The organism is Micromonospora chokoriensis (assembly GCF_900091505.1).
Classification (GTDB): Bacteria; Actinomycetota; Actinomycetes; order Mycobacteriales; family Micromonosporaceae; genus Micromonospora; species Micromonospora chokoriensis.
Window position 1 is genome coordinate 5,226,640 of the sequence record NZ_LT607409.1, and the last position, 57,671, is coordinate 5,284,310.

51 protein-coding genes (2 of these 51 only partly in view) are annotated in these 57,671 nt (G+C 70.7%); 19 read left to right on the top strand and 32 right to left on the bottom strand.

All coding sequences use genetic code 11. The features are described 5' to 3' along the window. Together GA0070612_RS24280 and GA0070612_RS24285 are read right to left on the bottom strand one after the other, a co-directional pair. Positions 1–230, bottom strand: the 5' portion of a protein-coding gene (locus tag GA0070612_RS24280; protein ID WP_088990017.1) for a ThuA domain-containing protein. The gene continues 3,709 nt to the left of window position 1, outside the view; only the first 230 of its 3,939 coding nucleotides appear in the window; its start codon is at positions 228–230; its stop codon lies off the left edge, out of view. Between the two features lie 23 nt (positions 231–253). Beyond that, the gene (locus tag GA0070612_RS24285) at positions 254–1,258 is read right to left on the bottom strand and encodes a multicopper oxidase domain-containing protein (protein ID WP_088990018.1); all 1,005 of its coding nucleotides are present in this window, start codon (positions 1,256–1,258) and stop codon (positions 254–256) included. Between the two features lie 353 nt (positions 1,259–1,611). Here GA0070612_RS24285 and GA0070612_RS24290 point away from each other — a divergent pair, with 353 nt between their 5' ends. Then, positions 1,612–1,770: a GNAT family N-acetyltransferase gene (locus tag GA0070612_RS24290; RefSeq protein ID WP_088990019.1), complete on the top strand. Its 159-nt coding sequence runs from the start codon at positions 1,612–1,614 to the stop codon at positions 1,768–1,770. A 120-nt stretch (positions 1,771–1,890) separates the two neighbouring features. On the opposite strand, the gene GA0070612_RS24295 is transcribed toward GA0070612_RS24290, so the two are convergent. The 4 genes from GA0070612_RS24295 to GA0070612_RS24310 all read right to left on the bottom strand — a co-directional run bounded on the left by GA0070612_RS24295 (position 1,891) and on the right by GA0070612_RS24310 (position 5,207). Further along, positions 1,891–2,658 (bottom strand): amino acid ABC transporter ATP-binding protein, encoded by a 768-nt coding sequence (locus GA0070612_RS24295; protein ID WP_088990020.1) that lies wholly within the window; start codon positions 2,656–2,658, stop codon positions 1,891–1,893. 4 nt (positions 2,659–2,662) lie between these two features. After that, a complete protein-coding gene (locus GA0070612_RS24300; protein WP_088990021.1) occupies positions 2,663–3,457 on the bottom strand; it encodes an amino acid ABC transporter permease in 795 nt (264 codons plus the stop codon). 76 nt (positions 3,458–3,533) lie between these two features. Beyond that, on the bottom strand, positions 3,534–4,352 hold the full coding sequence (locus GA0070612_RS24305) for a basic amino acid ABC transporter substrate-binding protein (RefSeq protein ID WP_088990022.1): 819 nt from the start codon (positions 4,350–4,352) through the stop codon (positions 3,534–3,536). A gap of 177 nt (positions 4,353–4,529) precedes the next feature. After that, positions 4,530–5,207: a hypothetical protein gene (locus GA0070612_RS24310; protein WP_088990023.1), complete on the bottom strand. Its 678-nt coding sequence runs from the start codon at positions 5,205–5,207 to the stop codon at positions 4,530–4,532. A 211-nt stretch (positions 5,208–5,418) separates the two neighbouring features. Between GA0070612_RS24310 and GA0070612_RS24315 the strand changes: the two genes are divergently transcribed. The 4 genes from GA0070612_RS24315 to GA0070612_RS24330 are packed head-to-tail and all read left to right on the top strand — an operon-like array spanning position 5,419 to position 8,589. Further along, on the top strand, positions 5,419–6,159 hold the full coding sequence (locus GA0070612_RS24315) for a SipW-dependent-type signal peptide-containing protein (RefSeq protein WP_088990024.1): 741 nt from the start codon (positions 5,419–5,421) through the stop codon (positions 6,157–6,159). 9 nt (positions 6,160–6,168) lie between these two features. Then, positions 6,169–6,801, top strand: a complete 633-nt coding sequence (locus GA0070612_RS32165; RefSeq protein ID WP_197699232.1) for a SipW-dependent-type signal peptide-containing protein — start codon at positions 6,169–6,171, stop codon at positions 6,799–6,801. 10 nt (positions 6,802–6,811) lie between these two features. Continuing rightward, on the top strand, positions 6,812–8,104 hold the full coding sequence (locus GA0070612_RS24325) for a signal peptidase I (RefSeq protein WP_088990025.1): 1,293 nt from the start codon (positions 6,812–6,814) through the stop codon (positions 8,102–8,104). Further along, positions 8,101–8,589, top strand: a complete 489-nt coding sequence (locus GA0070612_RS24330) for a hypothetical protein (protein ID WP_088990026.1) — start codon at positions 8,101–8,103, stop codon at positions 8,587–8,589. The genes GA0070612_RS24325 and GA0070612_RS24330 overlap by 4 nt, the downstream gene beginning before the upstream one ends. A 3-nt stretch (positions 8,590–8,592) precedes the next feature. Here GA0070612_RS24330 and GA0070612_RS24335 read toward each other — a convergent pair whose 3' ends face one another. Genes GA0070612_RS24335 through GA0070612_RS24345 form a run of 3 tightly spaced genes read right to left on the bottom strand, consistent with a single transcriptional unit; the run spans position 8,593 to position 11,804 of the window. Next, the gene (locus tag GA0070612_RS24335) at positions 8,593–9,504 is read right to left on the bottom strand and encodes a sulfotransferase family protein (protein ID WP_088990027.1); all 912 of its coding nucleotides are present in this window, start codon (positions 9,502–9,504) and stop codon (positions 8,593–8,595) included. Positions 9,505–9,507: 3 nt separating this feature from the next. Continuing rightward, positions 9,508–10,524 carry a sulfotransferase gene (locus GA0070612_RS24340; RefSeq protein WP_088990028.1) on the bottom strand — a complete coding sequence of 339 codons (1,017 nt, stop codon included), beginning with the start codon at positions 10,522–10,524 and terminating at the stop codon, positions 9,508–9,510. Beyond that, positions 10,521–11,804 carry a glycosyltransferase gene (locus GA0070612_RS24345; RefSeq protein WP_088990029.1) on the bottom strand — a complete coding sequence of 428 codons (1,284 nt, stop codon included), beginning with the start codon at positions 11,802–11,804 and terminating at the stop codon, positions 10,521–10,523. The genes GA0070612_RS24340 and GA0070612_RS24345 overlap by 4 nt, the downstream gene beginning before the upstream one ends. Before the next feature lie 259 nt (positions 11,805–12,063). On the opposite strand from GA0070612_RS24345, the gene GA0070612_RS24350 reads away from it, so the two are divergent. The 3 genes from GA0070612_RS24350 to GA0070612_RS24360 are packed head-to-tail and all read left to right on the top strand — an operon-like array spanning position 12,064 to position 15,273. Next, on the top strand, positions 12,064–13,026 hold the full coding sequence (locus tag GA0070612_RS24350) for a sulfotransferase family protein (protein WP_088990030.1): 963 nt from the start codon (positions 12,064–12,066) through the stop codon (positions 13,024–13,026). Next, on the top strand, positions 13,019–13,798 hold the full coding sequence (locus GA0070612_RS24355) for a sulfotransferase family protein (protein WP_088990031.1): 780 nt from the start codon (positions 13,019–13,021) through the stop codon (positions 13,796–13,798). Before GA0070612_RS24350 ends, GA0070612_RS24355 begins: the two co-directional genes overlap by 8 nt. Continuing rightward, positions 13,795–15,273: a hypothetical protein gene (locus GA0070612_RS24360; RefSeq protein ID WP_088990032.1), complete on the top strand. Its 1,479-nt coding sequence runs from the start codon at positions 13,795–13,797 to the stop codon at positions 15,271–15,273. Before GA0070612_RS24355 ends, GA0070612_RS24360 begins: the two co-directional genes overlap by 4 nt. Positions 15,274–15,349: 76 nt before the next feature. Here GA0070612_RS24360 and GA0070612_RS24365 read toward each other — a convergent pair whose 3' ends face one another. From GA0070612_RS24365 to GA0070612_RS24395, 7 genes are all read right to left on the bottom strand, one after another. Continuing rightward, positions 15,350–16,201 (bottom strand): sulfotransferase family protein, encoded by an 852-nt coding sequence (locus GA0070612_RS24365; RefSeq protein ID WP_157742584.1) that lies wholly within the window; start codon positions 16,199–16,201, stop codon positions 15,350–15,352. After that, entirely contained in the window at positions 16,198–17,769 is a 1,572-nt protein-coding gene (locus tag GA0070612_RS24370; protein WP_088990034.1) for a flippase, read from the bottom strand. Before GA0070612_RS24370 ends, GA0070612_RS24365 begins: the two co-directional genes overlap by 4 nt. Positions 17,770–17,791: 22 nt before the next feature. Beyond that, positions 17,792–18,826: a Wzz/FepE/Etk N-terminal domain-containing protein gene (locus tag GA0070612_RS24375; protein ID WP_157742585.1), complete on the bottom strand. Its 1,035-nt coding sequence runs from the start codon at positions 18,824–18,826 to the stop codon at positions 17,792–17,794. A gap of 24 nt (positions 18,827–18,850) precedes the next feature. Then, positions 18,851–20,275, bottom strand: a complete 1,425-nt coding sequence (locus GA0070612_RS24380; RefSeq protein ID WP_157742586.1) for an O-antigen ligase family protein — start codon at positions 20,273–20,275, stop codon at positions 18,851–18,853. A gap of 242 nt (positions 20,276–20,517) precedes the next feature. Next, the gene (locus GA0070612_RS24385; RefSeq protein ID WP_088990037.1) at positions 20,518–21,813 is read right to left on the bottom strand and encodes a glycosyltransferase family 4 protein; all 1,296 of its coding nucleotides are present in this window, start codon (positions 21,811–21,813) and stop codon (positions 20,518–20,520) included. 205 nt (positions 21,814–22,018) lie between these two features. After that, a complete protein-coding gene (gene katG, locus GA0070612_RS24390; protein WP_088990038.1) occupies positions 22,019–24,295 on the bottom strand; it encodes a catalase/peroxidase HPI in 2,277 nt (758 codons plus the stop codon). Further along, positions 24,292–24,747, bottom strand: coding sequence for a Fur family transcriptional regulator (locus tag GA0070612_RS24395; protein ID WP_269458271.1), 456 nt, complete (start codon positions 24,745–24,747; stop codon positions 24,292–24,294). The genes katG and GA0070612_RS24395 overlap by 4 nt, the downstream gene beginning before the upstream one ends. A gap of 198 nt (positions 24,748–24,945) precedes the next feature. On the opposite strand from GA0070612_RS24395, the gene GA0070612_RS24400 reads away from it, so the two are divergent. From GA0070612_RS24400 to GA0070612_RS24410, 3 genes are all read left to right on the top strand, one after another. Further along, a complete protein-coding gene (locus GA0070612_RS24400; RefSeq protein ID WP_088990039.1) occupies positions 24,946–25,353 on the top strand; it encodes a YciI family protein in 408 nt (135 codons plus the stop codon). Further along, positions 25,350–26,495, top strand: coding sequence for an RNA polymerase sigma factor (locus tag GA0070612_RS24405; protein ID WP_088990040.1), 1,146 nt, complete (start codon positions 25,350–25,352; stop codon positions 26,493–26,495). The genes GA0070612_RS24400 and GA0070612_RS24405 overlap by 4 nt, the downstream gene beginning before the upstream one ends. A 435-nt stretch (positions 26,496–26,930) precedes the next feature. Next, positions 26,931–27,959 (top strand): glycoside hydrolase family 11 protein, encoded by a 1,029-nt coding sequence (locus GA0070612_RS24410; protein ID WP_088990041.1) that lies wholly within the window; start codon positions 26,931–26,933, stop codon positions 27,957–27,959. Positions 27,960–28,214: 255 nt separating this feature from the next. Here the strand turns inward: GA0070612_RS24410 and GA0070612_RS24415 are convergent, their stop codons facing one another. Continuing rightward, entirely contained in the window at positions 28,215–29,654 is a 1,440-nt protein-coding gene (locus GA0070612_RS24415; RefSeq protein WP_088990042.1) for a serine/threonine-protein kinase, read from the bottom strand. Positions 29,655–29,746: 92 nt separating this feature from the next. After that, entirely contained in the window at positions 29,747–30,727 is a 981-nt protein-coding gene (locus GA0070612_RS24420) for an NAD(P)-dependent alcohol dehydrogenase (protein WP_088990043.1), read from the bottom strand. Positions 30,728–30,843: 116 nt separating this feature from the next. On the opposite strand from GA0070612_RS24420, the gene GA0070612_RS24425 reads away from it, so the two are divergent. Continuing rightward, positions 30,844–31,560 (top strand): TetR/AcrR family transcriptional regulator, encoded by a 717-nt coding sequence (locus tag GA0070612_RS24425; protein ID WP_088990044.1) that lies wholly within the window; start codon positions 30,844–30,846, stop codon positions 31,558–31,560. Positions 31,561–31,647: 87 nt separating this feature from the next. On the opposite strand, the gene GA0070612_RS24430 is transcribed toward GA0070612_RS24425, so the two are convergent. From GA0070612_RS24430 to GA0070612_RS24455, 6 genes are all read right to left on the bottom strand, one after another. Next, positions 31,648–32,541 carry an SGNH/GDSL hydrolase family protein gene (locus tag GA0070612_RS24430; protein ID WP_088990045.1) on the bottom strand — a complete coding sequence of 298 codons (894 nt, stop codon included), beginning with the start codon at positions 32,539–32,541 and terminating at the stop codon, positions 31,648–31,650. A gap of 127 nt (positions 32,542–32,668) precedes the next feature. Beyond that, positions 32,669–33,343: a DUF6891 domain-containing protein gene (locus GA0070612_RS24435; RefSeq protein ID WP_088990046.1), complete on the bottom strand. Its 675-nt coding sequence runs from the start codon at positions 33,341–33,343 to the stop codon at positions 32,669–32,671. Positions 33,344–33,398: 55 nt separating this feature from the next. Further along, entirely contained in the window at positions 33,399–34,013 is a 615-nt protein-coding gene (locus GA0070612_RS24440; RefSeq protein WP_088990047.1) for a dihydrofolate reductase family protein, read from the bottom strand. A 106-nt stretch (positions 34,014–34,119) separates the two neighbouring features. Beyond that, positions 34,120–34,602, bottom strand: coding sequence for a GNAT family N-acetyltransferase (locus GA0070612_RS24445; RefSeq protein ID WP_157742587.1), 483 nt, complete (start codon positions 34,600–34,602; stop codon positions 34,120–34,122). Positions 34,603–34,853: 251 nt separating this feature from the next. Continuing rightward, positions 34,854–36,254: a non-reducing end alpha-L-arabinofuranosidase family hydrolase gene (locus GA0070612_RS24450; protein ID WP_088990049.1), complete on the bottom strand. Its 1,401-nt coding sequence runs from the start codon at positions 36,252–36,254 to the stop codon at positions 34,854–34,856. Between the two features lie 162 nt (positions 36,255–36,416). Next, positions 36,417–36,869 (bottom strand): OsmC family protein, encoded by a 453-nt coding sequence (locus GA0070612_RS24455; RefSeq protein ID WP_088990050.1) that lies wholly within the window; start codon positions 36,867–36,869, stop codon positions 36,417–36,419. Positions 36,870–37,028: 159 nt separating this feature from the next. Here GA0070612_RS24455 and GA0070612_RS24460 point away from each other — a divergent pair, with 159 nt between their 5' ends. After that, positions 37,029–37,742 (top strand): hypothetical protein, encoded by a 714-nt coding sequence (locus GA0070612_RS24460; protein ID WP_088990051.1) that lies wholly within the window; start codon positions 37,029–37,031, stop codon positions 37,740–37,742. A 9-nt stretch (positions 37,743–37,751) separates the two neighbouring features. Here the strand turns inward: GA0070612_RS24460 and GA0070612_RS24465 are convergent, their stop codons facing one another. Beyond that, positions 37,752–38,519: a class I SAM-dependent methyltransferase gene (locus GA0070612_RS24465; protein WP_088990052.1), complete on the bottom strand. Its 768-nt coding sequence runs from the start codon at positions 38,517–38,519 to the stop codon at positions 37,752–37,754. 140 nt (positions 38,520–38,659) lie between these two features. Here GA0070612_RS24465 and GA0070612_RS24470 point away from each other — a divergent pair, with 140 nt between their 5' ends. Beyond that, positions 38,660–40,240 (top strand): FGGY family carbohydrate kinase, encoded by a 1,581-nt coding sequence (locus GA0070612_RS24470; protein WP_088990053.1) that lies wholly within the window; start codon positions 38,660–38,662, stop codon positions 40,238–40,240. A gap of 12 nt (positions 40,241–40,252) precedes the next feature. Here GA0070612_RS24470 and GA0070612_RS24475 read toward each other — a convergent pair whose 3' ends face one another. The 4 genes from GA0070612_RS24475 to GA0070612_RS24490 are packed head-to-tail and all read right to left on the bottom strand — an operon-like array spanning position 40,253 to position 44,362. Beyond that, on the bottom strand, positions 40,253–41,137 hold the full coding sequence (locus tag GA0070612_RS24475; protein WP_088990054.1) for an ABC transporter permease: 885 nt from the start codon (positions 41,135–41,137) through the stop codon (positions 40,253–40,255). Continuing rightward, the gene (locus GA0070612_RS24480) at positions 41,137–42,036 is read right to left on the bottom strand and encodes an ABC transporter permease (RefSeq protein WP_088990055.1); all 900 of its coding nucleotides are present in this window, start codon (positions 42,034–42,036) and stop codon (positions 41,137–41,139) included. Before GA0070612_RS24480 ends, GA0070612_RS24475 begins: the two co-directional genes overlap by 1 nt. Next, the gene (locus tag GA0070612_RS24485) at positions 42,033–43,145 is read right to left on the bottom strand and encodes an ABC transporter ATP-binding protein (protein WP_088990056.1); all 1,113 of its coding nucleotides are present in this window, start codon (positions 43,143–43,145) and stop codon (positions 42,033–42,035) included. Before GA0070612_RS24485 ends, GA0070612_RS24480 begins: the two co-directional genes overlap by 4 nt. Further along, the gene (locus GA0070612_RS24490; protein WP_088990057.1) at positions 43,142–44,362 is read right to left on the bottom strand and encodes an extracellular solute-binding protein; all 1,221 of its coding nucleotides are present in this window, start codon (positions 44,360–44,362) and stop codon (positions 43,142–43,144) included. Before GA0070612_RS24490 ends, GA0070612_RS24485 begins: the two co-directional genes overlap by 4 nt. Positions 44,363–44,614: 252 nt before the next feature. Between GA0070612_RS24490 and GA0070612_RS24495 the strand changes: the two genes are divergently transcribed. Then, positions 44,615–45,691: a LacI family DNA-binding transcriptional regulator gene (locus GA0070612_RS24495; RefSeq protein WP_088990058.1), complete on the top strand. Its 1,077-nt coding sequence runs from the start codon at positions 44,615–44,617 to the stop codon at positions 45,689–45,691. A 58-nt stretch (positions 45,692–45,749) separates the two neighbouring features. Next, a complete protein-coding gene (locus GA0070612_RS24500; protein ID WP_088990059.1) occupies positions 45,750–46,355 on the top strand; it encodes a hypothetical protein in 606 nt (201 codons plus the stop codon). A gap of 146 nt (positions 46,356–46,501) precedes the next feature. Here GA0070612_RS24500 and GA0070612_RS24505 read toward each other — a convergent pair whose 3' ends face one another. Beyond that, positions 46,502–47,857, bottom strand: a complete 1,356-nt coding sequence (locus GA0070612_RS24505; protein ID WP_088990060.1) for an FAD-binding oxidoreductase — start codon at positions 47,855–47,857, stop codon at positions 46,502–46,504. 47 nt (positions 47,858–47,904) lie between these two features. Between GA0070612_RS24505 and pdxR the strand changes: the two genes are divergently transcribed. Further along, positions 47,905–49,329, top strand: coding sequence for a MocR-like pyridoxine biosynthesis transcription factor PdxR (pdxR, locus tag GA0070612_RS24510; protein ID WP_088990061.1), 1,425 nt, complete (start codon positions 47,905–47,907; stop codon positions 49,327–49,329). A gap of 93 nt (positions 49,330–49,422) precedes the next feature. Here pdxR and GA0070612_RS24515 read toward each other — a convergent pair whose 3' ends face one another. Beyond that, positions 49,423–50,040: a GNAT family N-acetyltransferase gene (locus GA0070612_RS24515; protein ID WP_088990062.1), complete on the bottom strand. Its 618-nt coding sequence runs from the start codon at positions 50,038–50,040 to the stop codon at positions 49,423–49,425. A 243-nt stretch (positions 50,041–50,283) separates the two neighbouring features. Here GA0070612_RS24515 and GA0070612_RS24520 point away from each other — a divergent pair, with 243 nt between their 5' ends. Further along, positions 50,284–53,742, top strand: coding sequence for an alpha-glucuronidase family glycosyl hydrolase (locus GA0070612_RS24520; protein ID WP_088991734.1), 3,459 nt, complete (start codon positions 50,284–50,286; stop codon positions 53,740–53,742). A 230-nt stretch (positions 53,743–53,972) separates the two neighbouring features. Here the strand turns inward: GA0070612_RS24520 and GA0070612_RS24525 are convergent, their stop codons facing one another. Beyond that, complete coding sequence (locus GA0070612_RS24525) at positions 53,973–56,969, bottom strand: glycoside hydrolase family 95 protein (protein ID WP_088990063.1); 2,997 nt, start codon at positions 56,967–56,969, stop codon at positions 53,973–53,975. Positions 56,970–57,400: 431 nt separating this feature from the next. Here GA0070612_RS24525 and GA0070612_RS24530 point away from each other — a divergent pair, with 431 nt between their 5' ends. Beyond that, on the top strand, positions 57,401–57,671 hold the 5' portion of the coding sequence (locus GA0070612_RS24530; RefSeq protein WP_088990064.1) for a hypothetical protein. 185 nt of this gene lie beyond the right edge of the window; the window shows 271 of its 456 coding nt (coding positions 1–271); it begins with the start codon at positions 57,401–57,403; its stop codon lies beyond the right edge, outside the window.

Sequence of the window (57,671 nt, forward strand, 5' to 3'; positions counted from 1 at the left end):
ACATCGATGTCATTGCCGGCACCAAGCTGTTTGATGGTGTCCACCGCGCGAGAAACCGGGTCCTGTTGTTCGGCCACCGGGCCGTGGAACACGAGGATCGCCGTCCTCTGTGGTTGCGCCGCCTGCGGGGCGGCAGCAGTTCGTGGTGCGGCAGCGGCCGCCGTCGTCGCCGGGATCAGCGTCGCGAGGGCCGCTACCGCGGCGAGGGTTCGTCGTAGGTTTCTGGTCATGCCCGTCCCCACTCTCGGTTCGGTCAGCTTCCGTGCGTGTGGGTGTGGCCCTGGAACCGGTGGATCGCCTCCTCGGCGCCCGGTGGCATGCTGCCGTCGGCGTTGCGTACCAGGAAGATCCCGGCCATGCCGCCGTCGGAGTGCGTCTGCACGTGGCAGTGGTACATCCACGCCCCTGGTCCGACGCCCTCCCCGGCCAGCACCTGGAAACCGAACGAGCTGCCCGGGTTGAGGTCCTTGTTGTCGACGACCAGGCTGGGGTCGCTCGGCCCCTCCAGCATTCCGGTGCGGTTGTCGGCCCAGCGGTGGGCGTGCAGGTGGAAGGTGTGGAACAGGTTGCCGTGCCCGATGGCGATCCACTCGACGCGCTCGCCCAGGTTCGCCTCGAACATCGGCGTCGCCGGGGCCATCTTGTTGTTGATCATCATGTCGTGGAACACGGCCGTGAACTGCTTCGACGGCAGGATGTCCCCGCGCCGCCGGACGATCAGCGCTCCGTACAGGCCCTTGGCGACACCGCCGGTGCCGTGGTCGGTGCCCATCGCGTGGTCGTGGTAGTGCCAGTAACCGGCGCTGCCCGGCATGTACCGCCGGCCGGCGGCGGCCACCATCTCGTGGGAGCGCCAGACGTACGTCCGCGTCTCGCCGGGGTTGTTGAACGAGGCGTTGAACGGGCTGCCGTCGGAGTCGGTGCTGTAGTCCACCCCGTGCGGGTGGATGGACAACCGCTGGGTGGTGGTGTTGACCAGGGTGATCTCCAGGGTGTCACCCTCGTACATCTCCAGGATGGGCCCGGGGACGGTGGCCTGGCCGGGTGCCAGGCCGTAGCCGAACAGGTTGCCCGGCAACTGCTCGGCGTAGAGGGTGATCTTCTTGGTGACGCCCGCGGCGGCCCGCGCGGGGCTGCCTCCGAGCGCGGCGCCGATCGTGGGGGCGGACGCACCCAACGCTCCGGCGGCGAGCGCTCCGCCGGCGATCAGCGATCTGCGGGAGAGGTGGCGGCGGGGGCCACCAGCGTGATCGTCCATGGATCTCCGTTCCCGACCGGACGAAGACGCGACGAGGGCAGGGTGCATCGACCCGAGCACGGGGGCGGTAGCACGACTGAGGGTGAGGCTCGTCGCGAACTTTGCTCGGAAGGCTCAGAACTTTCGGTGGATGACAGCAATCTATGTAATCCATTGACGAAAGTACAGATCTGATTGCAGAAAGATTACCTTGACATCACGACGGCTGTCGATTGACATGAAGCTGACCACAAGCCGGCCGGTCTGCGAGGCGAGGTGTTGCTGCGCCCTGATCCACCGGAGCATCAGATTCTGCGTCCGGAGCCGTCGGCGCAGGTGCACACGGTGGTGCTGCCGTCCGCCCGAGGGCTCGGGTGGGGTCCATCTTGGTGCGCGCCGCCGAACAGTGGGCAACGGCTCGGGGGATCCGGCACCTGTCGGCCGGCGTCCACCACCGCAACGTCGAGGCGATGCGCTTCTACGCCCGGCACGGCTACGGCGACGCCGGCGTCTCACTCGGCAAGAGCGTGTGAGGCCCTTCACGGCAGAGTCGCGGGCGCAGCGAAGGCTGCCTGCCGTGACCGCTCCGATGGCGGTGACCGACGGTCACCTCCGTCCGTCGGCTGCGCCGACCGCCCGAGCCGGGTGGGAAGCTACTCGGTGACGTGGGTCGGGTCGAGGACCCGGGACAGGAACGCGCGGGTCCGCTCGTGCTTCGGCGCGCCGAGCACCTCCTGCGGCGGCCCCTGCTCGACCACCACCCCACCGTCCATGAAGACGACCCGGTCGGCGACGTCGCGGGCGAAGGCCATCTCGTGCGTCACCACCATCATCGTCATGCCGTCCTCGGCCAGCTTGCGCATGACGGTGAGCACGTCCCCGACCAGCTCCGGGTCGAGCGCGGAGGTCGGCTCGTCGAAGAGCATCAGCTTCGGCTCCATCGACAACGACCGGGCGATCGCCGCCCGCTGCTGCTGCCCGCCGGAGAGCTGCGCCGGGAACGCGTCGGCCTTGTCGGTCAGCCCGACGCGCTCCAGGTTGAGCCGAGCGATCCGCTCGGCCTCGGCACGGCCACGCCGCAGCACCCGGCGCTGGGCGATGGTGAGGTTGTTCAGCACGGTCAGGTGCGGGAACAGGTTGAACGACTGGAAGACCATGCCGATGCTGCGGCGGGCCGCGTCGATCTCGACGTCCGGGTCGGTCATCTCGACCCCGTTCACCCAGATCCGCCCGGCGGTCGGCTCCTCCAACAGGTCGACGCAGCGCAGCAGCGTCGACTTGCCGGACCCGGACGGGCCGATGACGCAGACCACCTCACCCTGGCCGACCTCGAAGTCGATGCCCTTGAGCACCTCGAGCGGACCGAAGGACTTGTGCAGGTCGCGGATCTCGACGGCGGGGCGGGGCGAGGTCGTCGTCATGGGGTCACCGGGCCTTGGCGTAGCGGAGTTCGAGGCGACGTACCACCTGGGACAGGGGCAGGGTGATGATCAGGTAGGCGAGGCCGGCCACCAGCAGCGGGGTGGCGTTCACCCGGTCGTTCAGCATGTCCCGACCGAACTTGGTGATCTCGATGGTCTGCGCCGTCACGCCCAGCACGTAGGCCAGCGACGAGTCCTTGGTGAGCAGGATGAGTTCGTTGGTCAGCGGCGGGATGACGATCCGGAACGCCTGCGGAACGACGATCGTGCGCATCGCGGTGAAGTGCGACATGCCGAGGGTGCGCGCCGCCTCCATCTGGCCCTTGGGGACGGCCTGGATGCCGGCGCGGATGGTCTCGGCCATGTAGGCCGCCGCGGTCAACCCGAGGCCGATCGCGATGGACCCGAACACGCCACCGGGGATCTCCCGCTCCGGGAAGGCGATCGGGATGCCGTAGCCGACGAGGAAGAGCACCAGCAGCGCGGGCAGGCCCCGGAACAACTCGATGTACGCCGTCGCCACCCAGCGGTACGGCGCCACCCGGGACAGCCGCATCAGCGCGAGGACGGTGCCGAACACGAGGCCGAAGGCGAACGCGCCGAGCGTGTAGAGGACGGTGTTGCGCAGCGCAACCGTGATGATCGTCGGGAACATCGACGTGATGATGTCGACCCGGAAGAACGCGTCGGCCAACCGGCCCCAGTCCGCGGCGAAGGCCACCGCGGCGATGACGGCGATGAAGACCAGGTACTGGATCCCGAGGGACAGCCGCTCCCGCTGGCGGCGTCGCAGCTTCACGTCGGATCGTTGCCTTCCCGGAGTTGCCGACCCGGAGGACGCGCGGGACGCGCACCCTCCGGCACTACACGTGTGATCAGGCGCTCGGCCGCTTACCGATCCACTTCTCGTAGATCGTGTCGTACGTGCCGTCCTGCTTGGCCTTGGCCAGCACCTCGTTGATCTTCTTGAGCAACTCCGGGTTGGCGGCCTTCTTCACGGGGAAGCCGTACTGCTCGCCGGTGTTGAACTCGGCGGTCACCTCGAACCCGCCCGGGTTCTTCTTCAGGTACTCGGTCCAGACCGGCAGGTCGTTGACGGCGGCCTCGACCTGGCCGTTGGAGAGAGCCTGCTGAAGGGCGGCGAGGTCCTCGAACTCGACGAGCTGCAGGCCCTTCTCCGCCTCGAACTTCTTGGCGTAGTCACGACCCGTGGTGGCCGCCTGGACGCCCAACTTCTTGCCCCTGAGGTCGTCGAGGGACTTGTACGCCTTGCCGGTCTTCACCAGCAGCGCCTGGGTGGCGTCGAAGTACGGGTCGGAGAAGTCCAGGACCTTCTTCCGCTCGTCGGTGATCGTCATGCCGGCGGCGGCCGCGTCGCACTTGCCGGTGTTGAGGTCCTGACCGGACTTGATCCCCTCGAACGGGGTGTCGACGATCGTCTGCTCGACGCCCAGCTCCTTGGCCACCAGGTCCATGATCTCGACGTCGAAGCCGGTCACCGTGCCGCTGGCGTCCTTCGACTGGAACGGCGGGTACGGCAGGTGGGTGCAGACGGTCAGCTTGCCCGCCGTGACCAGCTTGACCCCGCTCGCCTGGACCTCGCTGTCGTCCTTCTTGGCGCACCCCGCGGTCACCGCGAGGGCGGCGATCGCCACGACGAGACCGGCCTGACGCACGGCGCTGGGAAACCTCACGGCTGTGTCCCTCCGGTTCGGCTTCCATCGCAGAGAAAGCCAATCTGGTTCATAGACTTTGCGAGTAGCGACCGTACCCGATCCGGCGAGCCGACCCCAAGATCACGCGGGGGCCGCCGTGCCGACGCGGCACGACGGCCCCTGTCGGCAAACCCGACAGACATGCCGCAACGGGCCTCAGCCGCCGGTCCCCTCGGCCGCGCCGTCCGGGGTGAGGGCCCCTTCATGAGGGTCTGTGTCCAGGAACACGTGCTGGTGGCCGTGGCCGGCGTCGATGCTGATCTGGTCGAGCTGGGTCGCCGCGACCGACCAGACCGTGGCCGCCTCGGCCGCCTGCCGCGTGCTGATGTCCAGCAGGGCCGCCTGGTGGGCGACGGGGACCCCGGCCGCCAGGGCGTAGGTGTCGACGGCGAGCGATGCCTGCTGCACGGCTCCGCGCAGACCTCCCCGGGCCACGTTCGTGGCGGTCGTCCCCGAGGGCGGGTCGGCGAACGGCTCGGCGGCCTTGCGCATGGTCTCCTGCCAGGTACGCGCCCGACCCGCATCCGGCGCCCGTCCGGCGGACTTCTCCTCCTTGACGGCGGCCAGGACGGGGGCGATCTGGTCGCGGACACTGCGGGCCGTCTCGATCAGCTCCACGATCTGCTGGGCGTCCCGCTTCGCGTCGGCTTCCTGGATGCTCGCGATCGTCGCCGCGGTGGCGTCCGGACGACCGACCTGGTAGCCGATGAGCCCGCCGAGCAGCGCGGTCACCAGTGCGATCGCCCCCGCCGCCACTGTGATGCGCACTGTGCGACGACGACGATCATCGGGCTTCTCGGACAGGTAGGAAGGCCGGCCGGTGCGACGCGCCATCGCATCTCCTCACATCGATGGTCTGGGGGCCACAGGGTAGCGGTCCTCCGGGACGCCGGTCGATAGCCGGCAACGGATCGGCACGACTATCCGGCGCACCTGCGGGCCGCAGCCCGCCCGGTTGCCGCAGCCACCACAGCCGAAGGGGTTTCACTTCGAATCTTTGTCCCTTTTGCCGTCTTTAGTGGTCATTGTCGGTTTATCGTGTCCCATGCGTGCCAGCCCCGCCACCTCGCCTCTGTTCGACCGGCGGCTGCACAACGGCGACGGCCGGTCAGATCACCGCCGCGCCACCGTCACGACCCAGGACAGCCACAAGCGTCGCACCGAGGAGGACACGTTGAGAGAATCGAGCAGCCGAGGAACCCGTCGCAAGCTCAAGGCAGTTCTGGCGGGAGGGATCGCCCTCGGCCTCGGAGCGACGATCACCCTCGCCGCCTGGAACGACTCGGAGTACGCGACAGGCACGTTCACCGCAGGCACCTTCAGCATGGAGGGCAGCACGAACGGCACCACCTACGCGGAGCACCCCACGGCCGGCACGGCGGCAGCACTGGTCTTCAGCACCGGCTTCGACGACATCAGCCCCGGTGACGTGGTCGCGGCACCGTTCGCCGTCCGCCTGACCGCGGCGACGACGTACGACGCGACAGTCACCGTGTCGTCGGCCACCCCCGCTCCCGCCGGCTTCGCCGGCCTCACCTACGGGATCGCGACCGTCCCCGCCTTCGCCGACTGCAGCGCGACGCCCACGACACCGACCTGGATCGTGGCACAGGGCACCGCGCTCGACTCGGTCGCCGGTGCGACGCCGTTCAACCTGACGCAGGGCACCCCTCCCACGACTCCGGGCGCGGCGGTGAACCTCTGCTTCGTCGTCACCGCCGGACCCACGCTGGTGCAGGGCACATCGGTCACGGAAACCTGGCAACTCCTGGCCGAATCCGTATAGGTGGCGGCCGTGGTCAACCGTCGGACACCGGCCGGGACACCACGGCTGCGCCGGACCCGTGCCGTACTCGCCGGCGCGCTCGTTCTCGGTCTGGGAACGACGTCCACGCTCGCCGCGTGGACCGACAGCGAGTACGGCACCGGGTCGTTCGGCGCCAGCGTCTTCGGCACCGAATCGCAGACCGCGTCCAGCACCTGGGCGAGCCACACTCCGGTGTCCAACGCCGCGACGTTGGCGTTCAACGCGACGGCGATGTCCCCCACGGTCTCCTTCTACGCCTTCCTCGACATCCGCACGACCGCGACCACGAACGTCGGCGGCACGGTGGCGCTCACCGGGTCGTCGAACAACTCGGGCGCTCTCCTGCCCGCCCTCGAGTACCGCGCGGTGCGGACCGCCACCACCAGCACGACCTGCGCTGCCGCCGCCTTCACCGGCACGCCCACGTGGATCGTCGGGCCCAGCTACTCGGCGATCACCTCGGTGCCCGGTTCGCCGGTCTCGTCCGCCATCACCGTGCCGAGCGGCGCCACACCACAGCTGCGGTTCTGCTTCGAGGTGCGGATCCAGTCCGGTGCCAGTAACGCGTACCAGGGCACGACCGGCACCGTCACCTGGGAATTCACTGCCACGTCTACGTAAGGATCTTCAGATGGTGGGACGCGCGCGTCGACGGCAGAGCCACCTCGGCCGGGTCGGCGACCTGGTGCTGACCGTGCTCGCCGTCGGCGGGACGGTGTGCGTCGTCCTCGTCCCGCTGGCGTTCTTCTTCGACATCACGCTCATCCTGTTCAAGACCGGGTCGATGAGCCCGACCATCCCGGCCGGATCACTGGCCGTGGTCCGGCAGATTCCCGCGTCCGAGGTGAGCGTGGGCGACGTCGTCACCGTCGATCGCACGCCGCTGCCGCCGATCACCCACCGCGTCGTCGAGGTCGCCAACGGCGGCGGGACCTCCCGCCTGCTCACCCTGCGCGGGGACGCGAACGAGGCCAACGACGCCGCCCCCTACGCGGTGGACACCGTACGGCTCGTCGAGTGGTCGGTGCCCAGGCTCGGCTACGCGGTGCGCACCGTGTCCAACGTGTACGCGATGAGCGCCATCACGATCGGGACCGCCGGGATCGTCACCTGGGCGTTCTGGCCACGCGGCGCGGAGCCGCAGACCCGGGGTCGCGGAGCGTCGCGGCGCAGGGGGTCGGGCCCGTCAGGGCCGGACCACGCGGGCGCAGGTTCCGGGGTCGACACCCCGCCGAGCCGCACGGCGGCGCCGGACGACTCGATCCTGCGGCGCATGTTCATCCTGGTGGCTGTGCTGCCGGGCGTCACCGCGGCCGTCCTGGCGACGCCCGGTCAGGCCCGAGCGGACACGACCGAAGACGTCATTCGGAGCCAGTACCTCACCCTGATCTCGATCGGCGACCGGGATCGGATGACGAACCTCGCGCCGGACGAGCCGGTGCCGTGGCAGGTGGGCGTCTCGGCACACACGCGGCAGCCCGGCACGGTGAGCATCGCCCTGTCGGCGCTGGGCCCACTCGCCGTCGATCCGGACGGACTCCAGCTCACGGTCGCCGTCTGCGCCATGCGGTGGGTGCAGGGTGCCTGCCCGAGCGGCCAGGCGGAGCAGGTCCTCGCCTACGGCCCCGCCGCGAGGGTGGTCGCGCACCCGATCACCATCAGCGCGATGCGCGCCAACCAGCAACGGTGGGTGCTCGTGACCGCCAGCCTGCTCGCCAGATCCGCCGTCTCGGGGTCGGCGGATCTGGTCCTCACCGCGACCGGATTCGGCGACCGGGCATCGGCAGGCGGCACTGTCGGCCCGCTTCCCCGCACCGGCACCAACCTGTGGACACCGGTGCTCGCCGGCGCCGGGGTGCTCCTCGCCGGGGTGCTGCTCATCCTCGCCACCCGCAGACACCGGGCCAGAGTCGGGCAACCGTGACGCGCGCCCGCACCTCGGCGGCGTCCGCCACGGAGAAGTCCCGCCGTGTCCGGCGGCGCCGGCTCGCGGGTGCTGTCGCCCTGCTGCTCGCCGGCCCGGTGGTCGTGCTCCCACCAGCAGAGTCGACGATGGCGGCGTGGACCGACACCGAGTACGGGACGGGTTCCCTCCAGGCCGGCACCGTCAGCCCACCGACCAATCTTCAGTGCACAGCAGGCCTCGCCACCCCGCCGACCTTCACCTGGACCCTGCCCGTCGGCGGGCTCACCCGCAGCGGCTTCACCTGGTCGCTGTCCGGCGGCTTCTCCGGCGGCGGCACTCTCGCCCCCACGGCCACCTCGGTCACCGTCCCCGGCGCGTTGCTCAGCATCGGTAGCGGCACCTTCCGGCTGGTAGCGAACGGCCCCGGCGGGTGGACGTCGACACCGGTCACCGGCACGCTCAGCATGCTGACCGGGCTGCTCTACTCGTGCAGCGTGCCGTAGGGCCTAGACCGGGTAGCCCCACTCGGCGAGTGGCTTCTCCAGCGAGCGTTCGATCGCGGAGAGCTGCGCCGGGCTGAGTTCGTCGCGGTACGCCGCCGCCCGGCCCGCCGGGAAGTCGTACCGGGAGAAGCCCTTCTCGAACGCGGGCGACCACGGCAGTCCCAGGAAGTCGAGCATCCGGCCGACCTGTTCCCGGGGCTGCTCCACCAGGTCCTCGTAGCGCACGTCGAGCCACTGCTCGGCGGGGTGACGCAGGCGGGCCTGCGCGAACGCCTCCATCAGCATCTTCCAGCCCAACGCGGCGAGCACCGGGAAGGACCGGCCCGACTCGAACCACTCCTCCCGCAGGTCCGACGGGAGCGGGCCGTAGATCCAGTTGTCCGGCCCCCGCCACCCGTCCCACCAGCCCATCTGGAGCCAGGAGTTGGCCACCGCCCGGCCGTCACGCACCACGTTGACCACCCGCAGGTCCGGGTACGCGGCGTGCAGCAGACCGGTGCGCGGCCAACCGGTGACGTGCTGCACCAGTTGCTGGCAGCCCTGGCGGGCGATCCGCTCGTCGAAGAAGGTCCGCAGCCGGCGGGCCACGAACGGGGTCAGGTCCTCGGCCACCAGGTCCCGGCACGGGCGGGAGAAGCCGCCGAGCACCTGCCTGTCGAGCAGGTGGTACGCCTCCGACGGCGCCACCCGCAGCCGCCCCCGCTCCAGCAACCGTCGGCTGTGTCGCAGCGAGGTCATGCCCGCCGGGCGTGGCGCCGAACGCCGGTAGAGCGTCCCGTTGAACCGGCCCTTGAGGTTGAGCCGGGCGAGCTTGTCGTCCAGACCGGAGACGAAACCGACAGCGGGATGCCGGGAGAGCAGCTCCTGCACCAGGGTCGAGCCGCAGCGACCGGTGCCCACCACCAGTGAGAGCATCGTTCAGCCTTCCTGCCGGGAAGCGGGTGACGAGGGGACGACCGGCTCCGGACGGGACGTGGCGGCGGGAGACGTGGCCGTCCGCCGGCGCAACGGGTAGCCGAACCGGGACAGGGCCGGCCCGGTCAGCCCGGTGACCACCGCGTACGCGCGGGGGGAGAGCCCGGTGAGCCACTCGGTGTCGGCGACCACGGGGACCAGGCCGGTGCGGTGCCGCGAGGGGTTGCCGGCCACCGAGTGGGTGGGTGCCAGTCGCACCGTGTCCGGGGTCGGGAAGGGCAGGTCGTCGGCTGCCGCGCCGACGAACCGGACGATTCGTGCGGTGACACCGGCCGGGTCGGCGACGAAGTCCTCGTACCGCACCCGCAGGTAGCGGTCGTCCACGGGCCGGCGGCCCCACAGTCGGACGGTGGCGGTGTTCCACACCAGCCAGAGCACCGCGGCCTTCCAGACCGGTGGCCGGCTCATCAGCCGGTCGTCCGCGCGCCCGTCCAGGGGGCGTCGCCGACGCCAGGAGTACGCGGTCGCCCGCGGGTCGCGGACCACGTGCAGGACGTACAGGTCGATGCCGGGCAGGGAGCCCAGCAGAGCGCCGTACGGGGGCAGCTTGGAGGAGTCGACGATGACCCCGCCGGGCCGGTCGGCGAGGGCGTGTTCGGCGATCGAGGCGTACAGCCGGGCCAGGTGGGTGTCGTCGCTGTGACCGTCGACCGGCCGTCGACCGCGACGCTGTCGACGCAGCAGTGCGGGCAGCCCGCGCAGGCGCAGCCGCTCGGCCAGCCGGCCGGCGATCCCGGCCGGGTCGGCGCCGGCCAGGTCGGCGCGTACCCGCGTCCAGAGCGGGCAGTCGGCCAGCGGCACCCCGCAGCCGCACTGCCGGTTCTCCACGATGCCGCGCCGCCAGAGGTAGCGCAGCTCACCCGCGGCGAAGAAGCCCGGGACCTGCCCCAGGACGGTGGTGATCAGCGTGCTGCCGCTGCGACCGCTGCCGGCGAGGTAGAGCACTCGGACCGCGCTCACCGGGCCGCTCCCCCACCGGTCGTCGCGCGGCCTGCGCGCCGCCGGTTCGGCAGCGCCCCGGCGGCCTCCGCGTAGAGCGCGCGGATGCGGGCCAGGTGCAGGTCGGGGGCGAACTGCCGGGCGATTTTCGCCCGACCGGCCTGCCCCATCCGGTACGCCCGTTCGGGGTCGTCAAGCAGCGCGGTCAGCGCGTCGGCGAGGTCCGTGGGCCGGTCCGCCCCGACGACGCTGCCGTCCACTGTGGGCTGGACCAGCTCGGGAAGCCCACCGAGGTCTGTGGCGACCACCGGGACACCGCAGGCGAACGCCTCCAGCACCGCCATCGGCTGGTTCTCGTGCCACCGTGAGGGAACGGCGACCACCGCTGCCGACCGGATCAGCTCGTGCAGGCGCGGCTTGTCCAGGCGGCCGTGGAACCGGATCCGGCCGGGCGCGCGGCGCGCGGCGAGCGCCTCCAGGTCGAGCCGGGCCGGGCCGTCGCCGGCGACGTCGACGGTGACCCCGTCCGGCAGCGCGGCCACCGCCTCGACCAGCACGTCGACGCCCTTCTCCGCCGCCAGCCGACCGGCGAAGACGACACCGCCGCCGGGGGTCTGCTTGGTGGCGATGCCGCCCAGGTCGACGAAGTGGTTCACCACGCGCAGCCGGTCCGGGTACACGCCGGCGCGACGCATCACGTCGGCCAGGAACTCGCTCGGGCTGACGAAGACCTGCACCGGGTCGTACGCGTCGAACCGCCGGTGCAACCACGACTCGACAGCGAGCAGGCCACTGCGCGACAGCGATCCGTCCTTGCAGCGGCGGCGGGCCGCCTGGAGGGGGCCTCCGGTGACGCAGGCCTGGCAGGGACGGCCCCGGTCCAGCAGTTGGTAGCTCGGGCAGGCGAGCTTGTAGTCGTGCAGGGTCAACACGCACGGCACGCCGGCCGACCGTGCCGCGGCGAGCACCGACGGCGAGAGCTGGTGGTAGATGTTGTGCAGGTGCAGCACGTCCGGGCGGAAGTCGTCGATCACCTGGGCCAGGCCCCGGCGGCTCGCCGGTGACCACAGCATCCGACCGACCGCCGTCGCGCGTGGTCGTAGCCCGCTCGGCGCCGGCTCCAGCTCCACTTCGGTGGGAAACCGCTGCGCGTACGGCAGCGGCGACTCGTTCTCCCGGTGGCTCATGCCGAAGTAGGCGACCGTGTCCCCCGCCGCCCGCTGCAGGTCCGCGAGGTCGAGCAGGTAGCCCTCGGCGCCGCCTCGGCGGTAGAGGAACTTGTTCACATGCAGCACGCGCATCGAGTCGGCCTGCTCACGTCGATCGGGCGAACCGGGCCCGGGGTGGCGACCGGGGTCTGCCCGCCCCGGCCAGGGCCCACCGTATGCAGGGCAGGTCTGCGAGTCCAGTTCACCTATGGCATGTGCCTAAACGGTTGATCTTCGTATGCCCGTGCGGTTCGCGGCCTGGCTTCCCGCCATGATCTCCCGATAGCCTGGCTGCGCCGCCGGTCGTCCCCGTCTCCCAGTGCGCCGGACCGGCGCCCGACCGAGGAGGACCGTGGCAGCCGACGACGAGGTCTCCACAGTCGCGTACACCGCGCGCCGGATCCGGCGGCACCTGCGCTGGGCGCGCACCGAGGGGATCGGGCGGCTGATCGAGGAGGACCGCCTCGACCCCGTCGAGCGGGTCCGCACCGCACTGGCGAAACGACGCTGGCGGCGGCGGGCCGGCCGGACGCCCGGCTCGGCGATGCCGGTCTACCTGGTCGGTCTGCAACGGTCCGGCACGAACATGCTGGTCCGTGGCCTGGACGCGGCCCCCGAGGTCGAGGTCCGCAACGAGAACGACAGCACCCTCTTCCACCGCTTCCAGCTCCGCCCGGACGCGGTGCTGACCGCCGTGATCCAGCGCAGCCGACACGCGTACGTCCTGGTCAAGCCCCTCTGCGAGAGCCACCGCGTGGACGAGTTGCTGGCCCTGCCGGGGTCGACGCCCGGCCGCGCGCTCTGGGTCTACCGCGACGTCGACGACCGGGCCCGCTCCGAGGTCGCCAAGTTCGGTGAGGCCAACCTGCGGGCGTTGCGCGCCATCGCCGACGGCAGCATCGGTCGACGGTGGCAGGGGCAGCGCCTCGACGCCGACGCCGTCGAGCTGATCCGGGCGCACGACCCGCAGAGGTTGGACCCGCACAGCGGCGCGGCCCTCTTCTGGTACGTCCGCAACTCGCTCGTCTTCCACCTCGGCCTGGACCAGCGCGCCGACGTGCTGCTCTGCCGCTACGACACGGTCGTCGCGGAGCCGGAGGCGCAACTGCGACGGCTGTGCGCGTTCCTCGACTTCCCCTACCGGCCGGGGCTGCACGCGCACATCGCCCCACGCCGGTTCCACGACGCCGCAGCGGGCCACCAGCCGTTACCGATCGACCGGCGCGTGCGGGCGCTCTGCGACGAGCTGACCGACCGGCTCGACAGGTGCGCGGCCGACGCCCGTTCCGAGACGAAGGCGGCCGACCGTGGCTGAACCACCGACCCGTACCGCACCGATCTTCCTGGTCGGATGTCAGCGCTCCGGCACGACGATGGTGCGCCTCGTCCTGGACTCCCACTCGCGCATCAGCTGCGGCCCGGAGACCCGGTTCCTGCCCGACCTGCGACGGATCGTCGGGCGGGACTGGGAACGCCTCGCCCGCTTCGGCTTCCCCCGCGAGGACTGGCTACGACGGATCCGGGACTTCTTCGGCGGCGTCCACGCCGACTACGCCGCCGCCCGGGGCAAGACCCGGTGGGCCGACAAGACCCCGCTGTACGCGATGTCACTCGACTTCGTCACCGAGGTCTTCCCGGACGCCCAGATCGTGCACCTGATCCGGGACGGCCGCGACGTGGTGGTCTCGCACCGCAAACGGTTCGGCTACTGGTCCGCCGTCAAGTGCGTGGTGAAGTGGCCGCGCTACATCCGCGCCGCGCGGGCCGTCGGGGCCACCCTGCCCCCGGACCGCTACTACGAGCTGCGGTACGAGCAGGCGGTGACCGAGCCGGAGAAGACGATGCGGGGTCTCTTCGAGTTCCTCGGCGAACCGTGGGAGGACGGCATCCTCGACTACGACAGCAAGCAGCACGACGTGGCGCAGAAGTACACCACCGAGGCGGCGAAACGGCGGGCCGCCGCGAGCCTGACCGAACCGATCTACGGCTCCCGGGTCGGCACCCATCGCCGCGAGCTCGACCCGTTCCTCCGCCTGCTGGTCTGGGTGTTCTCCGGGCCGACCCTGCGCGCCCTCGGCTACCGGTGAACCGGTCCCGCCGGCTGGGCGTGCTCGCCGCCGCCCTCGCCACCACGCTCCTGGTCACCGCCGCCTGCACCGCCCGCGACGACGACCCACCGGCGCCCCCGACGGGTGCCGCCACCCCGTCGGCCACAGCCGCGCCGGGACGTGCCGTCACCGGGGTGAGCAACCCGTTCGGGGCGCACTGGGACTGGTCGCGTTACCAGCAGTTCGCGCCGTACCTGCGGCGGATCGCCGGCTCGGCGACCTACGAGGAGATCTCCTGGTGCGAGATCGAACACACCTCGGGGCAGCCGGACTGGGCCGGGTTGGACGAGATCGCCTCCCGCAGCCGGGAGCTGGGCATCACGCTGCACCTGAAGATCCGTACCGGGGTGTGCTGGGCGACCGGCGGCACCGCGCGCTACACCCGGGGGGCGGCGAACAAGACCGAGTCGGCGATGCCCACCGATCTCGCCGCGTACCAGCGGTTCGTCCGCTCGGTGGTGCAGCGCTACGGCCCGTACGGGGTGCGCGAGTACGCCATCGAGAACGAGGTCAACGCACCGAGTTACTGGGCCGGCAGCCCCGAGGACTACGTACGGCTCGTCAAGGCCGCCGCCGAGACGATCCGCGCGACCGACCCGCAGGCGCTGGTGGTCGACTCGGGCATCAGCAGCGTCGCGTACGGCATGGGTGTCGCCGACCGGCTGGTGCGCGCCGGTCGGGTGTCCGAGGCCGTCGCCGCCTACCAGGCGTACTTCCAGCGCCGGGTCGGCACCAGGGGCCAGCAGATTCCGGCGGTCACCGGGGCGGAGCAACTCCGCAAGGCGCTCGGCACCGACACCAACAGCCGTAGCCTGCGGTTCCTGGCCGCCACCGAGTCGCTGCTGGCCGACCGCACCGTCGACGTCCGGCAGGTGCACTTCTACGAGCACTTCAGCGGGGTCGCGCCACTGCTGGACCACCTGCGTGCGACGACACCGGCCGGCATGCCGATCCAGGCGTGGGAGGTCGGTCAGTTCTGGCGTGACGGCGACGGTGACCCGGCCAGCCGGGCCGCCAAGATGGTCAAGACGGTCACCCTGCTGGCCGCCGGTGGGATCGGCGAGATCAGCTGGTTGCCGTTGGCGTACAACCCGAACAACGCCGCCGGCAGTGAGGTCCGCTACGGCCTGCTCGACCCGGACGGCACCGAACGCGAAGCCGGCCGGATGTTGGCGAGCCTGGCCGACGCGGCCCGGGACGCCACTGTCGCCCCGCTGCCGGCCTCGGTGGCCGACAAGCTCCATGGGGTCGCCTTCGTGCGCGGCGGGTCGAGCACGCTGGTGCTGTGGTCGGCGTCGACCACTCCGGTGACGGTGCCGGCGGCACGGGGTGGGCAGACCGGTGCGGTGGGTGCCCCGCTGCGCGCGGCCGGGGGTGGCACCACGGTGACCGACGTCCCCGTGCTGCTGCGCGCCGACCAGCCGGTCGAGCGGATCCTCGCCGACCTGCGCTAGCCGACTGGTTCCTCGACCTACCTCCGGCGGGCGCTCGCTGACCCATGCCGACCTGCCGCCTGGCCGGTGCCGCGCGCTAGCCGGGCCAGGGGTCGGGCCAGTCGAGCAGGGCGGCCAGGCGGGCGTTGTGCGGCGCGAAGTACGCGGCCAGCCGGTCCCGCAGCTGCGGGGTCAGCTGCGAGGCGCCCTCGTCGACGCGGCGGGTGTGCCGGGTGAACGCCTCGGGTGTGAAGGCCGGCAGGTCGAGGAAGGCCAGGATCGCGCGGTACGTGCCCGTCGGGTCGGCGTGCAGGTCCTCGGTCCGGGCGACGTGGATCCGTTCCCGGGGGACGTGCGCGAACCACCGCTCGACCTGCTCGGCGTAGCGGCCCCGGGCGGCGTACGAGTGGTTGCGTAACGCCCGGTGCGCGGCACGGGTGTCCGGGCCGCCACGCGTCGCCCGGGCCAGCCGCTCCTCCTCGGCGTCGAGCGCGTCGGTGAAGGTCAGCGGCTCCAGCCCGTACGAGCGGGTGTGCAGGTAGTGCGAGTAGGCCCGCTGCACCGGGTCCCGCAGCAGGGCGACGAAGCGGGCCTGCGGCAGGGCCGCCGCGACCCGGGACGGCACCCCCGGATGGAACAGGTAGTAGGGGCTCGCCTCGAACGTGCGCTCGTCCGGGGCGAGGCGCGGGAAGTGCCCCCGGTACCAGCGCGTGCCTCGCCCATGGTGGACGCTGAAGTACTGCAACTCCTTGCCGGTGGCCACCCGTACCCGGGGATGCGCGGCGAGGTGGTGGTACAGCGAGGTGGTGCCGCAGCGTTGACCGCCGATCACCAGGAAGTCGGGCAGTGGGCCGGGCTCGCCCGGCCGCGCGGCGCGTCCCCACGCCCGGGTCGCGCGCACACCTCGACGCAGGTGGTCGGTGACCTGACGTCGACCGGGCGTGCTCACGAACCGACCTTCGCGGCGGGGCTGCCGGCCGGGGCGGCGCGTCGGCCGCCCCGACGGGTCACCGAACGCAGCACCATGACGTCCTCCCGACTGAGCCCGAGGGCGAGCACACCGGCGCAGTACGCCCCCACGATCGCGGTCAGGCCGACGGTGAGCTGCGCGACCCAGCCCTCGACCAGCCACCGCACACCGAACCCGACGACCACCGCGAACACCGCGGCGGCCAGCCCCTTGAGCATGCCGGTCGTCAGCGGCACCGTGTGCACCTGCGCGCGCACCTGCCACACCCGGGCGACGTTCACCGCGGCCAGCGAGACCGCCCAGGCCACCGCCGCGCCGAGGATGCCGTACGCCGGGATGAGCCACAGGTTGAGCAGGATGTTGAGCACCAGGGCGGCGAGGTTGTCGACCATGTTGACCGCGACCCGGCCCGACATGTTCAGCAGCGTCCCGCACGGCCCGGTGGCGGCGTTGACGAGTTGGCCGAGCGCCAGCACGACCGTGACCGCCGCGCCGCCGACCAGACCGGGCCCACCGACGAGGCGCAGCAACTGCTCCGGGAAGACCAGCAACGCCACGAACGCCGGCAGCGACAGTCGCAGCACCCAGCCGGTGGCGACCCGGTAGATCCGGCGGACCTCGTCCAGCCGACCCTGGTGGTAGAGGTGCGCCAGGTGCGGGCCGAACGAGGCGTTGACCGGTGCGAGCACGAACACCGCGATCGTCACCAGCCGGGTCGCCACGTGGTAGACGCCGATCGCGTCGGGCCCGTAGTCGAAGAACCCGAGCAGCAACGCGTCCACCCAGATCAGCCCGGTCGAGGAGAGCGAGGAGACCCAGCTGACCGTGGAGAAGCGGAACAGCTCTCCCGGCCGGTACGCGGGCCGGGCGGCCGGCACCCGGCGCACCATCCGGGTGAGCGCCACCAGAGCGAACCCGGCGGCGCTCCAGCTGGCCACCACGAGGGCCCAGAACGCGCCGGTCAGGCCCGCCCCCACGGCGAGCGCCACCGCGGTGAGGACCAGCCGGGCCGCCGGTTCGTAGACCTGGCCGATGAGCGCGTAGGCCCGTTGGGTACGCCAACCCCGGGTGGCCGCGAGGGCGGCCTCGCAGACGGTCGAGGCGGGCAGGCACAGCGCGACCAACCGCAGACCGGTGCTGAGCTGCGGGTCGTGCAGTGCCCCGGCGAGCCACGGCGCGCCGACCGTCAGACCGACGGCGATGACTGTGGACGCCACGACCGAGATGCCGATCCCGAGGCGGATCGCGCCCCGCAGCGCCGCCGGGTCGTCGTCGGCGAGGTGCACCGCCACGAACCGGGTCAGCCCGGCGCGGAAACCGGACAGCGAGAGCAGCCCGAGCAACGACAGCACGGCGTAGACCTGGGCGTACCGGCCCAGCTCGCGTACGCCCAGCACGCGGGCCAGCAACAGCATGACCAGGAAGAGCGCCACCTGGCTGAGCACCGCGCTCGCCAGGTTCAGCATGCCGCCGCGCGCCATGCCGCGTACCTGCTGATCGCCGGCCTCCGGCGGGGCCGGTGGCCGCCCGGTCAGCTCGCCGCGCACCTGGCGGCCCGTTCCCGGGCGGTCACGGCCGTGCCGCGGGCACGGTCCGCGCCGACACCGGCGGCTCGGCCGGCGTCTGCGCCGGCGGGTCGCTCGGGGTCGGCGCGGTGGTCGGGCGACCGGTCAGGCGTGCCCGCGAGAGCAGTTCGAGGACACCGACCAGCAGCACGCCGAGCAGCAGGCCGGCACCGCCCACCGGCACTGCGGTACGCACCAGCTCGGCCATCCGGCTCACGTCGTGCGTCTCGCCGATGCTGGTCACCTGCTTCGGATCGGCGGCCTGGGCCTGGGCCCGGGCCGCCTGCAACCCCTCCCGGGCCTGCGACAGCGCGCCGGTCGCCGCGTCCCGCTGGGCGAGCAGCGCCTGGTAGTCGGGGAGTTTCGGCCCCAGCTCGTCGAGCTTCTTCTGGGCTGCGGTGATCGCGGCGGCCGCCGCGCCCGCGCCCCGGCTGTTGCCGACCGCCTGCATGGAGAGTTGCTGCTGCCGCAGACTGGTCAGCTCACCCAGCGTCGCCTGGTAGATCCGGTCCGGCTGGGAGACCTTGTTGGCCTTCTCCCACTCACCGATCGCCGTGGTGGCGGCGGTGACGTCGGCATTGGCCGCCTCGACCTCGCTGGTGGCGATGCCGACCTGGGAGGAGAACAGGAAGGCGAGCGCGCGGGTGGTGGTCGCGCCCAGCACCGGCGCGACGGTCGCCCGGTCGCCGGCGGTGTACGTCACCTCCAGTTGGCTGCTCGCGCCGACCTGGGTGACGGCGAGGCCGTCGCGCAGCCGCTCCGGCGTCACCCCGGTGTCACCGGCCACGTCGGCGAGGACCCGGGGTGAGGTGACCGCCGCGCCGAAGGCCGCCACGAACTGGTTCGCCGCCTGCGTGCCGGTGTACTGCGTACCGGCCGCCCCGCCCACCAGCGCCGGCGCCGCCACGTAGGCGGTGCCGCTGTACTGCTGTGGCGCGAGCAGGACGATGCCGGCCGCCGCGCCGGTGGCGACCAGCGGCACCCCCACGAGTACCCAGAGGCGCCGTCGGGCGACCCGCAGGTAGTCGACGATCTCCACTTTTTCCCCAATGCTGTCGTTCACTCAGACCGGGACGGACGTGCTTCGCGGCTGCTCGCCGGCCACCTGCGGAACCGGGTGGCGGGCGATCGCACTGGCCGCCGCGGCGAACGCGACGAAATACCAGAGCGTAACCACATTGGAAATGACGTTGGACGCCGCGCTGACCGCCACGAACGCGACGGCGCAACCGGTGAAACCGACAGCGACGCCCCGCTCGAAGCTGCCCGGCGGCGCCCGCCGCAGCGCCCGGCGCGCGGTGTGCAGAAAGGCGACAAGCATCATCAGGTACGCCCCGAGACCGAGCAACCCGGTCTCGACGTACGCCCGGAGGAAGTCGTTGTGCGGCTTCTTCGCCTCGTCGGTCTCACGCTGGGTCATGTTCGGCCCGATGCCGGTGACCGGATTACGGTCGGCCAGCGTGACGATCTCGGTCCAGTAGCCGATCCGCCACGCCAGGGTGTTCCCGGTCGGATCCCCGCCGACGGCGCGTGAGCTGCCGAGTTGGGCGAACCGCTCACCGACGGCGGGCACCAGGGCCACCCCGGCGACCGCCACCACGCAGAGGGTGACCAGCATCCGCTTGCTGCGGTGCAGCACGGCGACCACGACCAGACCGATCGCCGCGCCGAGCAGGGCGCTGCGGGTGTTGCTCAGCAACAGGAACAGCAACGAGAGCCCGAGCAGCACGCCGAGGATCACCCGCAGGCGGCGACCCAGGAAGCGGTACACCGCGAACCCGAAGATCACCATGAACATCAGGTAGCGACCGAACGTGGTCGACTGGCTGAACGTGCCGCTGATCCGGGTGAAGTCGCCCTTCATCTCGGCCGGCGGGTTGCCGAGCAGCGACAGGACGACCGTGTAGCCGAGCGACAGCACCAGCGAGACGTAGCAGGCGAGCAGAATCCGACGGATCGCCGCGGTGTTCGGCATCAGTTGTTCCAGCACCACGAACATCACCACCACGGTGAGGATCCGCAGCGCCTCCAGCAGGCTGTTCGCCGGCCGGGTCGCGCCCAACGCGCTCACCACGCTGCTGGCCCCGACGAGCAGCATGGCCCACCCCAGGGGCGAGCCGCGCAACCGCCCGTGCCGGCTGAGCTGCGCGGCCAACCACAGCCCGGCGGCGAGGAGGAACAGCACCGCGAGCAGCGTGGACGGGTCCATCACCCGGGCGGCGCCGGCGGAGTCGGGCCGGCCGGCACTCGGTCCGGTGAGCTTGAACAGGTCGACGCAGGAGCGGACCGCGAGCATCAGCAACACGTACCCGGAGAACCGGGTCAGCGCGAGGACTGCCACCGCGACGCCCGCGACCACCGCGAGTGGCAGCACCATGCCGCGACGGTCACCGGCCGCCATCGAGACGCCGGCGACCACCGCCACGGCGGCGGCGGCCAGCGCCGCCGCGCCGGTGAGCAGACGGGTCGTGTCCACCCTGGTGCTCATCGGTGGAGTCCCGCCGCCCGGCGGATGACCGGGTCGTTGCGCATCGACCACCTGCTGCGTGTGTTGTCCCACTGATCCCACTGAACCGACGTCGACGCTGCCGGGCATGGTGAACCGATCCTCCCGGCACAAGATCGGTTCAATCTAGCCCGGTCACCGCCTCGGAAGAAGGGGCCGTTGCACCGATCGGCTGATCCCCCGCAGGGCTGACCCGCCGCCGTACCGGGGAACGGGCCGAACGGTCAGTCGGCGGCGGTCGGCAGTCGTGCCCTGACGCGACGGCCCCTGGCCGGGACCAGGCTGAGGTAGAGGCGCTCCAACTCGTGGGCGGCGGTGTCCCAGCTGTACGTCTCGGTGACCCGGTCACCCAGCGCCGTCGCGCCGGCCCGCTCCCCCGCCAGGTCCCCGAGCAGCGCCGTCAGCACCCGGACCAGGTCGTCCTCGTCGCCGTCGCGGAACAACCGGCCGCCGGCGGCGTCGGACTCCAGCACCTCCAGGTGCGGCGCGATGTCGCTGGCGACCACGGGAAGCCCGTACGCGGCAGCCTCCAGCAGGGTCAACGGCAGCCCTTCGAGGCGGGACGGCTGGACGAAGCCGGCGGCGTTGGCGTACAGCTCGGCGAGGAGGTCTCCGTAGGCGAACCCGGTGAAGACGATCCGGTCGTCCCCTTCGGCGGCACGGTGCAGCTGGTCCACGTAGTCGTCGGTGAACGACGACCCGCCGACGATCGCCAGCCGCACTCCGGTGTCGAGCCGCCGGAAGGCCCGGATCAGCAGGTCGGCGGCCTTCTCCGGGACCAGCCGGCCGACCAGCAGCAGATAACCGCCGGGGGCCAGCCCGAAGCGGGCCTCGATCTGTCGGCTCGACGCCCGCCGGGCCGGGTTGACGCCGTTCGGGATGTAGGTCGTGGGCCGGCCGAACCGGGTCTCGTAGTGGGTGGCGAGCCCTCGGGAGACGGCGACCCGCTGGTGCGGGACGTAACCGCTGAGCCAGTGGGCGCTGCCCAGCACCGTACGCGCGGCGAGGCCCCACTTGGCCCGCTGGTTGTCCAACCCGTGCACCGTCAACACCACGCCCGCGCGGGAGAACATCCGGGGCACCGGTGCGACCAGGGCCGGCCCGAGCCCGTGGTAGTGCACGATGTCCGGTCGTCCGGTCATCGCCGCCACGGTCGAGGTGGCCGCGTGCACGATGGCGTCGAGGTGCTTGCTCGCGATGGTGTGCACCTCGCGCAGGCGTACGCCCCGGTAGTCGTCGGCCGGCATCCTGCCGTAGCTCCGGCGACAGTAGACGGTGACCTCGTGCCCGAAGCCGGCCAGCCGGCTGGCCATCTCCTCGACGTGCCGCTCGATGCCGCCGTAGGTCGCCGGCATCCCCTTCTGCCCGATCATCGCGATCCGCAGTGGACGCCACCCGGCACCGGCGTCCTCCGGACCGGTCGACGGGGCGACACGGGCCGACTGAGCCCGTTGCCGGGGGATCGCGGGACCACCCGCGTGTCGATCCGCTTCCTCGGCCTGCAGGTCGGGATGGGCCACGATGACTCCCTGCGTGACTAGGTCCGCGCCCGTCACCCGGGCAGGTGAACACCTTGTCACGTCATGGGCCGTACGCCAGCCGATCAGTCGTACAAAAAAATCATCAGTGGGATTCGCGCCCTATGGGATGTCATCGACATGACGCCGACATGGACGAGCCCCGACCGATCGCTGACGGATCGGCCGGGGCTCGTCGTGGTCACCGTCAGGCGATGTCGAACCGGTCGAGCTCCATGACCTTCGTCCAGGCCGCCACGAAGTCGGCCACGAACTTGCCGCGGGCGTCCTCGCTGGCGTAGACCTCGGCGAGGGCTCGCAGCTGCGAGTTGGAACCGAAGATGAGATCGACCGCCGTGGCGGTCCACTTCACCTCGTCGGTGGCCAGATCGCGGATCTCGTACACGTGCTCCTCGGACTTCGACGCGCTCCACCGGGTGCCCGGGGACAGCAGGTTCGCGAAGAAGTCGTTGGTGAGCACACCCGGCCGGTCGGTGAGCACACCGTGCGGAGCGCCACCGGTGTTGGCACCGAGGGAACGCAGGCCGCCGACGAGGACGGTCATCTCCGGCGCGCTCAGGTTGAGCATGTACGCGCGGTCGATCAGCAGCACCTCCGGCTGGGTCTTCTCACCCTGACGCAGGTAGTTGCGGAAGCCGTCGGCACGCGGCTCCAGGACCCGGAACGACTCGGTGTCGGTCTGCTCCTGGGTCGCGTCCGTACGACCCGCGCGGAACGGCACGGTCACGTCGACGCCGGCGTCCCGCGCCGCCTTCTCGACGGCTGCCGAACCGGCCAGCACGATGAGGTCGGCGAGCGAGATCTTCGCGCCACCGGCCTCGTTGAACTCCCGCTGGATGCCCTCCAGGACACCCAGCACGGTCGCCAGCTGCTCGGGCTGGTTGACCTCCCAGTTGCGCTGCGGCTCCAAGCGGATCCGGGCACCGTTCGCACCACCGCGCTTGTCGGTGTGCCGGTAGCTCGCCGCCGACGCCCAGGCGGTGGAGACCAACTGGGCGGTGCTCAGGCCGGACTCCAGGACCTTCGCCTTGAGCGCGGCGACATCGGCGTCACCGACCAGCTCGTGGTCGACGGCCGGCACCGGGTCCTGCCACAGCTGCGGCTCGGCCACCCACGGGCCGAGGAAGCGCTCGATCGGGCCCATGTCGCGGTGCAACAGCTTGTACCACGCCTTGGCGAACGCCAGCGCGAACTCGTCCGGGTTCTCCAGGAAGCGGCGCGAGATCTTCTCGTACGCCGGGTCGACGCGCAGCGACAGGTCCGTCGTGAGCATCGTCGGCTTGTACTTCTTCGCCGGGTCGAACGGGTCCGGGATGATCGCCTCGGCGTCCTTGGCGACCCACTGCTTGGCGCCGCCGGGGCTCGTGGTGAGCTCCCACTCGTAGCCGAACAGGATCTCGAAGAAGCGGTTGCTCCACTGCGTCGGCACGTCGGTCCAGGTCACCTCGAGACCACTGGTGATCGTGTCACCGCCCTTGCCGCTGCCGTGGGTGCTCAGCCAGCCCAGGCCCTGCGCCTCCAGCGGGGCGCCCTCGGGCTCGGGGCCCACGTGGTTGTCGGCGACGCCGGCGCCGTGGGTCTTGCCGAAGGTGTGGCCACCGGCGATGAGGGCGACGGTCTCCTCGTCGTTCATCGCCATCCGGCCGAAGGTCTCGCGGATGAAGTGCGCCGCGGCGGCCGGGTCCGCGTTACCGCGGGGGCCCTCCGGGTTGACGTAGATCAGACCCATCTCGGTCGCGCCGACGCCGGGCGTCATCTCCTTCTCGGAGGCGTACCGCTCGTCGCCGAGCCAGGTGTCCTCCGGACCCCAGAAGATCTCCTCGGGCTCCCAGACGTCCTCACGGCCGAAGCCGAAGCCGAAGGTCTTGAAGCCCATCGACTCCAGGGCCACGTTGCCGGCCAGCACGAGCAGGTCGGCCCAGGAGATCTTCTGGCCGTACTTCTGCTTGACCGGCCAGAGCAGCCGACGCGCCTTGTCCAGGTTGGCGTTGTCCGGCCAGCTGTTGAGCGGGGCGAACCGCTGGCCACCGTCGCCGGCGCCACCGCGACCGTCCTCGATACGGTACGTGCCGGCGGCGTGCCAGCTCATCCGGATCATCAGGCCGCCGTAGTGGCCGAAGTCGGCCGGCCACCAGTCCTGCGAGGTGGTGAGCACCTCGACGATGTCCCGCTTGAGGGCCTCGACGTCGAGCTTGGCGAACTCCTTGGCGTAGCTGAAGTCCGCCCCCAGCGGGTTGCCCTTCGGCGAGTGGGCGTGCAACACCGAGAGGTCGAGCTGGTTGGGCCACCAGTCCCGGTTGGTGCGCGGACGGCCGCCGGTCTTCGGAGTCGGCGAGTCGATCGCCGGGTTCTCGCTCTCGCTGCCGTGCGCGGTCACCGAGTCGTGCGCCACCGGGCAGCCGGCCGCTGCCTTCTGGTCCACACCCTGTGCACTGGTGGGGCGGTTGTCCTGGGTGTCGCTCATGAACTTCCTTCCGAGCTTGCGGATCTCTGGGGCGTACGGGCGGTCGCGCAGTCGGGGCAGATGCCCCAGTAGACGACCTCCGCCTCGTCGACCACGAAACCGTGGTCGACCGGGGCGGTGAGACAGGGGGCGTGACCGACGGCGCAGTCGACGTCGGCGATCACGCCGCAGGTGCGGCAGACGACATGGTGGTGGTTGTCCGCGACCCGGGACTCGTAGCGGGCGGTCGCGCCGGCCGGCTGGATGCGCCGCACCAGACCGGCGTCGGTGAGCACGCGCAGCACGTCGTACACCGCTTGGTGGGAGATCGTCGGATGATCTGCCCGGACCAGCGCGATCACGGCGTCGGTGCCGACGTGCGGGTGGTCGCGCAACGCCGCGAGCACCGCCAGTCGAGGCCGGGTCACCCGCAGCGAGGCGGCCCGCAGTTGCGCCTCGAAGTCGGACATCACTTGCCGAACACTAGCCCACTTTTCTGGAACCAATCAAGTTTTGCCCGGGTCCGCGCGCCGTCGTGGCGAAGAGTTCACCAAGGCCCGCCGCGATAGTAGAAATAATCCGGACGGCCATGTCGAGAACCGACACCCGGCTTCGTCCCCGGGGTGAACGCGACCACGACGGGTCGCCCACCAGCGCCAAGGAGAACCACGATGGCCAAGTACCTGCTGCTCAAGCACTACCGCGGCGCCCCCAGGGCGGTCAACGACGTGCCGATGGACCAGTGGACGCCGGCGGAGGTCTCGGCCCACATGCAGTACATGCGCGACTTCGCCGCGCGACTCGAGGAGAGCGGTGAGTTCGTCGACGGTCAGGCCCTCGCCCCCACCGGGACGTTCGTCAGGTACGACGGCGAGGGTCGCCCGCCGGTCACCGACGGCCCGTTCGCCGAGACCAAGGACCTGATCGCCGGCTGGATGGTGATCGACGTCGACAGCTACGAGCGCGCCGTCGAGTTGGCCGGGGAGTTGTCGGCGGCCCCGGGAGCGGGCGGGAGGCCGATCCACGAGTGGCTCGAACTGCGCCCGTTCCTGACCGAGCCGCCCACCATCACCGAGTGAACGAGTCACAGCTCCGGGGCCTCACCCCGAGCGTGCTCGGCGTCCTCGTCCGCCGCGGAGTCGACTTCGCGGCGGCCGAGGACGCCGTGCAGGACGCGCTGGTCGAGGCGGTGCGCGTCTGGCCGGCCGACCCACCGCGGGACCCGAAGGGCTGGCTGATCACCGTGGCCTGGCGCCGGTTCCTCGACGCGGCCCGGGCGGACGCGGCCCGCCGCCGACGCGAGGACGCCGTCGACGAGGAACCGGCACCGGGGCCCGTCTCGGCCGTGGACGACACGCTGTGGCTCTACTTCCTGTGCGCCCACCCGTCGCTGACGCCGTCGTCGGCGGTCGCGCTCACGCTGCGCGCGGTCGGAGGTCTGACCACCCGGCAGATCGCGCACGCCTACCTGGTCCCCGAGGCGACCATGGCGCAGCGCATCAGCCGGGCGAAACGCACCGTCTCCGGGGTGCGGTTCGACCAGCCCGGCAACGTCGCGACCGTGCTGCGCGTCCTCTACCTGGTCTTCAACGAGGGCTACTCCGGCGACGTCGACCTCGCCGCCGAGGCCATCCGGCTCACCCGGCAACTCCGGGCGGCGATCGACCATCCCGAGGTGGCCGGGCTGCTCGCCCTCATGCTGCTCCACCACGCCCGGCGCGCCGCCCGCACCGCGCCCGACGGCAGCCTGGTGCCACTGGCGGAACAGGACCGCAGCCGGTGGGACACCGAGTCGATCGCCGAGGGCGTGACGATCCTCCAGGCGGCTCTCGCCCGCGATCGGCTGGGCGAGTTCCAGGCCCAGGCCGCCATCGCGGCACTGCACGCGGACGCTCCCGCCGCCGGGGAGACCGACTGGGTGCAGATCGTCGAGTGGTACGACGAACTCGCCCTCCTGACCGACAGTCCTGTCGTCCGACTCAACCGCGCGGTCGCCGTCGGTGAGGCCGACGGCGCGCGGGCCGGCCTCGCGGCGCTCGCGGCGCTGGACGAGTCCCTGCCCCGGTACGCGGCGGTGGCGGCCCACCTGCACGAACGCGACGGCGATCTGGCGACGGCGGCCCGGTTGTACGCCGAGGCAGCCCGGACGGCACCCAACCTCGCCGAGCGCGACCACCTGACCCGGCAGGCCGCGCGGCTCAACACCGACCGGTCCCGCTGACCCGTCCCCCGCTTCCGCAAGGACGCCGGTCATCGGATGATTTCAGTCCGGAAAGTGTTCGGAAGTTTTCGGTGACTGATCGACGCACGCATAACGATCACCACGGCCACTCGCCCGGCCCAGGCCGCGCTGATCGACTACTGACCTGGCGAGACGTCGTCCTCAGGGATTCCGCTGGCCACCGCGGTCCTACCGCCATGTTTCCGAAAATTGTTGACAAGGGGACGGCCGGGTACATACGGTCCCCATCGACGGCATTCAATCGCCGTCGTGCACCGCATACCGCGATCCACTCCTCCGCTCGTCGTGCAGGACGACCGGTCAACCACCACCACGCGGTACGACGACAGTGGCCGCCACCCGACCACCGGCAGCCAGCCGAGACGTGCCGCATTGCTGGCCCCCCGCCAGCCGTCACGAGGAGGAAACACGAACATGAGCGACACCAGCCACATCCCCATCGCACCACAGAGGCGCGGCCGGCTACGGCTGCTCCTCGGCGCCGCGTGCGCCGTCGTCGTGGCCGTCGCCGGCACCATGACGGCCACCAACGCGTACGCCGAGGCGGACCGGACGCTCACCTCGAACCTCACCGGCACCCACAACGGGTACTACTTCTCGTTCTGGAAGGACAGCGGCAACGCCAGCATGACGTTGCGGGCCGACGGTCGCTACTCCAGCAGCTGGGACCGGAGCACCAACAACTGGGTCGGCGGCAAGGGTTGGGCCACCGGTAGCCGACGGACGGTCAGCTACTCGGGCACCTACAACCCGGGCAACAACAACACGTACCTCGCCCTGTACGGGTGGACGCGTAACCCGCTGATCGAGTACTACGTGGTGGAGAACTTCGGCAACTACAACCCGAGCAGCGGCGCCACCCGTCTGGGCACCGTCACCACCGACGGCGGCACCTACGACATCCTGCGCAGCCAGCGGGTCAACGCCCCGTCGATCGACGGCAACCAGACGTTCTACCAGTACTGGAGCGTCCGCCAGCAGAAGCGGTCGAGTGGCACCATCACCACGGCCAACCACTTCGACGCCTGGGCACGCGCCGGCCTGAACCTCGGCAGCAACCACGCCTACCAGGTCATGGCCACCGAGGGCTACCAGAGCCAGGGCAGCTCCGACATCACCGTCTGGGAGGGCGGCGGCGGCAACCCGACCACCCCGCCCACCACCGGCAACCCGGGCACCGGCAACTGCAACGCGACGCTCTCCGCCGGTCAGCAGTGGGGTGACCGGTTCAACCTGAACGTCGCGGTCAGCGGCACCAACAACTGGGTGGTCAGCCTCGGCCTCAACGGCGGCCAGAGCATCCAGAACAGTTGGAACGCCTCCGTCAGCGGCACCAGCGGCACGGTGACGGCCAGGCCGAACGGCAATGGCAACAACTTCGGCATCACGGTCATGGCCAACGGCAACTGGACCTGGCCGACGGTCAGCTGCCGAACCAGCTGACCCTGGGCAACTCCTGAGTCACACCTCTGGCGTGGCGGCTTCGGCCGCCACGCCAGAGTCGTGTCGACAGCCTCGCGAAACGCGCCCCGGCCGGCGCTGGCCACCGGCTCGGCTCGGCCCGAGCGCTCGCTGCCGAGATCCGCACTACATCAGGGATGGTGCTGTCTCCGGAGAGCGGGAGGCAGCACCATCCGGGACGTTGCGCGAATCTTGGGCGGCGGGCGGGCGGGGCGGCAGACGGCGGCGGTCGTGGTCCTACAGCTGCCGTGCCGATGAGGTCTGCGCTGCGGGTTCCTCTGCCGACGGCTTCTTCGTCGGGTTCGCCACCGGCTCGTCCTCGGGCTCGTCCTCGGGGTCCTCCGAGGACGGCTGGGTCGGCGTCGCACCACCCGTCGGTGCTGTCGTCGGGTCGGTCGGTGCGCTCTCGGACGAGGTGGGCTCGGGCCCGCCCCCGGTGCTCTCTCCGGGAGACGGTGATTGGCCGTCCGTTCCCGCACCGGCCGGGCCGCCGGGCGTCGGGGTCGTGGTCGCCGAGCCGGTCGCGCGGACCGGCAGGCCCGCAGAACCTCGGGAGTTCGGGTCGCCGCCACCGGCACCGGGGCCGGGATCGCGTTGCGACGGCACCGTCGGCGACACGCTGGGTGGCGTCGACGGTTGCCCGGTGCGGCCGGGCATGATTCCGGTGGGATCGGCGAAGACCAGGACGGCGGCTGCGGCGGCCAATGATCCGACCAGCGCCGCGAGCACCTTCGGCCCCGGGCCGCCCGACCGCTTCGCCGCGCTGCCGACCACCGGACGCTGGACCTCGGTGCGCTCGGCCGGTGCTCCGATCGGCACTGCGACGGCGGTCCGCAGCAACTGATCGGACGAATCCGCGAGCGCCTGCGCCGCCGTGGCCATGGCCGCCGCCGTCGGGAAGCGACGAGTGGGCTCCTTGGCCAGCGCGGTGGCGACCAGCCGCCGGACCGCCTCCGGGACGTCCTCGGGCAGCGGCGGCGGCTCGTCCTGGAGATGCCGCAGCGCGACCGCGACGGCGTTCTCACCCTGGTGCGGGGGCCTGCCGGCGAGGCAGTGGTAGACGACGGCCCCCAGCGCGTAGATGTCGATCGCCGGGGTGGTCTCGTTCCTGGTGACCTGTTCGGGTGCCATGTAGAGGGCGGTGCCGACGACCTGGTTCGTGCCGGTCAGGCTCGCCGCCTCCTGCGTCACCGCCACACCGAAGTCGACGAGCACGACGTGTCCGTCCGGCTCGATGATCAGGTTGCTGGGCTTGACGTCCCGGTGCACGACGCCGGCGTCGTGTGCGGCCTGGAGCGCACCGGCGGTCTGCGCGGCGATCGACATCGTCTCGGCGACGCCCAGCCGGCCGACCTCGGCGATCCGCTCCGACAGGGGTTGCCCCTGCACACACTCCATGACGATGTACGCGAGGACCGGCGCGTCGGGCCCGGACACCTCACCGTAGTCGTAGACCTGGGCGACACCGGGATGACGCAGCGCCGCCATCGCCCGCGCCTCGCGACGGAACCGCTCGCCGAAGCCCGGGTCGGTGACCAACCGGGGTTGCAGCATCTTGACCGCGACGCAGCGGTCCAGGGTTTCGTCGACCGCCCGCCAGACGTCACCCATCCCACCGCTGGCGATGCTCTCGACCAGACGGTAACGGTCTCCGACGACGCGCCCCACAATCGGCATGGCACTGTCGGTACCCCGGTCTTCCCGATCTCAAGCACCGCGACGCCACGTCAGGTCCCCGATCCCGTGGCGCGGCGGACCCTCGCGGCCGGTCAGACGGTGATCACGACCTTGGCCCGCGCGTGCTCGCCCTCCAGGTAGCGCATCGCCAGGGGCACCTCGTGCAGGGGATAGTCCCGGTCGATGACCGGGGTGAGGCGGCCGTTCTCGGCGTGGGCGCGGAGCGTGTCCAGGTGGTGCCGGCCGGGGACGGCCGTGAGGACGACGATGCGGTGCCGGACGAACGGCGCCAGCAGCCGTCCGCGCATGATCAGGCCGATCGGTCCGAGAAGGCTGCCGCCGCGGTACACACCCCCGCCGGAGAGCACCAGCGTCCCGGTCGGGGTCAGCACCCGCCGGAGCGCCCGCAGCGAGCGGTTGCCGACCAGGTCGAACACCACGTCGTAGCGGCGGGTGTCGCGGGCGAAGTCGTCGCGGGTGTAGTCGACGACGTGCTCGGCGCCGAGGGAACGCACCAGGTCGACGTTGCGGGTGCTGCACACGGCGGTCACTGTCGCGCCGAGCACCGTGGCCAACTGGACCGCGAGGGTGCCGACGCCGCCGGAGGCACCGTTGACCAGAACCCGGTGGCCGGGCCCGACCCGCCCGGCGTCCAGACCCATGAGCGCGGTGACGCCGGCCAACGGCAGGGCGGCGGCCTGCTGCGGGGTCAGGTTCGCCGGCTTCGCCGCGACCAGGTTCTCGTGCACGCACACGTACTCCGCGAACGCGCCGTTGGCGTCACCGAGGTCACCGAAGACGGCGTCGCCCGGGCGGACCTGTCGGACGCGCGCGCCGACGGCCTCGACCCGGCCGGCGACATCGCGGCCGCGGATACGCGCTCGGGGCCGGGTGCGCCCCAGCGCCAGCCGCGCCACCCGTGGGTCACCCCGCATGGCATGCCAGTCGTACGCGTTGAGCGCGGCTGCCTCCACCCGCACGAGCACCTCGTCGGGGGCGGGCACCGGCGTGTCCACGTCCGCGAGGGTGAGCGTTTCGGGTGGTCCGTACCGGTCCTGCACGATCGCCTTCATCTCTCCACCCCTCCCTTGGTGTACGGCGTACACCTCATGCCACAAAGGCTAGGTGTACGCCGTACACCCGTCAAGGGGTCTAGGGTTTCGTTGTCCACCGGACGACGAGGAGCGAGATGGCCGAGCAGGCGGAGACGCTGCGCCGCACGCCGCTGAGCAGGGACCGCGTCCTCCGCGCCGCCGTCGCGCTCGCCGACGAGGCCGGGATCGAATCCCTCAGCATGCGCAACCTCGCGCAGGACCTGGGTGTCGTGCCGATGGCCCTCTACAAGCACGTGGCCAACAAGGACGAACTGCTCGACGGCATGATCGACGTGGTCGTCGGCGAGATCCGCGCCTCCGAGCCCGGCACCGACTGGAAGCGCGCGATCCGCGGACGCATCCTCTCGGCGCGGGAGGTGCTTCAGCGCCACCCCTGGGCGCCACTGGCGATCGAGTCGCGAAACATGGCGACACCGGCCATCCTGGCCTACCTCGACTCCATGATCGGGACGTTCCGGGCCGGTGGCTTCTCCGTCGACCTCACCCACCACGTGATGCACGCGATGGGCAGTCGGATCCTCGGCTTCAGCCAGGAACTCTTCGACGCCGGCCGCCGCGCCGGTCGAAGCGGCCGGGCCGACACGAACCCACCGGCCGCCCTCCCCCCGGAGATCGCGGCCAGGTTCCCGCACGTCGCGGAGATCGCGATGGCGGCGTCGCATGACGACGAGTCCGTCCTCGGGCCGGGCTGCGACGATCAGTTCGAGTTCGAGTTCGCCCTGGACCTGCTTCTCGACGGCATCGAACGGCTGCACCACCACGGCTGGGCGTCCACCCGCCGGCCCAACTGAGACGCCCGCGGACCACGAGGGCCTGATCCCGCGTCGAGTCGGCCCCGCCGGGAGCGGCGGGGCCGACTCGACGGATCGCGGGACTGCTCAGCTGTTGAGCGTGGCCAGCAGGGCGGTGGCCATGCCCTGTTCACCCCGGGCGTTCGGGTGGAACGGCGCGGCGGCGTTCTGCGGCACCAGGCCCTCGACCCACCGGGTACCGCTGCTCTTGCACGCGTCCCGACCGATCGACGGCGTGTAGACGTCGGAGTAGCTGGCGCCGTTCGCACTCGCGACGCTCGCCAGCATCGCGTTCAGCGACTTCTCGATGCCGCGCAGGTACGGCACGTCCTGGTAGGCGATCGGGACGACCGGCCAGCAGCCGTACCCGGTGTCCGGCAGGATCGCCGGGTATCCCAGCACCACGACCCGCGCGCTCGGCGCCGCCCGGCGAACCGCCTGGAGCACGGCCGTCACCTTCGGCGTCGCGGCGACGATCCTCGCCTGCAACTGGTCGACGCCTCCGGCGGTGAAGCGGTTCTTGCACGGCGACCCGAGCGGGCTGCTGACACTCGCCTCGGCGCAGTCGCCGATGATGCCGGAGAACCCGATGTCGTTGCCGCCGATCTGCACCGTCACCAGTGCCGTGTTCGACGTGACCGCGTTGATCTGCGGCGGCAGCGCGGTGCCCAACTGACCACTGCCACCGGAGAGGATGTCGTCGGTGGTGGCACCGGAGCAACTCACGTCGGCGAACGACGACGAGCCGGCGGCCGCGGCCACCAACGACGGGTAGTTGCGGCTGGACCGCAGGCAGTTCAGGTCGACCTGGCTGGGGATCAGCGGGCCGGCGGTGTACGAGTCGCCCAGCGCGACGTAGCGGCCGGTGGGCACGGCCGCGCTGGCGGGGGTGGCGACGGTGAGCAGCACACCGGCGGCGGCCAGGGTCAGTGCGGCCAGCCGGGTGGCTGCCCGCAGCAGGGGCAGGCGGGGACGGGTCATGGCGCCTCCCAAGGAGGGGATCACTGGGGGTGGTGGTGCCCAAGATCCTGTCCCCGCCAACGCCGAACGTCAATATAGATGGACCTCATTAAACAGGGTCTCGGGGTGTGGGCCGGACCGGTGGCGCTCAGCCCAACGGCGCGTACCACTGGGCGCCGGTGACCCTGATCCGCTTGGACTGCTTGCGGTTCCACTCCACCCGCATGCCGTGCTTGCGCAGCACCGGGAACGCGACCTCGTCCAACAGGCGCTCCAGGTCGGCCTGGTAACCGGCCTGCTGCTCCGCCTCCGACAGACGGCCGTAGGCGGCCTCGTCGAAGTCGGCCGGAGGATAGACGCCGTAGCCGAGGTAGACCGCGCCCTCCTCGCTGACGAGCAGAGACTCGGTGTCCTGCTGGTGGAACCAGAGGAAACCGCGCCAGTGCCGGGAGTCGTCGCGCTCGTCGTCGATCTCGGCGCTGGCGCAGGTGCCACAGCAGCTGAAGTTCGCCCGGGCCAGCACCCCCGCCTCGTTGAGCTCGGCGAAGGCCCGGGTGATGTTGGCGGTCACCTCACCCCACTGCCGCTGCTGCGCCCGCCGAGCGGCCACCGCCCTGCCGTGCGCCGCCCTCAGCTCGTCGTCGGTGGCGCCGCAGCGCTCCTCCTCGTCGTCGAAGAAGTCGACGAATTCGTCCGGGTCATCCTCACCGCGCACGATCGAGGCCCACAGCTCGTCCTCGATGGCGCTCCGCCCCGGCTCGGGGATGCGATCGGTCAGGAACCGGGCGCCCTCGGGGCGATCGTTGTACGTCCAGTCGGTCACGAACGAATCTTCACACAGGCGTACGACGGCTTGGACGCCCCGGAAGGCCGGCGTCCTAGTTGCCGGCGGGCACCTGGTCCTTGACGTCGTCGTAGCCGGCCGGGGCGGGCGCGGCAGCCGGCGCGTAGATCACGCGGAGCACACCCGTCGGGAACGACTCCGTCGCCAGCACGCGCAGGTGGTAGGCCGAATCGCCCTCGTCGAACAGCTTGCGGCCCTTGCGTGCCGCGACCGGGTGCACCAGCAGCCGCAGCTCGTCGACCAACCCCGCGACGAGCAGCTGCTGCACCACGGAGATCGACCCGGGGACAAGGATGCCGCGTACGTCGGCGTCGGCCTTCAACGCGGCGACGGCGTCGACGAGACCCCCCTGGATCACCTCCGAGTTACGCCAGGAGAACTCCAGCGGTTGGCGCGAGACGACGACCTTGCGCATGTCCCCGAGCTGCTTGGCGAACGGCGCGTCCTCGCCACCCGCGGCCTCCCGATCGGGCCAGGCGCCGGCGAAGCTGTCGTACGTCTCGCGGCCGATCAGCAGCACGTCGGCGGTCTCGTAGTCCTCGGTGACGGCGCGGCCCATGTTCTCGTCGAAGTACGGGAAGTGCCAGTCAGGATCGATTTCGGCCACGCCGTCGGCCGAGATGAACAGCGTGGAGATGACCTTTGCCATCGCGGGGTCCCTTCGAGTCGGGTGACGTCGGTTGCTCGACCGGCGCATCGTCCCAAACTCGTCAGCCACCGGCTGCCCCGATGACGCGTGTCGCACCAGGTCTTTGTCAGCCGGACGTCACGGGGGCGAGCCAGTGCCACGTTTCGAGCAGCTTGCGCTGCCCCAGCCCGTTCGTCCGCTCGACGACGTCGTCGTCGCTCCGGACGTACCCGGCGGACGCGGCGACCCGCTGCGAGGGCAGGTTGCCCTGCACGATGCTCAGCCGCAGTCGGGGGAAGCCGAGCTCTTCGTGGCAGAACCTCGTGATCGACCGCAGGGAACGCGACGCCAAACCTCGGCCGCGGTGCGCCGGGCCGATGGCGTACCCCAGCACTCCGCTCGCCACGTGAAGGGCGACGAGGCCGAGCGGCTCCCCGCCGTCGCGCGTCACGGCCAGGTCGACGATGCCCTGGTCACGGCGTTGCCGGATTCTGGCCAGGAACGCGTCCGCGTCGAACGGAGAAGGAATGTCGGTGTTCGCGGCGATATCCGGCGCGTCGAAGAGGCCCGGCAGGTGGGGCAGATCGGCGTCGAGCCAGTCGCGCAGCACGACCCCCTCCCCTTCCAGCACGAGAGGGGAGGCGGTGGGATCGACCGCTGACGACACAGTTGAATCACAGCTCACACACCATCGTTGCACGGCTGTCGGCGCGGGCCTGAGCTGTGCAAACGACCGGACCCTGGACGTGTGGCGCGGACCATGCGCGGTCGGACGGTCGCCCGCCCTCGACGCGGAATGGGCGGGCTCGGCGTGACGCCGAGCCCGCCCGTTCCCTGTCGGTCGAGGGTGATCGAACCGTGTCAGCGTTGCAGGGTCAGCAGACCCGGTCGGTACGGCAGGAGGCCGTAGTCGCCGCCGGAGTTGGGCGAACGGCCCTGGTAGAGCAGTTGCAGGTTGCAGGCGTTGACGGTCATCGTCTGGTCGGCGCTGGTCCGCAGCAGCTCACCGTGGCTGATGTCGTTGGTCCAGGTGGCACCGCTGTTGGCCTTGCCCGCGAACGGGTTGCTCTCGGACGTGGCCTGCGGCGTCCACGAACCACCCAGGCTGGTGGCCGTGAAGCTGCGGAAGTAGCGGCCCTGCGAACCGATCGCCTCGACGATCATGAGGTACTTGTTCAGGCCCTGGAGCTTGTAGACCTGGACGGCCTCGAACAGGTTGTTCGTCGTGTCACTCATGATCGTGGTGTAGTTCGACCCGAAGCTGCCCGGGAAGTTCCCGATCGGCATGCTCGCCCGGTAGATCTTGCCGTTGTCACCGGCGAAGAACAGGTACATGTTCTGGCTGTCGCCGATGACCGCCTGGTCGATCGGCCCCGTACCCGAACCCGTGATGCTGCCGCTGAACAGCGTCTGCGCCGACGACCACCCGTTCGGGTTCGTCGGGTCAGTCGACGTCCGGTACGAGAACGCCGGCCCACCCCACTGGTACGCCAACACCCAGATGTTGCGCGGCGCGAAGTAGAACAGCGACGGCGCGACGGTCGCGTTGTTCATCGCGTTCTGACTGGCCGAGCCCATCTGCGAGTAGTTCGAGAACAACCCGAAGTTCATCGAACCCCACCTGGTCCCGTTGTCGTGGGTGGTGGCGTAGACCAGTTGCTGGCCGTTGTACGGCGCGACGGTGAAGTCCTTCAGCGACACCCAACCCGACCTCGGCTGCGCCAGCGCGCCGGTCGACGACCACCGGTACGACGACGGGAGATCGCAGGTGTTGGTGGGAGGCGGAGTGGTCGGCGGTGGGTCGGTGGGCGGCGGGGTGGTGGTCGGCGGAGTGGTCGGTGTGGTGCCACCGGTGCACGTGACGCCGTTGAGAGCGAAGCTGGTCGGCACCGGGTTGCTGCCCGTCCACGAGCCGTTGAAGCCGAACGACACCGAGCCGTTGGTCGGGACCGAGCCGTTGTAGCTCACGTTCTTCGCCGTCACCGCCGAACCGCTCTGCGTCACCGCGGTGCTCCACGCCTGCGTCACCGTCTGCCCGGCGCCGTACGACCACGTCAGCGTCCAACTGGTCAGCGGGTCGCCCAGGTTCGTAAGGGCCACGTTGGCGGTGAAGCCGCCCTGCCACTGCGACGCCACGGCGTAGTTCACCGAACAACCCGCTGCTGCGGCGCCCGCCGGCAGCGCCGCGACAACCGACGACGACACCAGTAGGGCAACGCCGGCCGAGACCAGGCCGACATTGGTAGCTCTGGATCTGGTCATATAGCACCTTCCTGACGGGATGGCGGCCAATGCATTGATGGTGGTCACCGCGAGCGGAGCGCATGTGAGCGTTAACAGGCCGCGTCAGGTATGTTACGGGAGCGCTCCCATAACCTCAAACCATTGAAGATGTTAATTATTTCAAGAGGTGAGTGAGCGTGCTCAGCGCTGGTCTACAGCGCTGGCAGCACCGGCAATGGCGATCGAGACCGGAGCGCCCAACTCGACGGTACGGGAGACCGTGCAGAGCCGGTCGTGCGACTGCTGCAACGAGCGGGGCAACGCCTCGCGCGCCCGGTCGCCGTCCGCGCCGGCCGGGAACGTCACGGTGAACTCGACAGTGATGTTCTGCATCCGGTTGCCCCCGGACTCGTCCCGGATCTTGTCGCCGGTGACCGCGACGGAGAACTGCGTCGGTTCGGCGCGACGGCTGGTGATGTGGTCCACGTCGACCGCGCTGCAACCGCCGATGGCCGCCAGGAGCAACTCCACGGGTGTGAAGCTGGAGTCCTCGCCCGTGCCCAGCGACATCGACCCGCCACGGACGTTACGCGCGACGTAGTTACCCACGCTGGTGCGCTCGATCTGCACCGAGCGGAAAGTGTCCTCACTCATGACCGGAAACCTACCCAGGCTTCGCCGGGATCGTGCGGCGAGTGCGGATCCCCGTCCAGCCGGTGGTCGGGATCGGTCCGCCACCCCGTCCGCAAGGGAGGAACGGACGAGGCACTAGCATTGCCGCCGTCCACGACGGCTCTGCTGAAACGAGGCGACATGCGTTGGCTCCGGCGGTTGCTGGGCGGTAGGCGGGTCCAGCTCGACCCGGGACGACAGCAGACGCTGTTGCGGGACGCCCAGTCCCGCTACGGCGCCCACGCGCAGGTCCGGTTCCCGGACCAGGTCGAGGCGCTGACCGCAGCGCTGGACAGCGACGACGGCCTGGTGGTGGCCGCCCGGATCGTGAGCCAGGTCGCCGACGAGGCCCACGTGGATCTTCAGGCCCAGGCCCACGAGATCCACCGACGGACGGGCCGGCGACTCCTGGTGCACCGCCGCAACTACCGGCCGCTGTGGGTGGAGGCCGGCCACGCCCTGCGCTGGCCGCTGTTCGCCCTGCCGAGCGGCTTCCACCCGTACGCGCAGGTGACCGCCGCGGTCACGGTGGTCGGCAGCCGAGCGCCGCGGCTGGAGCGGGTGACCGACCCGAACCCGCTGCTGACCCGCGTGTTCGAGGTGCTCGACCTCACCACCGCCGCCTGGGAGTACGGACGGGTGCGGGTGGACACCGACGCCGCCGTCCTGGCCGATCGACTGATCCTGAGCGCCGGGCAGGTCCTCGCGGCCATGGACGCCCCGCCCCGGCTGCCACCGGCGGTCCGGGAGCTGATGCGCCGCAACAACACCGTCAGCGTGCACGACCCGGCCGGCCCTCGGGCGGTGGGTGGCATCAACCTGGGCGCGCGGATGCGCGAGAACTTCCTGGTCTGAGCAGCCGCGCTACCGCTCGGGACGCCGACGGGCGAGATGGACGACGATGTCGGCGGCGAGGTCGACCGTCTCGGGCAGGACCTGCGTGATCCGGTCGAAGACCTGCTCCTGTTCCGAGGTCGGCAGTTCGAGGTACGCCGAGATCGTCGACAGGTGCCCGACGTAGTCGTCGGCGCTCATCGTCAGACGCCGCTCGATCACGACCTGCCGCACATCGGTGAACCACTCGGACCGCTGAAGCTCGGTGCCCGGCCACTGCATCGCCTGCCCCGGGGGCGTGCCGTCGGGAGACGGCACCTCGTCGCTCTCCAGAAACGGCGCCCGGACCGCACGCACCGCCTCCGCCACCGCCGGATCCGCCGGCTGGATCGGGGCGCCGAACGAGGCGAACACGCCACCCGGCTCCACCAGCGCGGCCATCCGCGACCACCGACCCTCCGCCTTCGTCCAGTGCAGCGCCGCGGCCGCGTACACCAGGTCGTATGTCTCCCCCGGTCGCAGGTCCTCGAATGCGGCCTGCACGGTCTGGACGCGGGACGGCACATGTTTGCGCAGTTCGGCGAGCATGGCCCCGTCCGGCTCGGTCGCGGTGACCATGACCTCCCGTCGGGTGAACAGACGGGTTGCCTTGCCTGTCCCCGCACCGATCTCCAGGGCCGTCCGAACCGGCCGGCCCGCGTAGGTCATCACCAGGTCGAGAAGCTCGACGGGATATCCCGGCCGGTACCGTTCGTATGCTTCCGCCACCATCCCGAAGCTCAGCGCGCGAGCAGACATGCCGACAATCCTGTCACGACTCACGTCGTCGATGCTCGATCTTCCTCCCCTGATCGACAAGGCGCTTGCGCATCGTCAGGGCGACGGCAACTCCGCGCAACCGCTTGCCGCCCCGCCGAGCGCCTCCCGACCATTGGCGGATGAGCCCGGGAGGTCCTGTCATCCTCGCGGTCGACCTGGGCACCACGACCGTCCGGGCGGCATCGTTCGCGCTGGACGGCACCGTGCGGCACGTCGAGACACGGCGGTGTCCACTCCTGCAGCCGGCACCCGGCTGGCTGGTGGTGGAGCCCGACGTCCTCATGGCGGCCACCCTGGCGGCGATGTCCGCCTGCGCCGCCGCCATCGAGGGCGCGGAGGTCGTCGCTGTCACGCTCAGCACCGCCAGGGGCGCCCTGATCGGGTTGGACGCGACGCTGACGCCGGTGACGCCGCTGCTCACCCGGCACGACTCGCGGTCCGCCGAGGCAGCCCGCGACCTGCGGTCCTCCGGCCAGAGCCGAGAGTTGCACCGATTGTCGGGCACACCTGTGCACCCGGGCAGCCCGCTCTGCAAACTCATGTGGTTCGCCCGCCACGAGCCGTACCTCTGCGCCGCGACGCGGTGGTGGGTCGGCCTCAAGGACTACGCGCTCCACCGGCTGACCGGGGCGGTGGTGACCGAGCTGTCCTCGGCTTCCGGCACCGGACTGTTCGACGTCCACCGGCGGATGTGGAGTCCTGCGGTCCTCGACCTCGCCGGGGTGTCCGAGAGTCAACTGCCCCCGGTCCTGCCCACGACGGCCGTCCTGCGGCTGTCGGCGACGGCGGGCCGGTCGGTCGGCCTGCCGTCCGGCACACCTGTCGTCGTGGGCGCGTGCCACGAACCGGCGCGCGCTCTGGGCACCGCGGCGATCGACAGCACCGTCGCCTGTGTGACGCTGGGTGCCACCGGGTCCCTGCGGACGGTGGTCGCCGCTCCCCTCGTCGACGGAACGGAGACCTTCACCTGCGGCGCGTTGACCGACGACACGTGGGTTCTCGGCGCCACGGTGGCCAACGGCGGCAACGTCGTGCGGTGGGCCGGTCACACCCTCGCGCCCGAGCATCCGTCGACGTCCGGTGACGACTGGGCACCGCCCGCGCTCCTGAGGCTCGCCGAACGGATCGCTCCGGGAAGCGACGGCCTCGTGATGCTGCCCCACGCGCGCGACGACCGGGCCCACCCGGAGGGCTCCGGCCCGTTGGGGGCGTACCTGGGGTTGCGGGGGCACCACTCTCGCGGTCATCTGGTGCGGGCCGCCGTGGAGGGCGTCTGCCTGCAACTCGGTGGCGTTCGCGACCGCCTGGCCGAGGTGACGCCGGTCAGCAGCGTTCACCTGGCCGGGGGCGCGTTTTCCTCTCCCCTGTGGCGGCAGGTGATGGCGGCGGTCCTGGACTGTCCGGTGCGGGCGTCGGGCGCGACCGACGACGCGGCCCTCGGCGCGGCCGCGCTCGGGCTCTTCGCGATCGGTCTCTCCCCCGACCTGCAGGGGGCGGTCACCCAACTCGATCCGGAGGGCACCCGCAGCGAACCGGTCACCGTCGACCCGGCCCTCGCCGCGGCGTACCGCGGCCTACGGACGAAGCTGCCCGTACTCCGCACCGTGGTGGGACGGGTGGGCGACATCCTCGACGAGGCGGCCGCCGGGCACGCCGACGGGCGGACCGACGCGCTGCCCCGCGACGCCGTGGGCGGTTGACGAGGCCGCCGCTCAGTGCTCTGGCTCGTCCTTGACCCGCGCCACGAGCTGCGTCGGATTGACGTAGCGCAGGGCGACGACGAGCAGGACGAGCATCATCGAGGTGTAGATGACCGCCATGGCGTCGACCGACTGCTGGGCCCGGATCCCGGACGCCGACATCGAGTAGTAGAGCGCCACGACGAGGGTCTGCGAGTCCGGCCCGGCGGTGAGGAAGGTCAGTTCGAACATCCCCACCGTCCGCACGAGGACGAGGATCGCGGAGGCGAGGATGCCCGGGACGAGCAACGGTGCGAGGACCCGGAGGAACACCGTCCGCAGTCCCGCTCCGCACATGCGCGCGGCGCTCTCGACCCGCGGGTCGATCTGCTCGATGAACGGGGTCATCGTCAGGATGACGAAGGGCACCGAGGGTACGAGGTTGGCGAGCACCACCCCGGACATGTTCCCGGCCAGACCAAACTTGTAGAGGACGGTCGCCAGCGGAATGCCGTACGTGATCGGCGGCATCAGGATGGGCAGCAGGAACACGAGGAAGATCAACCGTTTGCCGGGGAACGACCGCCGCGCGAGCACGTAGGCCGCCGGCACGCCGATCAGCAGCGAGAGACCCACGACGAGTACGGAGACCTCCAGCGTCACGACGATGACCCGCAGGAGCGCGAACTCCTCCCAGGCCCGCCCGTACCAGCTGGTGGTGTAGCCGTCGGGCAGCCAGGTGTCGAACCAGCGCTGGCCGAACGAGCTGACCAGCACGGACGCCACGACGCCCAACAGGTTGAGGAAGAAGAAGACGACGACGCCCCACACGATCCAGGCGGCGGGTCGCGCGACGATGCGCCGACGTGCGGTGCGGGCGGGGGACGGCGTCGGTGGCGCCTCGGTGATCGTTGCCATCAGCCCTTGCCTCCGGTGGAGCCGGTGTAGAAACGGCTGCGCGCGGCCAACACCACCGCGATGATCACCAACTCGACGAAGCCCATGATCATCGCGATGGCCGAGGCGTACGGGTAGTCGTACTGCTCGTACGCCGCCTGGTACGCGGCGAGGGAGATGACGCGCGTCTCGCCGGCCGGGTTGCCGACCAGGACGGCCGACGGGAACACGCTGAACGCCAGCACGAAGGTCAGGCAGAAGGTCGTGGCCAGGCCGGGCATCAGGAGCGGAAGGGTGATCCTGGTGAACCGGCGACGCCAGTCCGCCCCCAACGTCGCGGCCGCCCGTTCCAGGGTCGGATCGATGCCGGAGAGGTACGAGAGCACCAGCAGGAACGCGAACGGAAATCCGGTGATCACCAACGAGAAGAAGACACCCCAGTAGTTGTGGGTCAGTCGCACCGGCTCGTCGACGAGGTTCGTGGCCAGCAGGATCCGGTTGAACCAGCCGGTCGGGCCGAGGAAGTTCAGCAACCCCTGGGCGGTGAGCACCGTGCCGAGCGTGATCGGCACGACCAGCACTGTGGTGACCAGCCGCTTGGCCCGGAAGCGCCCGCGCATCCGGTAGGCGATCGGCACCGCGGCGAGGACGTTCAGCAGCGCGGCGGGCAACGCGATCCGCAGCGTGATCCAGATCGTGCCCCGCTCGTAGGCGTCGGAGAAGAACCGGACGTAGTCGCTGAACGGCCCACCCCTGGTCGGCTGGAACGAGAGCCCCAGCCCGTAGAAGAACGGGTAGAGGAACAGGGCGACAACGAACACCAGGGCCGGCACCAGCAACCAGAGCTGACGGTCGATGCCCCGCTCGGCGAGACGGTGCTGCCAGTGCGTCAACGGTCTGCCGGGCCGGCTGCCGCTCACCGCGCCGCCTCCACGACGTCCGCGAGACGGTCGGTCGGCTGCGCCGCGTCGGCGGGATAGACCAGGAGCCGCTGCGGGTCGACGGCGAGCGTGACCCGGTCGCCCGGTGCGATGCGCTGCTCGGTCCGCAGGTGCAGCAACAGGCCCGTGTCGGTGCGCGCCTCGGCCGCCAACTCACGCCCCTGGTACTCCACCACCTCGACGGTGGCCGGCAGGGCGTCACGGGCCTCGCCGGACCCGTCGACGCGGACGTCCTCGGGGCGCACCGCGACCACCGCGTCCACCCCGGCACGCAGGTCTCCGACGGCCTCGCCGACCAGTCGATGACCAGACGACCCGACGGTGGCCCGCACGCCGTCGACCTGCTCGACCCGGCCCGGCCACAGGTTGCGGTAGCCCATGAAGTCGGCGACGTGTCGGTTCGCCGGCCGGGTGTGCAGCTCACGCGGCGAGCCGACCTGCTGCACCCGCCCCTCCCGCAGCACCACCAACCGGTCGGCCAGGGACAACGCCTCCTCCTGGTCGTGCGTGACGTAGACGGTGGTGAGGCCCAGCGACTGGTGCAGCCGGCGGATCTCGGTGCGCATCTCCAGACGCAGCTTGGCGTCGAGGTTGCTCAACGGCTCGTCCATCAGGACGAGGGACGGCTCGAACACGACGGCACGGGCGATGGCGACGCGTTGCTGTTGACCACCCGAGAGCTGGCCGGGCAGCTTGTCGACGTGGTCCTCCAGCCGTACCAGCCGCACCGCCTCCTCCGTACGCCGGCGCGTCTCCTCCTTCGGCAACCGCCGCATCCGGAGCCCGAAGGCGATGTTCGCCCGTACCGTCAGGTGGGGGAAGAGCGCGTAGCTCTGGAACACCATGCCGAAACCGCGCCGCTCCGGCGGCAGCGTGTCGATGCGGCGCTCGTCCTGCCAGATGCTCCCGGCCGTCAACGGCAGGAGCCCGGCCAGGCAGTTCAACGCCGTCGACTTGCCGCAGCCGGACGGGCCGAGCAGCGCGATGAACTCCCCCGCCTCGATCGTCAGGTCCAACTCGGTGAGCGCGGCCTGCCCACCGAACCGGCGGGACACCCCGTCCAGGCGGAGCCGGGAGAAGGCGCTCATCCCTGCTTGACCTTCCCGCCGCCGATCTCGCGGTCCCAGCGGTTGAACGCCGCCACGAGACTCTTCGCGTCGAGCGGGACCTCGGTGGGGTTACCGGCGATCAGCGCGTCGTACTCGGGGCGGCCGAACTCGCGGATCGCGTCCTGGCTCTTCTGCGGCGCCGACGTGAGCTGGACGTCCTTCACCGCCGGCCCGGGGTAGAAGTACCCCTCGTCGTACGCCTTCGCCTGCTGCTCGGGGGTGAGCATGAACGCCAGCAGGGCCAGCACCGCGGCCTGCGTGTCGGTCGACACGCCCTTGGGCATGACGGCGTAGTGCGCGTCGGTGACCCAGTGGAACCCGTCGATCGTGGCGATCCGCGCGTCCTTGGGCACCGTGCCCAGCACCCGGGGGTTGATGTCCCAGCCGGTGGTGCTGACGATCAGGTGGGCGGTGCCGTTGGCGAGGTTCTTCATCGTCTCGGTGGTGCCGGACGGGTAGTAGTCGACGTACTGGCCCAACTCCTTGAGGAAGGCCCACGTCTTGTCCCAGCCCGCGGTGGGGTCCTTGGGGTTCGAGTCACCCAGGATGTAGGGCAGACCCATCAGGAACGTTCGTCCCGGACCGGAGTTGGCCGGTCGGGCGTACTGGAACCTCTTCGGGTTGGCCTTGGCCCAGGCGAGCAGGGCCTGCGCGTTGGTGGGTGGCGTCGCGAGTCGCGACGGCAGGTATTCGAGCAGCGGGCCGGACGGATAGTAGGTGACCGTCACGCCGGCGTTGCCGGCGAGTTTCTGCATCGCGGCGGCCGGTTCCAGGTAGTTCTGCATCCCGCCGAGCCGGTCGGCGAACGCCGGCAGCACGTCGACCCAGAGCCCCTGCTCGATCCCGGCCGCGAGGCCGTCGACGCCGGTCAACACCAGACCGATGTCCACCCGGTCCGCACCCTGCTGGGCCTTGATCTTGCCGGCCAGCTCGGGCGCAGGCGCCTTCGAGTACGTCACCCGGGAGATCACGTCCGGGTTCTTCGACACGAACTCGTCGATCATCCCCTGGGTGAGCTGTAGGTTGCCCGCCACGTCGAGGACGTTGAGCGTCACCGCCCGGCCGGGTCGCTGCGGCACCTCACCGGAGGTGTCACCCGAGGTGTCGCCGGGGGTCTCCGGCGCTCCGCACCCGACCGCGCCCACCAGGAGCGACGATGCCGTGACCAGGAGGGCGCCTCGCCGCGTCATACCCATCAGCCGTCTCCTTCGTCGGCTACCCGGCCCGGCCAGGTAGGTCCACGCTCCGCTCAGGTGGGGTCGCCCGTGAGGCCGCCCGCCATGGGCCATCTGCGATGCATTCAGACAGCCGGCGTGCCGCGACGGCAACGGGTTGCCATGTATTGCCTCGCGCGAATGCGTTCGAGGGCCGGAATGTTGCCGGGGCATTGCCGAGTGCGCACCGTCGTCATAACATGATCACGGCGCGTAGCCGGGGGGAGCCCAGCAATGCCCGACCACACCAGGCCGCCCGACAAGAGAGCCACGATCTACGACGTCGCGGCCGAAGCCGACGTGTCACCCTCCACGGTGTCGCGTGCCTTCTCCCGGCCGAGTCGCGTCAACTCCGAGACCGCCGAGCGGGTCCGCCAGGTCGCCGAGCGGTTGGGCTATCGCACCAACCCGCTCGCCCGCGCCCTCACCACGTCCCGCACGCGCATGATCGCGCTCGTCATCGCCGACATCACCAACCCGGTCTACGCCGGGATCGTGCGCGGTGCGCAGGAGACGGCGATGCACGACGAATACACCACGGTGCTGATCGACGCCCAGGAGTCCGACCGGCTGGAGCGGGCGGCGATCGAACGCACGATGTCGACGGTCGACGGCATCGTGTTGGCCAGCAGCCGAATGTCGGACTCGGCGATCCGGATGTTCGCCAAGCAGCGGCCGGTGGTGGTCCTCAACCGCGCCGTCGCCGACGTGCCCTGCGTCGTGACGGACAATCCCCGAGGGGTCCGGCGGGCCGCCGAGCACCTCGGGGAACTGGGGCACGACCACATCACCTACGTCGCGGGGCCGCAGGCGTCCTGGCCGAACGGCATCCGCTGGCGGTCGTTGCTCGAAGCCGGCATGGAACTGGAGATCAAGGTACGCCAGATCGGCCCGTTCAGCCCGACCATCGAGGGCGGTGAGCGAGCCGCCGAGGAGCTGCGCGCCCGTCCCGCGACCGCTGTCCTCGCCTTCAACGACCAGATGGCGATCGGGCTCATCCGTGGCCTCACCCGAATGGGTGTCGACGTGCCGGGCGACGTCAGCATCGTGGGTTTCGACAACACCCTCGCCGCCGACATCGTCACACCAGGGCTGACCACTGTCGCAGCACCGTTCTACGCGGAGGGCTCGGCGGCGACCCGGCACCTCCTCACGATGATCGAGGGCGCTCCCGGGCACGCCGGCCGGCCGATGGTCCTGCCGGTACGCCTCGTGGTCCGCCACTCGACGGCCGCCCGTCGGAGCGCGGGTCGCGCCCGACAGTGGGTACGCCAACCGCCCGCACCCGACCCGGCGGCCCACCGCTCCTGAGCGGGTGGTTCGGTCTGCGGGGCAGCGGACGTCCGCCGGTCGATGACAGGATCGCTCGATGCGTGTTCTCTTCGACGGCAAGGTGCCGGTCCACTACGGGCAGATCTACGTGACCAGTTCTGACCCGCCAAACATGGAATGGGCGTTCGCCGGGCAGGCGAATGGCCTGTGCGGGGGCGGTCAGCCGGGCGCGCTGTTCCTGATGACCGGCACACACTCTGGGCGGGTCCGGCTCACTGTCGAGGTGCACGACGCCGAGCCGCCGGCGGCAGCGGGGGAATGGGAGGAGGTGGTGGAGGTGTCCTTCGTGCCGAGCGCCGCGGTCGTCGACCTGGTTCCGTGGGGAGAGGGGGCGCTCGCCCGGCTGCCGCTGACCTCCGAAGGGCAGGCCATCAGCGAGCTGCCGGTCTACCGTGCGCGGTACTGCGCCACGGGCATGGACGAGGGGCACGACCCGTTCGGCGGGCTCGATCCTGACGAGCTTGACGAGAGCGACCACACCTACATGGATCGACGGCCGGACCGCTACCTGCTGTGCCTGTGGCCGGAAGGCACAGCAGGCGACGCCGTGCCGCGCGCCGACGCGGTCCTGCGACAGACCAGCGACGGTGCCGCCTACTGGCACACCTGGGCGCGAGCGTTGGCACTCCCGCCGGCCCGATAGGAATCACGGCATCACCTGCCACGACTCTCCGCATCGTCGTGGCATCATGCTCGGCCACGGATCACCAGGGGCAGCTCCGTGCCGCGGCGCGCTCTCGGTGACCGAGTTCAGCGAGTAGAGCACCTGCTGGCACTCTCGGTGCCGGCTCAGGCGTGGGTGGGCCGGATGTTGTGGTTGAGATGGAAGACGTTCTGCCGATCCCAGACGTTCTTGAGGGCGGTCAGCCTGGCGAGCTTGGCGGCCGGGTAGGCGCGGCGTAACCCGCGTTGCCCCTCGTCGGCGGCGAGGGAATTGACATAGACGCCGTGGGCGTACGGGTCGAGCGCGACGCCGGCGCTGCGCGCCGCTGCCACCCGTTCGTCGTCTTCGGATGGCTCGGTCCAGCGGGAGCCGGCGCCGTACTCGAACGTGGTGCCGCGGTGGCTGAACGCGGCGTCGGCGTCCGCGACGTCGGCGATCGCGCCACCGTGTGCCTGCAGGCCGACGCCGGGCAGTTGGGTGCCGGCGTGGAGGTCTGCCGCGCCGCGCAGCAGGAACGCCTCGATCGCGGCGGTGGGGAACTGCCGCAGGTAGTGCGCGCTGGAGTACCGGCGGTAGGCGTGGCCACCGGTGGTGTCGTCACGTTGCTGAAGTTCGAGGTATGACGGGGTGGTGACCCGCTCGGCGACCGGGCGCCCGAGTGCGCGCATCGCCGGCAGCAACAGGTGACCCCGTGCGGGGTCGCCGACCCATACGAAGCCGACGGTGGCGATTGGGCCGCGGGGCGTGCTGTGGACATCGGCGGTGAAGGTGGCCTGCCGTGGCGCGACGGCGTTGAGGTCCCGCCAGCCTTCGAGCACTGGTACGGCGTCCTCGGCGCGGAAGTCGAACTCGGCGACCAGGGTCTGCGTTCCGGTGTGGTGCAGTTGGAATTCGAAGTCGGTGACGATGCCGAAGTTGCCGCCCCCGCCGCGCAGGCCCCAATAGAGGTCGGGGTTCTCGGTTCGGGTCGCGGTCACCACTTCCCCGTCGGCCGTGACCATCGTGTAGGAGACGACGTTGTCGCAGGCCAAACCGTGTTGGCGGGCGAGCCAGCCCATGCCGCCACCGAGGGTCAGGCCGCCGACCCCGGTGTGCGAGACGTTGCCCGCGGTCGTGGCGAGGCCGTATGGCTGTGACGCCCGGTCGAGTGCGCCCAGCAGCGCGCCGCCCTGGACCCTGGCTCGCCTCCGGATCGGGTCGACCCGAACGGCGTTCAACGCGGTCAGGTCGATCATCAGACCGTTCGGGGGGACAGCGAGGCCGGCCACGTTGTGCCCGCCGCAGCGCACCCCGATCTCCAGGTCGAGTTCCTGGGCCAGGCGTACCGCTGTCACGACGTCGGTGACGCTCGCGGCCCGCACGATCATTTGCGGGCGGCGGTCGATCATGGCATTCCAGACGGCGCGCGCGGCGTCGTAACCCGGGTCGTTCGGGGTGAGGAGGCGGCCGGCGAGGCGGAGGCTCGTCGCTGTCGTCGTCATAGGTCTGAGCCTGGCCGAAATCGGTACACCTTGTAAGGTCCGATTGCATGGGCCGCATCAGGACCAATTCAAGTACGGCCGAGGACCTGCTCATTGTTGTCGACAGGTCCGCAGCCGACCCGCTGCACCGACAGATCGCCGCCTCGATCCGGGGTGGCATCCGGGCTGGCCGGTTGCGTCTCGGGACGTCCCTGCCACCCACCCGCACCATCGCCGCCGACCTTGGAGTGTCACGCGGGGTCGTGGTCGAGGCGTACCAGCAACTCGTCGCCGAGGGCTACCTCACCAGTCAGGCGGGCGGCTACACCCGGGTTGCGGCCGGGCCGGTTCCGACGCCGGTGGATCGCCGCGCCGAGGATCGGCCGGCGGCCGGGATCGACTTCGGGTACGGCCGAACGGACGTGTCGTCGTTCCCCCGGGCCGCCTGGCTGCGTTCGGCGCGCGCGGTCCTCACCACCGCGCCCAACGAACACTTCGCCTACCTCGACGGGCGTGGCGTGCCCGAACTGCACGCAGCCCTGACCGACTATCTCAACCGTGTCCGCGGCACGTCGGCCCGCCCGGAGAACGTCGTGATCTGCAACGGCTACGGCCAGGGCATCGCGCTGCTGATCCAGGTACTCGCGGCGCGCGGCGCGCGGCGGTTGGCCGTCGAGGACCCGTCCCCGGACGACGACGCCCGCCTCGTCGCGGCCGCCGCCGGCCTGGACGTGATCGGCATCCCGGTCGGGCCCGACGGCATTCTCGTCGAGGCACTCGAACAGGCCGATGCGGACGCCGTCGTGCTGACGCCCTCGCACCAGTGGCCCACCGGAGGGGTTCTGTCGGCCTCCGCGCGGGCCCACGTGATCGACTGGGCCCAGCGTCGGGGCGCCGTGGTGATCGAGGACGACTACGACGCGGAGTACCGCTACGACCGTTCGCCCATCGGCGCCATGCAGGGGCTGGCCCCTGACACCGTCGTGTACTGCGGCACAGCGAGCAAGACCCTGGCGCCAGGGCTGCGCCTGGGCTGGCTGCTGGCGCCGGCACACCTGGTCGACGACATCGCGGCGGCCAAGGTACTGGCCGACCGCGGCTCTCCCGTCATCGACCAACTGACCTTCGCCGACTTCCTCACCCGCGGCGAGGTCGACCGACATCTTCGACGCATGCGCCCGGTCTACCGTCGCCGCCGCGACGCGCTCCTGGCCGCACTGCGCACCCGCCTGCCCGACCTGAAACCGGTCGGTGTCGCGGCGGGCCAACACGTCGTGACCTGGCTTCCACGCGACCTCGACGAGGCCGCTGTCGTGGCCGCGGCCGCCCGGCACGGACTGGCCGTGCAGGGCGTCTCCCGGTACCGACTGAGCCCCGCCGAACCTGGCGGGTTGATCTTTGGTTACGCCAACCTCTCCGAACGCGCCATCACAGAGGGAGTGGACGTCCTTGCCGACGCGGTCGCAGAGGTCCGTGCGCACATCTGCCGCTGAGCCGGTGGGGCTCACGTCGGTCGTCACGGGCCGTACGCCGCTCCGCGAGCCACTGATCGCAGTCGAGCCACAGGTGAGGGCTGGCCAGTCGGCTCAGTACGCGTCGCGACGTGCCTCCCACATCTCACGGGTCATCTCGTACTCCACCTCGCCGGATTCCGTGCCTGGTATCGGGTCGTCCCAGGAAGGAAAGTACGTGCGCACATATCGCATGCCGACGGCCTTCATCACGCCCTGAGAACCGACGTTCACCGTCATGGTCTGCGCGATCACCCGGCTCTGCCCGACCGTGTCGAAGGCATGCCGTAGCAGGGCCTCGGATGCCTCGCTGGCCAGACCTCTCCGCCAGCAGTGGCGGGCAAGCCGGTAGCCCAACTCCGCGACGGTGGGATCGTCAGGCTGGTCGGGGCCGTGTGCCGGCGGAAGCATCATGAGCCCGATGAAGTCGCCCTCGTCCTCGTGCTCCGGGGCCACCGTGCCGCGCGCACCGCCATCGGACCCGAACGCCATCCAGTAACCCAGGCCGTCCACCGTGGTGGACAGTGCCAACCTCCGCGCGTGAGACGCGGCCACCTCGTCCCTGGTTCGCGCCCGCCCGGTGAGGTAGCGAAGCACCTCCGGGTCGGAGTCGAGCTCGACCTCCAGTTCGACGTGCCGATCGGCGAGGGGAACCATCAGCAGACGGGCGGTACGCAGAGTCGGTTGAATCACGCGGCGACCGTTTCACGGGAGAAGCCGGCGACGCTACTCGATTCGAACGTGGCGGCCCTGGCTCCCCGAGGTGTCGCTCGGTCGACCCGATCGCCCCGAGGCTGCGGGCCGCGACAAGAAACGACAACTCGTTGCCGAGGCGCTGTCGCACCGCACAGCATCGACATGTAGCAATCTGTCGACGTCGTCGTGCTCGCACGCCGGGCCGCACGGCATCCCGAGTGGACGAACGAGGAGATGGCGATGATCCGAGGCTCGACGCCCAGGCTACGGCGAACCCTCATCGTGCTGGGAACGGTGCTCGCCACGGTCGCGGCCACCCTGACGGTCGCCACGACACCCGTTGCCGCGGCCCCGTCACCCGACGACTACAGCGGCTCCGACCTGTGGCTGCGGTACGTGCCGGTCAGCGACCCGAAGCTGCTGCGCGACTACCGCCGCACGGTCACCGGGATCGTGGTCGAGAACGCCGACGCCACGAAGGTCCACCGGCACACGCCGGACCTCGCCATGGCCCCCGGGTCCGCCGAGAAGTTGGCCGAGACCACGCTCGGCGCGGCCCGGGACGAGTTGGTACGCGGGCTGGGTGGGCTGCTCGGCCAACCCACTCCCGTGACGACTGTCGACGGTCACCGCGTACCGGACGGTGCGGTGGTCGTCGGCACGCCGACGAGTTCGCCGTTGGTGAGCCGTTCCGTCCCGACGCGGGACCTGGCCACGGTCGGCGACGAGGGTTATCTCGTCCGTTCGGTGACGAGCGGGAAGGCGAGGTTCACCGTCATCGCCGGCAACACCGACCTCGGCGCGCTGTACGGCACGTACGCCTTCCTGCGGCTGCTGCAGACGCAGAAGCCCATCGACCATCTCCGCGTCGCCGAGTCACCGAAGATCAAACATCGGCTGCTGAACAACTGGGAGACCGAGCGCCTCTACGCCGGCAACAACGCCTCCGGGCTGGGCGGACTGAACGGGGAGAGCGGGGCGATCTTCAACTTCGCGGCGACCGGGGCCAGCGCCGGCCGGAACCTGCCCGTCATCCTGGACCGCTACGTCGTCATGGCCCGCGCGTTGGCGTCGCTGGGCATCAACGGGATCACCATCAACAACGTCAACGCCGACAACGCGTACCTGACCAGTGCCCGGATCGCGCAGGAGGCGGCCCTCGCCGACGCGCTGCGTCCGTACGGCGTCAAGCTGGGCCTGTCGATCCGCTACACCGCGCCCACCGACAGCCGCTTCGCGCCGGACACGCTCACCAACAGTCAACTGGACCCCTACGGCACCGACTTCCGGGGCTGGTGGAACCGACGGGCCCGGCAGATCCAGGCCGCCATCCCGGACTTCATGGGCCTCACCGTCAAGGCCAACTCGGAGGGCCAGCCGGGGCCGCAGGATTTCGGGTACGACCACGGTGACGGCGCCAACGCCATCGCCGCCGCGGTGGCGCCGCTCGGGATGACGGTGCACTGGCGGACGTTCGTCTACAACGCCGAGGTCGACAACGACCGACTCAAGCGGGCCTACCTGGAGTTCGGGCCGATCGACGACGAGGTCCAGCCGGACGGCAGCCGGGGGCGCTTCGCCGACAACGTGTTCCTCCAGACCAAGAACGGGCCGCTGGACTTCCAGGCCCGGGAGCCGATCCACCCGATGTTCGGCCGGATGGAGAACACCAACCAGGCCCTGGAACTCCAGATCACGCAGGAGTACACGGGCCAGAACTGGATGCTGGCCTACCTCGGTCCGATGTACGAGGAGATCCTCAAGACCGACACGTACGCCACCGACGCCAACGGGAAGCTGCTGCGCGAGCGCCTGGTCGGCGACATCGTCGACGGGACCGCCCAGCATCACTCGGACACCGCCATCGTCGGGGTCGCCAACCTCGGCAACGCCGACAACCTGACCGGCCACCACTTCTCCCAGGCGAACCTCTTCGCCTTCGGCCGGCAGGCGTGGGACTGGACGCTCGACTCGGCGGACATCGCCACGGACTGGGTCCGGATGACCTGGAGCAACGACCGGCGGGTCATCGACACCATCCGGGCGATGATGATGGGTTCCTGGGAGTCGCTGGTCAGCTACCAGACGCCGCTGGGCATCGGCCACCAGTTCGCCGAGGGCGCCCACTACCGCCCCGACCCCGCCGACTGGGCGGGCCGCGACGACTGGAGCCCGATCTACTACAACAAGGCCGACAGCGTCGGGCTGGGCTTCGACCGCTCCCCCACCGGCAGCAACCTGGCCGCCCAGTACTTCCCCCGGTTGCAGCAACGCTACGGCAACATCGACTCGGTCCCGGAGAACCTGCTCATGTGGTTCCACCACGTGCCCTGGGGTCACCGGATGGACAGCGGCCGGACGTTCTGGGACGAGCTGGTCTACCGCTACCAGATGGGTGTGCAGTACGTGACCTGGATGCGGGAGACCTGGGAGACGCTCCAGCCCGACATCGACGCACGCCGGTTCGCGGAGGTACGCGCCAAGCTGGCCGTCCACGAGGCGGACGCCGCCGACTGGCGGGACACGTCGGTGAACTACTGGAAGGAGTTCAGCGGACGGGACATCCCGGTGGACGACGCGCCGCTGTCCGCGACGATCGTGGTGGGTGGAAAGGAGTTCGGCGGCTTCAACCTGTCGGACAACGCGTACACCATCCCGGTGCCGGCCGGGGCGTCGCCGACCATCACGAAGGTGCGGACCGCCGACCGGAAGGCCCGCTACGAGATCGTCTCGCAGGCGACCGGCGTACCCGGTCAGGCGGTCGTCAAGGTCACCACCAAGGGCTTCTTCGGGCCGCTGGTGAAGAACTACGTCTTCAACCTGGTGCCCGACACGACGCTCGCGAGCCTGCGCGTCGACGACGAGCCCCTGGCGTCCTTCTCCCCGACGGTGCGGCACTACAACGTCCTCACGCCGGCCGGCACGACGACCGTGCCGACCGTCGCGGCGGATGCCGCCGACCCCGCCGCCTCGGTCGCGGTCGCGCAGGCTGACAGCGCCACCGGGCAGGCCCGGGTGACCGTCACCAACGGCGGCGCGTCGTCGGTCTACGTGGTGGACCTGAACACCACCCTCACCGGCAGCGACGAGTTCGACTCGGCCTCGCTCGGCCCGCAGTGGCAGTGGGTCCGACCGGACGACAGCCGGTGGCGTCTGGCCGACGGGTCGCTGGTCATCACCGCCCAGCAGGGTGACCTGCAGGGCACCGCCAACACCGCGCGGAACCTGGCGCTCCAGGACGTCGACGGAGACTGGACGGCCGACTCCCGGATCGTCTTCTCCCGGCCACTCGCCGCCAACAACGAGCAGGGCGGTGTCCTCGCGTACGCGAACGACGACAACTACGTCAAGCTCGCCTGGGAGATGGCCAACGCCAACGCACCGGTCCACAAGGCCCGGATCGTCTTCCTGCGCGAACAGAACGGGGTCACATCCACGGTGGAGATCACCGGGGCGGACGCCCAGCGCATCGTCGGGGCCGACGGGGCCATCTGGCTGCGGCTGGCCAAGACCGGGGACCGGTACCGGGCCTACTACTCCACCGACGGAGGCGTCTACCGCTACATCGGCTCCCAGACGCTGAACGCCGAGCCGACGAAGGCCGGGGTGCTGGCCTTCAACCGGGCCGGCGCCTCCACCGACCTCGACGTCGCCGTCGACCACTTCCGGATCGAGAGCCACGGGGAGCGCATCAGCTAGACGAACAGGCCGAGTAAGCCCACAGGGTGCGCTTCGGCTGGCCCGGCACGTCGATGTGCTGGTGAGCGGTATACCTCAGAGTCATATTCATACCTCTGAGGTATACCGCTCAACACCGAATCCGACCCGAGGAAGGTGACCGACGGTCACCGCCGAACGCCGAACGCGACCGGGCCCGTCCCCAGGTGGGACGGGCCCGGTCGTGCTCCCCCAAGCAGGAATCGTTGCCGTCATCCCCCGATCGCGATGGCGAAGATGTGCATGGTCGGCACGTTGGCCGCCGGACGGGCGCTGATGTTCGGCAACACGACCGAGGCCACCGCCTTGCTCTGCAACGCCACACCCACGTAGTAGATGCAGGCGGCGGTGTTCTGACGGCCGTTGTTGGGACGGTTCTGGTACGCGGACACGACGGCGGCGGTTCCCCCGGAGTGGGGCCCTCCGTACCAGTCGGGCGAGCTCAGCGTGAACGTCTGACGGGTGCCGTCGCCGTACACGACGGTGCCGGTCCCGGACACCGCACCGTAGGTGCCGGTCAGCAGGAAGCCGAGCGTGCTGCCGGTGCCGCTGATGCCGATGCTCTGGCCGGAGGCGACGGCGTTGTCGGCGGTGCCGGGGCTCACGTTGGGCCAGCGGAAGCTCACCCCGTTGCGGCTGATCGTGGCGCCCGGGCTGGCGCCGGCCGAGGCCAGTGCCTGCGCGGACAGGCTTGCCCCGCCGCCGTCGAAGTTGCCGACGTTGGTGTTGTTGTCGTTGGTGATGCCGGCGTTGGTGAAGCTCTGCTCCAGCGTCGGGGTGGCGACGCCCGTGCTGGTGACCCGGTAGGTGCGCCCGGCCTGGACGGTGACCTCGACCAGGTCGGACTCGATCCGGGTGACCCGGGGCGCCGAACCGTCGGCGGTGTCGACAACGGTGACGGTGCCGGTGAGGATCCGGGCGCGCAGGCGGACCGTGCCGGCGCGGTCCGGGCGGACGAGCACCTCGGTGGCCTGACCGTTGCTCCAGGTGATGCTGACCGTGTGCCCGCCGCGACCGCGCAGGCCGGTCACCTTCCCGGCCGGCCAGGCCGGCGGCAGCGCGGGCAGGATGTGCAACTCGCCGGCGTGGCTCTGCAGCAGCATCTCGGCGATGCCCGCAGTGGCGCCGAAGTTGCCGTCGATCTGGAAGGGCGGGTGCAGGTCGAACATGTTCGGCGCGAGCCGGGCGGTGGTGGCGAGGTAGCGGATGAGGTCATGGGCCCGCTTGCCCTCCTCCATCCGTGCCCAGAAGTTGATTTTCCAGGCCAGCGACCAGCCGGTCCCGTCGTCGCCGCGCAGCGCCAGGGTCCGGCGGGCCGCCTCGAACAGCTGCGGGGTGCCGCGCTTGGTGATCTGGTTGCTGGGAGCCAACCCGTACAGGTGGGAGATGTGCCGGTGGTTGGGCTCGGTCTCCACCCAGTCGTAGAGCCACTCCATGATGTTGCCGCGCGAGCCGACCTTCATCGGAGGGAGCCGGTCGCGGGTGGCCCGGACCTGCGCCCGGAAGGTGCTGTCCACGTTGAGGACCTCGCTCGCACGGGCGACGCCGTCGAAGAGGTCCCGCAGGATCTGGTTGTCCATGGTGGGGCCGGCGCACACGCTGGCGTTCGCGTGGTGGCTGAGTTCCGGCGAGTTCGACGGGTTGGTCACCAGGTAGCCGAGGGTCGGCTCGGTCACCAGGGTGTCCAGGAAGAACTGCGCGGCGCCCTTCATGGCCGGATAGTTCGTCCGCAGGAACTCGATGTCGCCGTTGAACAGGTAGTGGTCCCAGATCAACACCGACAGCCACGCGCCGCCGGTCTGCCACATCCCCCAGAACGCGCCGTCCACCACGGCCGTGGCCCGCCACGCGTCGGTGTTGTGGTGGGTGACCCAGCCACCCGCGTTGTACTGCACCTGGGCGGTACGCGCACCGGCGACCGAGAGCTCCCGGACCATGTCGAACACCGGGTTGTGACACTCGGCCAGATTCGTCGTGTTGGCCGGCCAGTAGTTCATCGGCAGGTTCGCGTTGATCGTGTACTTCGAGTCCCACGACGGGGTCAGCGAGTCGTTCCAGATGCCCTGCAGGTTGGCCGGCTGCGTGCCGGGGCGCGAGGACGAGATCAGCAGGTACCGGCCGAACTGGAACAACAGCGCGGAGAACTGCGGGTCGTTGACGCTGTTGTGCTGGGCGATGCGCACGTCGGTCGTCTGGTTCGCGGCCGAGGTGCGGCCCAGGTCCAGCGTGACCCGGTTGAAGAGCGCCTGGTAGTCGGCCACGTGCCTGCTGCGCAGCGTGTCGAAGCTGTTGGCCCGGGCGGCACTGAGGCGCTGCCGGGCGATGCCTCCGTAGTCGCCGCCGACGTTGCGGTAGTTGACGTAGCTGGTGCCAATGGAGATCAGCAGGACCACGCTCGTGGCGTTGGTGACCCGTAGGGTGCCGCCGGAGCTGGACACGCTGCCGCCGGTGACGGTGGCGTTGGCCAGGGCGAGGAAGCGGACCTGACCGTTGACGCCCTCCTGGTTCCCGGAGACGCCGTCCAGGCCGATCGTGGCGCCGTCCGGGCTGGACACCGACGTGCGCTGCGGGCTGTCGAAGGTGGCGGTGAAGCTGATCGAGTTGTTCCGGTCGGCGGTGAGTCGCATTGCGATGACCTGGTCCGGCGCGCTGGCGAACACCTCCCGCTGGTGACGGACGCCGTTGAGCACGTACGACGTCGTGACGGTGGCGGTGGTGAGGTCCAACGTGCGGTCGTACTGCGACGCCCCGCTGGCCGACCCGAAGGCGAGCCGCAGGTTGCCGACGGTCTGGTAGGCCAACTGCCCGCCGGGGTTGCCCATCATGGTCTGGTTGATCAGATCCTGGGCCTGGGTCCACTGGTTGGCGTTGACCAGGCGGCGGATCTCCCCCAGCGCTCCCGCGCCCCGGGGGTTGCTGGGGTCGTGCGGGCCGCCGGCCCAGACGGTGTCCTCGTTGAGTTGGAGCCGTTCCGTGTCGACGTTGCCGAAGACCATGGCGCCGAGCCGGCCGTTGCCGATCGGCAGCGCCCGGAGCCAGTCGGTGCCGGCTCCCTCGTCGTACCAGAGGGCGAGGTCCCCGGCGGCCAGCACCTGCGGCGGCGCCACCGCGTCCGCGCGGGCCGCGGCGGTCCAGGGCAGCGGCAGGAGAGCGCCGCCCGCACCGGCCGCGCCGATCTTGATGGCCTGCCGTCGAGTCAGGTCGGACATCGATCCTCCAAACGGTGACCGATCCGGCCACCCGAAGCGGGACAACCATGAGAGCCGTCGTCGGGATCCGCTCGCTGGCATCGACCAGGGACCGGAGTGACCGGCCGAGATCAGCCCCGGAGACAGCCAGACATCTGATGTGTTTCGCGAAGGTTACTCCGACGCAACCGAATCGGCAATGGTCGATAGATGATGGGAATGCGCCCTCTGACCCGTCCCGCGGAGCGCCGCCGTCCAGCAGATGGCATCGACCGGGCACTTCCCGGCAATGACAGATCACCAACCGGCCATCGTCGACCGACCAGGTAGGTGGCCATACATCGGATGTACCGCCCGTCGGTCGGATTCCCCCGGCATCCCCGCCGGCCGCAACCTCGACGGGTCGACAGGCGTCTAGCGGGAAACACTTCCAGATTGGACCGGAGGATCCGATGATCTCGACACCGCTACGCGCCCTCGTGCCCGTCGCCGTACTGGCGGGCCTCGCGGCCTGCACGACCCCCTCGACCGCGCCCGAGGCCGGGGCCGGCACCACGTCGCCCGCACCCAGCGCCACGTCCGCCTCCCCGGACACCTCACCGACCCGCACGGCACCGGCGACACCCGACGCCACCCCTGCCGCCTGCCCGGTCAGCGCGGCCACCCTTCAGCGGGTGTCGGGGCTCGGCGACACCCACCGGATCGACCCCGACCAGATCAACT

Bases quoted from the DNA above. Each gene is read 5' to 3' on its own strand.
- GA0070612_RS24525 (WP_088990063.1), bottom strand. From the start codon at position 56,969: ATGTCCGACCTGACTCGACGGCAGGCCATCAAGATCGGCGCGGCCGGT.
- GA0070612_RS24410 (WP_088990041.1), top strand. From the start codon at position 26,931: ATGAGCGACACCAGCCACATCCCCATCGCACCACAGAGGCGCGGCCGG.
- GA0070612_RS24465 (WP_088990052.1), bottom strand. From the start codon at position 38,519: ATGTCTGCTCGCGCGCTGAGCTTCGGGATGGTGGCGGAAGCATACGAA.
- GA0070612_RS24285 (WP_088990018.1), bottom strand. From the start codon at position 1,258: ATGGACGATCACGCTGGTGGCCCCCGCCGCCACCTCTCCCGCAGATCG.
- GA0070612_RS24505 (WP_088990060.1), bottom strand. From the start codon at position 47,857: ATGACGACGACAGCGACGAGCCTCCGCCTCGCCGGCCGCCTCCTCACC.
- GA0070612_RS24295 (WP_088990020.1), bottom strand. From the start codon at position 2,658: ATGACGACGACCTCGCCCCGCCCCGCCGTCGAGATCCGCGACCTGCAC.
- GA0070612_RS24420 (WP_088990043.1), bottom strand. From the start codon at position 30,727: ATGAAGGCGATCGTGCAGGACCGGTACGGACCACCCGAAACGCTCACC.
- GA0070612_RS24455 (WP_088990050.1), bottom strand. From the start codon at position 36,869: ATGAGTGAGGACACTTTCCGCTCGGTGCAGATCGAGCGCACCAGCGTG.
- GA0070612_RS24460 (WP_088990051.1), top strand. From the start codon at position 37,029: ATGCGTTGGCTCCGGCGGTTGCTGGGCGGTAGGCGGGTCCAGCTCGAC.
- GA0070612_RS24470 (WP_088990053.1), top strand. From the start codon at position 38,660: ATGAGCCCGGGAGGTCCTGTCATCCTCGCGGTCGACCTGGGCACCACG.
- GA0070612_RS24310 (WP_088990023.1), bottom strand. From the start codon at position 5,207: ATGGCGCGTCGCACCGGCCGGCCTTCCTACCTGTCCGAGAAGCCCGAT.
- GA0070612_RS24475 (WP_088990054.1), bottom strand. From the start codon at position 41,137: ATGGCAACGATCACCGAGGCGCCACCGACGCCGTCCCCCGCCCGCACC.
- pdxR (WP_088990061.1), top strand. From the start codon at position 47,905: ATGGGCCGCATCAGGACCAATTCAAGTACGGCCGAGGACCTGCTCATT.
- GA0070612_RS24490 (WP_088990057.1), bottom strand. From the start codon at position 44,362: ATGGGTATGACGCGGCGAGGCGCCCTCCTGGTCACGGCATCGTCGCTC.
- GA0070612_RS24495 (WP_088990058.1), top strand. From the start codon at position 44,615: ATGCCCGACCACACCAGGCCGCCCGACAAGAGAGCCACGATCTACGAC.
- GA0070612_RS24425 (WP_088990044.1), top strand. From the start codon at position 30,844: ATGGCCGAGCAGGCGGAGACGCTGCGCCGCACGCCGCTGAGCAGGGAC.
- GA0070612_RS24440 (WP_088990047.1), bottom strand. From the start codon at position 34,013: ATGGCAAAGGTCATCTCCACGCTGTTCATCTCGGCCGACGGCGTGGCC.
- katG (WP_088990038.1), bottom strand. From the start codon at position 24,295: ATGAGCGACACCCAGGACAACCGCCCCACCAGTGCACAGGGTGTGGAC.
- GA0070612_RS24315 (WP_088990024.1), top strand. From the start codon at position 5,419: ATGCGTGCCAGCCCCGCCACCTCGCCTCTGTTCGACCGGCGGCTGCAC.
- GA0070612_RS24335 (WP_088990027.1), bottom strand. From the start codon at position 9,504: ATGCTCTCACTGGTGGTGGGCACCGGTCGCTGCGGCTCGACCCTGGTG.
- GA0070612_RS24500 (WP_088990059.1), top strand. From the start codon at position 45,750: ATGCGTGTTCTCTTCGACGGCAAGGTGCCGGTCCACTACGGGCAGATC.
- GA0070612_RS24345 (WP_088990029.1), bottom strand. From the start codon at position 11,804: ATGCGCGTGCTGCATGTGAACAAGTTCCTCTACCGCCGAGGCGGCGCC.
- GA0070612_RS24450 (WP_088990049.1), bottom strand. From the start codon at position 36,254: ATGACCAGATCCAGAGCTACCAATGTCGGCCTGGTCTCGGCCGGCGTT.
- GA0070612_RS24380 (WP_157742586.1), bottom strand. From the start codon at position 20,275: ATGAGCACCAGGGTGGACACGACCCGTCTGCTCACCGGCGCGGCGGCG.
- GA0070612_RS24485 (WP_088990056.1), bottom strand. From the start codon at position 43,145: ATGAGCGCCTTCTCCCGGCTCCGCCTGGACGGGGTGTCCCGCCGGTTC.
- GA0070612_RS24325 (WP_088990025.1), top strand. From the start codon at position 6,812: ATGGTGGGACGCGCGCGTCGACGGCAGAGCCACCTCGGCCGGGTCGGC.
- GA0070612_RS24430 (WP_088990045.1), bottom strand. From the start codon at position 32,541: ATGACCCGTCCCCGCCTGCCCCTGCTGCGGGCAGCCACCCGGCTGGCC.
- GA0070612_RS24415 (WP_088990042.1), bottom strand. From the start codon at position 29,654: ATGCCGATTGTGGGGCGCGTCGTCGGAGACCGTTACCGTCTGGTCGAG.
- GA0070612_RS24400 (WP_088990039.1), top strand. From the start codon at position 24,946: ATGGCCAAGTACCTGCTGCTCAAGCACTACCGCGGCGCCCCCAGGGCG.
- GA0070612_RS24520 (WP_088991734.1), top strand. From the start codon at position 50,284: ATGATCCGAGGCTCGACGCCCAGGCTACGGCGAACCCTCATCGTGCTG.